The following is a 40,594-nucleotide window of genomic DNA, read 5'->3' on the forward strand; positions in this document are numbered from 1 at the left end:
GCGGCGGAAGACGATCCCGCGCATTCGGTACCGCTCTCGGTGGCCGCCGTCGCGCGCAGGCTGGGCGTCGCGCCGGCCACGCTGCGCACCTGGGACCGCAGGTACGGCCTCGGACCCAGTGATCACACAACCGGGCGACACCGCAAGTACGCGCCGCTCGACGTGGCGCGGCTGGAGCTGATGCAGCGGGCCCTGCTGCGCGGCGCGTCGTCCGCGGAGGCCGCCAGGTACGCCCTCGCCAGTCCCCTGCACGAGTCCCGGTCCACCGGGCCGGTGGTCACGGTGGGTGAGCTGAACGGCGGGTCGGCGCCCGCCGGCGGCCGCGGGTTGAAGCTGCAGGCGGCGAACCCCAGGGCCAGGGGAGTGGGCCGGGCGGCGCTGGCGATGGACTCGGCGGCGGTGCAGGCGCTGGTCGCCGACGCGATCGAGGCGGACGGCGTGGTCGCGACGTGGGACGAGGTGGTGCGGCCGGTGATGGCCGCGATCGCGGCGAGGTGGGAGCACTCGGGGGGCGGGGTGGAGGTGTCGCACCTGGTGCAGGAGTGCGTGCGGGCGGCGCTGGTGCGGGCGACCCCGGTCGTCACGAGCCCGCGCAACCACCGCCCCGTGCTGCTGGCGTGCATGCCGGACGAGCGGCACGACCTGCCGCTGTACCCGTTGGCGGCGGTGCTGGCGCGGCGGGGCGTGGGCGTCAGGCACCTGGGGGCGGCGCTGCCGGCGGACGCGCTGGCCTCGGCCGTGCGGCGGACGGCGCCGGCGGCCGTCGTGCTGTGGGCGCAGCTGCCGCGCTACGCCGATCCGGGTGTCGTGGCGGCGTTGCCGAGGACGCGCCAGCAGGTCCGCGTGTTCGTCGGGGGGCCGGGCTGGAAGCGCGGCGTCGTGCCGCAGCCGGCGGACCGCGTCGACGACCTGGCCTCCGCGTCCGACGCCATCGAGCGCGCCGTCTGCTGACCCGCGCCCCACCTCCCACCCGACCCTCGTGTGTCGAACCTCCGGGTCCCGTGTGTCGAACGCCCAAGCCCGGTGTGTCGAACCTCCAGGACCCCCGAGTTCGTCATTCAGGCGCACGTCCACGAGGTCCCCATCACCCCGGGCACGGGCCCCGAGCGTGGAACACGGGGGTCCTGGACGTTCGACACACGAGACGTGGGAGTTCGACACACGGGACCTGAGGGTTCGACACACGTGGAGGTGGGATGCGGGAGGCGGCGTTCGGGGACCGGCCCGAGGCGGAGGTCTGGCGGGCGCTGGGCGGCGGGGTGGAGGAGCGGTGGCTCGCGGCCGTGGTCCTCGGCGGGCAGGGCCGGTACGCGGCGGCGGCCTCGGTGCTCGGTGAGCTGATCCGGGGAGGTGGGCTGTTCGGGTCGCTGGCGGCCTCCACGCTCGCCTCGCACCGGCGGCAGCTCGGCGGCCACGCGGCGGCCCGCGTGCTCGACGCCCGCGCGCTGGCGATGGCGCCCGACGGCGGCGGCGGCGACCGCGACGACGTCGACCCGGCCGGGGCGCGGGCCGACGCGCTCCTCGGGCTCGCCGCGGACGCCGTCGGGACCGGGCGGCTCGCCGAGGCGCGGCGACTGCACGCGAGGGTCGAGCCGCACGGGTGGCGCAGCCGGGTGCGCCACCAGTGGCTGGCGGCCGAGATCGCGTTGGCCGGCGGTCACGCGGAGCAGGCGGTGCCCCCGGCCGAGGCGGCCGCCGCGACCGCGCGGGAGGCCGGCGCAACGCGACACATCCTCAAGTCCGACCTGGTCCTGGGCACCGCTTTGGTGGTGCGGGGGACCCCCGAAAGCGTCGCCAGGGGGGTCGACGTGCTACTCTGTGACCTAAATCACACTGACCGCCGAGGACTTTTCTCGTTGGTCTGGCCGACGGCGCTCGTGCTCGCAAACGCCCAGGCAGACCGCAGTATTGCGGGAAAGCAAAACATGAAGGAACGCGCGGAAAACGCTCTGAGCTGCGTGTTGCGCAGAGCCGACCCGTCGGGTCGCCGTTTGGCGGACCGCTCGCCGTGGATCCCGACTGCGCTGCTCCGTTCCGGGGAACCCCCGAACGCAGACCCCGAGACGAACTTCTTGACGGATTAAGCACCGGATCGTGTCAAGGTTCGGCCTCTAGCGTCCGATAGGGGATGTGGAACGTCACTCGGCTGCAGGAAGGAGTCCCCGTGACCACGGTCCTTATTTGCGACGACCGGCGCAGTGTGCGGGAGGGTCTCACCCGCGTGATGTCGGCTGTCCCAGGGGTTAGCCGCATCGACTGCGTAGCGCACGGTGACGAGTTGTTGGCCCGGTTCTCTCGGCAGCCGGTCGACGTCGTACTGGTTGGCACCCAGCGCGCCGTTCCGACCGGGGTCGAAGCGACCCGGCGACTCGTCTCGGCCAACCCGCAGGCAAACGTCATCGTCTTCGGCGCACCGGACGACGCGGGCAGCATCGCCGCCGCGATCGCCGGCGGGGCGCGCGGCTACCTCCGCTGGGACGCCTCGCGCCCCGAGCTGGTCGCCGCGCTGGCGCACACGCTCGCGAGCACGAGCGTGCCCGCGCCGCGCCAGCCGTCGGACCCGGGCGTCCAGCTCACCGAGCGCGAGCTCCAGGTGCTGCGCGGGATGAGCCAGGGCAAGAGCAACGGGCAGATCGGGCGCGAGCTCTACCTGTCCGAGGACACGGTGAAGACGCACGCCCGGCGCTTGTTCCGCAAGCTCGGCGTGCGGGACCGCGCCCAGGCCGTCGCGCACGGCTTCCGGCGCGGCCTCGTGTCCTAGGCACGGATCGCGCACAGGCTCGGGGCCAGGCTCGTCGGACTCGTCAGGCGAGTCGCACCGGCACTCCTTCCTCCAGCCACGGCCCGGCGACGCTACGCGTCGCCGGGCCGGCGCGCGTCCACGGGCGTGTCGGCTGGTCGGGTGAGGTCCAAAGACCCCTTCTCGGCCCGGTTGCCCGACATCGGGCCGGCCGGACGGTACGGTGAGCGTCACCAGTCCGGGCGACGTCGGTCGTCCCGTGCTGTTCTTTGTCGGTACGCCTACGCGTAACACCAGGGCAGTTGTCTGCGATGACCAACTTGGGGGACGGACTGGACGCCGAAGTGGGCGCAGCCGTCGATGGCGACCGCCACGCGATCGAGCGGCTCCTGGCATCCATCCGGCCCCTCGTGGTGCGGTACTGCCGCGCCAGAGTCGGAAGGCAGGAGAGGTCCTTCGCTTCGGCGGACGACGTGGCCCAGGAGGTGTGTCTCGCGGTGCTGACGGCCCTGCCCAGCTATCGCGACCAGGGTCGGCCGTTCCTGGCGTTCGTCTACGGGATCGCCGCGCACAAGGTGGCCGACGCTCATCGCTCCGCCGCCCGGAACCGGTCCGAACCGGTCCCGGAGGTGCCGGACGCCCCCGAGACGGAGGCCGGTCCGGAGCAGCGCGCCATGCAGGGCGAGCTGTCGGAGCGGATGGCGCTGCTCCTGAAGGTCCTCCCCGAGAAGCAGCGGGAGATCCTGCTGCTCCGCGTGGTCGTCGGCCTGTCGGCCGAGGAGACCGCCGACGCGGTCGGCTCCACGCCGGGCGCGGTACGGGTGGCGCAGCACCGCGCCCTGGCCCGCCTGCGCAAGACGTTGGCAGCGGAGGAGGTGGTCTGAGTGGCTGACCAGCACGAAAAGGGCAACGGAGAAGTCGTGCGCGGACGAGGTGAGAGACCGCCGCGGTCCGATGACACCCTGATCGAGGACGCCGTGGCCGGGCCCGGCGACGACCTCGCGGGGATCCGGGCCGACGACGCGCTGCTCGACGCGCTGGGCGGGCGTGGCGGCGAGGAGCCGGACTCGCTCGTCGAGGACGAGTTGAACGCGCTGCTGCTGGCCTGGCGGCGCGAGGTCGACAGCCCGCCGGTGGGCGAGCTGGTCGACACGGACACCGCGGTGGCCACGATCGCCGCCGCGCGCACCCCGCCGCCCGCCCGGCGGCGGTTCCTGATCCCCCTCGCGAGCGCCGCCGCCGTGCTGGCGATCGCGTTCACCGGGATGAGCCTGGTCGCGCGCGACGCCGAGCCCGGCGACGCGCTCTGGGGCCTGACCAGGGTCCTGTACTCCGAGCACGCGCGGTCGGTGGAGGCCGCCGTCGCCGTGCGCACCGACCTCGACACCGCCCGCGCGGCACTGCGCGACGGCCGGTACGGCGAGGCCCGCGACGCCCTGCTCAAGGCGGGCGACGCCCTGCCGGCGGTCTCGCCCGACGACGGCAAGGACGACCTGGCCCAGCGGCACGAGTCGCTGCTGCAGGAGCTGACCAGCACCACGCCGTCGCCGAACACGACCACGACGGCCGGGCCGTTCACGACGCAGCCGTCGCCGACGCCCGAGACCAGCCGCCTCTCGCCGACGCAGACGACGACGACCGAGCCGACCACCACGGTCCCGCCGCCGCCGACCACCACCGAGACGGTCACGCCGACGGACGGCACGGCCCAGCCGCCGGCACCCTCGGGCGAGCCGCCGGCCAGCGGTCAGAGCAAGGGCGACACGGTGACGCCCGGCGTCACGGACGGCGAGACGACCGCGGGCGGCTGAGGCACCGCGCCGGAAGTGTGACGAAGCCCGCTCCCCGTCCGGGGGCGGGCTTCGTCACACCCGTCAGCGCGCGCTCTCGGTCGCCGTCACCCCGTCGGCGTAGCCGCGGCAGTACTCCCAGCTGACGTAGGCCGCCGGGTCCGGGTCGTACGCGGGCTCGTGCGGGCGCATTCGACCGTCCGACAGCAGCTGCTCCAGGCTCGACCGCAGCAGCGCCCAGTCGTGGTAGTGCGGCTCCTGGCACTCGCCGCAGTCGACCACGATGCCCCTGACACCACGCGGTTCCAGCAGCGCCTGGTACACCGCGAGGTCGCTGAGGTCGCCGATCAGCTCGGCCCGCTCGGCGTCGTCCATCGGCGGGTGGTCGTGGTCGTGGTCGGGTTCGCCGAGGGCCCGGGCGGGGTCCTCGGGGTCGCCCGCGAACGGGTCTGGTGGCAACGCGTCGTGCGGCACGACCCCGCACGGTACCGGGCGGACCCGCGTGCACGTCCAGATACCATGACCTGAACCCATCGCCGCTGCGTGGAACCGATCCGCGGCGGCGGGATCGCCGCACTACGGAAGGCAAGCCAGCCGCCATGACCAGCGAGCTCAACGCTGACGGAGTCCCGCCCAAGTTCGCCATGCTGGGACTGACCTTCGACGACGTACTGCTGCTGCCCGCCGAGTCCGAGATCGTGCCGAGCGGCGTGGACACCAGCACCAAGCTGTCGCGCAACATCACGCTGCGGGTCCCGCTGGCCTCGGCCGCCATGGACACCGTGACCGAGGGCCGGATGGCCATCTCGATGGCCCGCCAGGGCGGCATCGGCGTGCTGCACCGCAACCTGCCGCTGGAGGAGCAGGCCCGCCAGGTGGAGACCGTGAAGCGGTCCGAGGCGGGCATGGTGAGCGACCCGGTGACGTGCACCCCGGACGACACGATCCGCCACGTCGACGAGCTGTGCGCGCGCTACCGGATCTCCGGTGTGCCGGTCACGGACGCCGACGGCAAGCTCGTGGGCATCATCACGAACCGCGACATGCGGTTCGAGGTCGACCACTCGCGCAAGGTCAGCGAGGTGATGACCAAGGGCCCGCTGATCACGGCCCAGGTCGGCGTCTCGGCCGAGGCCGCGCTGGGCCTGCTGCGCCGGCACAAGGTCGAGAAGCTGCCGATCGTGGACGGCGAGGGCAAGCTGCGCGGCCTGATCACGGTCAAGGACTTCGTCAAGACCGAGCAGTACCCGAACGCCTCCAAGGACCCCGACGGCCGGCTGCTGTGCGCGGCGGCGATCGGCGTCGGCGAGGACAGCTTCGCGCGGGCGATGGCGCTGGCCGAGGCGGGCGTCGACGTGATCATGGTCGACACCGCGCACGGCCACCAGCGCAACGTGCTGGAGATGGTCGCGCGGGTGAAGAAGGAGCTGGGTGACGAGGTCGACGTGGTCGGCGGCAACGTCGCCACCCGCGCCGGCGCGCAGGCGCTGGTGGACGCGGGCGCGGACGGCGTGAAGGTCGGCGTGGGCCCCGGCTCGATCTGCACCACGCGCGTGGTCGCGGGCGTGGGCGTGCCGCAGATCACCGCGATCTACGAGGCGAGCCTGGCGTGCGGCCCGGCGGGCGTGCCGGTGATCGGCGACGGCGGCATCCAGTACTCCGGCGACATCGCCAAGGCGATCGCGGCCGGCGCGAGCGCGGTCATGCTGGGCAGCCTGCTGGCGGGCACGGCCGAGTCGCCGGGCGAGCTGGTGCTGGTCAACGGCAAGCAGTTCAAGACCTACCGGGGCATGGGCTCGCTGGCGGCGATGCAGGGCCGCGGCACCGGCAAGTCCTACTCGAAGGACCGCTACTTCCAGGACGACGTGCTGTCGGAGGACAAGCTGGTGCCCGAGGGCATCGAGGGCCGCACGCCGTTCCGCGGCCCGCTGTCGTCCGTGGTGCACCAGCTCGTGGGCGGCCTGCGCGCGGCCATGGGCTACACCGGCTCGAAGACGGTCGCCGAGCTCCAGCACAAGCAGTTGGTGCGGATCACGGCGGCCGGGCTGAAGGAGAGCCACCCGCACGACATCACCATGACCGTCGAGGCCCCGAACTACACGACCCGCTGAACCGGGCCGCCCTGGGCTAGTGTTCCCAGGTTCCGCCAGCCCTCCAGGTTCCTGGCCTGCCCGGGTTCACTGGTTCCACGGAAGGACGACAAAGGTGCGCGATCTGGTCGAGATCGGCATGGGCCGGACCGCGAGGCGGGCCTACGAGCTGGACGACCTCGAAATCATCCCGTCCCGCAGGACCCGGTCCTCCAAGGACGTCTCGACGGCCTGGCAGATCGACGCCTACCGGTTCGAGATCCCGCTGATCACCCACCCGACGGACGCGATCGTGTCCCCGGGCACGGCGGTCGCGATCGGTGAGCTGGGCGGCCTGGGCGTGCTGAACGCGGAAGGCCTGTGGGCTCGCCACGGCGACGTCGAGGAGGCCCTGTTCCGGTTGGTGCAGGCGGTGGAGGACACCGACGACCCGGCCGCGCCGGTGAGGGTGCTGCAGGAGCTGCACGCCGAGCCGGTGCGGATGGACCTGATCGCCGAGGCGGTCAAGCAGGTCCGCGAGTCGGGCGTCACGGTCGCCGTGCGGGTGAGCCCGCAGCGGGCGGCCGAGCTGACGCCGGACCTGCTGGCGGCCGGCGTGGAGATCCTGGTCGTGCAGGGCACGATCATCTCGGCGGAGCACGTGTCGCGCGACGGCGAGCCGCTGAACCTGAAGTCGTTCATCGCCGACCTCGACATCCCGGTGATCGCGGGCGGCGTCGGCGACTACCGCACCGCGATGCACCTGATGCGCACGGGCGCGGCGGGCGTGATCGTCGGCTACGGCTACACGCCGGGCGTGACCACGACGGACTCGGTGCTGGGCATCGGCGTGCCGATGGCCACGGCCATCGCGGACGCGGCCGCCGCGCGGCGGGACTACCTGGACGAGACCGGCGGCCGGTACGTGCACGTGATCGCCGACGGCGGCGTGCTGACCAGCGGCGACATCGCGAAGTCGATCGCCTGCGGCGCGGACGCGGTGATGCTGGGCGAGCCGCTGGCGGCGGCGTCCGAGGCGCCGGGCCAGGGCCTGTACTGGACGGCCGCGTCGGCGCACCCGTCGGTGCCGCGCAGCCACGTGTCGACCGGCGTGGACCAGGTCGTGGACCTGCGCAAGCTGCTGTTCGGCCCGTCGGTGGACCCGCGCGGCGTGACGAACCTGTTCGGTTCGCTGCGCCGGGCGATGGCCAAGACCGGCTACTCGGACCTGAAGGAGTTCCAAAAGGTCGGCCTGACGATCCGCGGCTGAGGATCCGCGGCTGAGGATTCGAGGCTGAGGACTTCCGGGCCGACGGCTTTCGGCGAGGCGAACGGGCCCCTGCTCCAGGCGGGGGCTTTTTCGTGCCCGGCCGCGCCTGAACCGATCGAGAACTAGCTGTTACCGGAAGTTACGCCTACTCTCGCCGGCATGGGTGAACTCGCCGGTAACAACACCGACTACGACGTCGTCGTGGTGGGTTCGGGCTTCGGCGGCAGCGTCGCCGCGCTCCGGCTCACCGAGAAGGGCTACCGGGTGGCCGTGGTCGAGGCGGGCCGCCGGTTCGCCGACGACGAGTTCGCCGAGACGTCCTGGGACCTGCGGCGGTACCTGTGGGCGCCCGCGCTGGGCTGCTACGGCATCCAGCGCATCCACGCGCTGCGCAGCGTGATGATCCTGGCCGGCGCGGGCGTCGGCGGCGGGTCGCTGGTGTACGCGAACACGCTGTACCGGCCGCTCAAGCCGTTCTACGCCGACCGGCAGTGGGCGCACATCACCGACTGGGAGGCCGAGCTGGCCCCGTTCTACGACCAGGCGAGCCGGATGCTGGGAGTGGTGGAGAACCCGACCACCACCCCGTCCGACGTGGTGATGCAGCGCGTCGCCGAGGACATGGGCGTGGCCGACACGTTCCACCCGACGCCGGTCGGCGTGTTCTTCGGCGAGCCCGGCGAGCCCGCCGAGGACCCGTACTTCGGCGGCGCGGGCCCGAGCCGGACCGGCTGCACGCAGTGCGGCGCGTGCATGTCGGGCTGCCGCGTCGGCGCGAAGAACACCCTGGTGAAGAACTACCTCTACCTGGCCGAGCGCAACGGCGCGGAGGTGCTGCCGCTGACCACCGTGACGGACCTGCGCCAGGCGCCGGACGGCACGTGGGTCGTCGGCACCCGGCGCACCGGCGGCAAGCTGCGCAAGGGCCGCCGCACGATCACCGCGGGCCAGGTCGTGCTGGCCGCCGGCACGTGGGGCACCCAGCAGCTGCTGCACCGGATGCGGGCCGAGGGCGCGCTGCCCGACCTGTCGCCGAGGCTGGGCGAGCTGACCAGGACGAACTCCGAGGCGATCATCGGCGCGGCCCGCTTCACCGTGGACGAGGAGCGCAACTTCAGCCGGGGCGTGGCGATCACCTCGTCCATCCACCCCGACGAGCAGACCCACATCGAGCCGGTCCGCTACGGCAGGGGCAGCAACGCCATGGGGCTGCTCCAGACGCTGGCCACGGACGGCGCGAAGGCCACGCCGCGGCTGGTGCAGTTCCTCGCCCAGGCCGTCCGCCACCCGCTGCGGCTGGCCCGCCTCATGTCGGTGCACCGGTGGAGCGAGCGGACGGTGATCCTGCTGGTGATGCAGAGCCTCGACAACTCCATCACCACGTTCACCAAGAAGGGCCTGTTCCGCCGCAAGCTCACCTCCCGGCAGGGGCACGGGCAGCCCAACCCGACGTTCATCGAGGCGGGCCACCGGGCGAACCTGCTGGCCGCGCGGCACATCGACGGCATGCCGGGCGGCACCTGGGGCGAGCTGTTCAACATCCCGCTGACCGCGCACTTCATCGGCGGCTGCCCGATCGGCTCGACCCCGGCCGAGGGCGTCATCGACCCGTACCACCGGGTCCACGGCTACCCGGGCCTGTCCGTGGTGGACGGCGCGGCGATCTCGGCCAACCTGGGCGTGAACCCGTCGCTCACCATCACCGCGCAGGCCGAGCGCGCGTTCTCGGTGTGGCCGAACAAGGGCGAGCCGGACCCGCGACCCGACCAGTCGGCGGGCTACCGGCGGATCACCCCGGTGCCGCCGGTCAACCCCGCCGTGCCCGCCCACGCACCCGGCGCGCTGCGGCTGCCGATCGTGGGGGTCCGGGGGAGCTGATCATCCCTATGGTGGAGGTGTGGCCGACCCAACCCCCGAGCGGATCGTCGAACTGGCGGACGGCGTCCACGCGCTGATCTCCGAGGACGCCCCGAACGTGGGCGCGATCGAGGGGGAGGACTTCCTGGTCTGCGTCGACGCCCGGGCGACGCCGGCGCAGGCCCGCCGCTGGCTCGACCCGCTGCGCCGGCGCACCCGCAAACCCGTCCGCCACCTGGTCCTGAGCCACTACCACGCGGACCGCGCGCTGGGCGCGAGCGCGTTCGACGCCGCCGAGGTCGTCGCCCACGAGAACACCAGGGCGCTGATCGCCGAACGCGGCCGGGAGGACTGGCGAGGTCGGCGCGACCTGGTCGGGGAGGCGTCGGGCATCCCCGGCCTCACCTGGCCGACCGTCACGTTCTCCGACCGCCTCACCATCCCGCTCGGCGGCGACCGGGGCGAGGTGGAGCTGCGGTACTGCGGGCGCGGCCACACCGCGGGCGACCTCGTCGCCTGGTTGCCGCACCAGCGGATCCTGTTCGCCGGCGACCTGGTCGAGGCGCGGGCCGCCCTCGACACCGCCGACGCGTTCCACGACGAGTGGGCCACCACGACGCTGGACCGCGTGGCCGCCCTGGGCGCGGAGCAGCTCGTCGGCGGGCACGGCCCGCACGCCCGCGACCGGGCGGAGGTCGACGCGGCCGTCGCCAACTCGCGGCACTTCCTGGACGAGCTGCGCCGCACCGTCGGCAGCGCGCACCTCAGCGGCGGCACGCCTGCGGACGCGTACCGGGCCGCGCACCGCGCCCTGGCGCCGCGCTACGGCCGGTGGCCGGCGTTCGAGCGCTGCCTGCCGTTGAACGTGCAGCGGTACTGGGACGAGTGCGACGGCGTGGTCTGGCCGCGCGTCCGCACCGCCGAAACCGACCGCGAGGTGCGGCGGGCCCTGCGGTGACACCCCGCCCCCACCGCCGCCGGGGCGTCACCGCGAACCCCTCGGGCCGCCGCGGGACCGTGCGCTCAGAGGGTGATGCCGGTGAGCACCATCGTGCGCTCCTCGGTGAAGTCCTCCATCGCCGACCGCACGCCCTCGCGCCCGGTGCCGGACCCCTTCACCCCGCCGTACGGCATCTGGTCGGCGCGGTAGGACGGCACGTCGCCCACGATCACCCCGCCCACCTCCAGCTCCGCCGCCGCCGAGAACGCCACCTTCAGGTCCCGCGTGAACACGCCGGCCTGCAACCCGTAGTCGGTCGCGTTGGCCAGCTCGAACGCCTCGTCCACCGAGTCCACCACGGCCACCGCCAGCACCGGCCCGAACACCTCCTCGTGCCACAGCCTGGCGTCGCGGGGCACGTCCTGCACCACCGTCGGCTCGACCGAGGTCCCCGACCGCCCGCCGCCGACGTGCAGCACCGCGCCGCCGGACACGGCCTCGGCGACCCACTCCTCGACCCGCCGGGCGTTGTCCTCGTCGATCAGCGGCCCGACCTCCACCTCGGGGTCGTGCGGGTCACCGGTCCTCAGCCCCCGCACCGCCTCGACCAGCTTCGGCACGAACTCCCCGGCGACCTCGCGGTGCACCAGCACCCGCTGCACCGCGATGCAGGACTGCCCGCCCTGGTAGTTGCCGTACGTGGCGATCCGCTGCGCCGCGAAGTCCAGGTCCGGCCAGTCGGGGCAGACGATGGCCGCCGAGTTGGACCCCAGCTCCATCACCACGTGCTTGCGCGGCGCGGAGTCCATCAGCGACCACCCGACCCCGGTCGAGCCGGTGAACGAGATGACGGGCAACCGCTCGTCGGTCACCAGGGTCTTCATGTCACCGCCCCGCACGGGCAGCACGGAGAACGCGCCCTCGGGCAGCTCCGCCTCCGCCAGCAGCTCGCCCAGCAGCAACGCCGACAGCGGCGTGGCCGACGCGGGCTTCACGACCACCGGCGCGCCGACCGCCAGCGCCGGCGCCACCTTGTGCGCCACCAGGTTCAGCGGGAAGTTGAACGGCGCGACCGCCAGCACCGGCCCGCGCGGCACCCGCCGCACCACGGCCATCCGGCCCTCGCCGCCGGCGTCGGTGTCCAGGCGCTGGAGGTCGCCGGTGAACCGCCGGGCCTCCTCCGCCGCGAACCGGAACGTGTTGACCGCCCGCTGCACCTCGACGTTCGCCCACTTCAACGGCTTGCCGTTCTCCGCGGTGATGGTCTCGGCGACCTCCTCGGCCCGGTCGGCCAACGCCGAGGCCACGTGCGACAGCGCCGCCGCCCGCACGTGCGCGGGCGTTTGCCGGAACTCCTTCGCCACCGCCGCCGCGGCGGCGACGGCCCGCTCCACCTGCTCCTGCCCGGGGACCGCCACCGAGGCCACCTCGGTGCCGTCGAACGGGTGGTGCACCGCGAGGGCTGAGACGCCCTGTTCCGCGTGTCCAGCGATCCAGCAGGGCCGTGGCTGAGGCGTGAACGCGTCCATGACCCACACCGTATTCCCGTCCCGCCGACTTCCACCTATTGATCTTGGAAGTACCCCCGTCCGCCCCACGCCCGCGTCCCCGCGAAGTGCCGGCGTACGTACTCGGCGTGCCGCGAGTAGTAGGCGTCGTGCCCCTCTTCCCGCTGCCGCCGGAACTCGGGCCGCCCCCGGATCATCGCGACCATGTCCGCCAACCGCGCCAGCACCCGTTCGCCGATCCCCTCCAGCGGCAACCCGTACTCCGCGCAGAACAACCCGGCCCGCCGCCACTGCTCCGCGACCCCGCCGAAGCCCCCGTCGCCCTCCGGCGCGAACGGCGCCAGGCAGTACACCGAGTAGGCCACGTCCCACCACCGCGGCCCCGGCCGGGCGCCGTCGAAGTCGATGACCCCGACCGGCACGCCGTCCCGGAACACCACGTTGTAGGGAGCCAGGTCGTTGTGGCAGATCACCTCTACGGGTGAAATCGGCGGGAACTGCCAGCCGGCCACCCCGACCTCCGCCACCACGGGGACCGAGGCGTCGTGCAGCCGCCGCGCCAGGCGCGCCACCGCGACCAGCACCTCGTCCGACCGCAGCCGTTCGGCCAGCGGCGGGTGGCCGACCTCACCCGGGAGGTACGACAGCACCTCCCGCCCGCGCCCGTCCACGCCGTGCGGGACCGGCGAAAGGCCAAGCGGCGCAAGGCGTCCGAGCAGCCGGTGCACGTTGGGCGTCCACGGCCCGGTGGGCCGCCGCACCGTCGACCCGACTCGCACGACCTCGTTGAGGCCGCCTCCGGTGAGCACTTCCTCCTCCACGCATGACATCCTTCACCTGCGCGGATCCGCCAGACGAGAGGTTTTCCCCCAGTGGCCGAGAGCAGCAACCGCCCTGTGCTGGTAGTCGACTTCGGCGCGCAGTACGCGCAGCTGATCGCCCGGCGAGTCCGGGAGGCGCAGGTCTACTCGGAAGTCGTCCCGCACACCACACCCGTGGCGGAGCTGCTCGAACGCGACCCCGCCGCCATCGTGCTGTCGGGCGGCCCGTCGAGCGTCTACGAGCCGGGCGCGCCGCAGGTCGACCCGAAGCTGTTCGAGATGAACGTCCCGGTCTTCGGCATCTGCTACGGCTTCCAGGCCATGGCGGGCGCGCTCGGCGGCACGGTGGAGCACACCGGCACCCGCGAGTACGGCCGCACGGACCTCGGCGTCCGGCACGCCGGCGGCCTGCTGCACGACGAGCTGCCCGCCAACCACCCGGTGTGGATGAGCCACGGCGACTGCGTGACCAAGGCACCCGAGGGCTTCACGGTCACCGCGACCAGCGAAGGCGCCCCGGTGGCCGCGTTCGAGGACCCGGAGCGCCGCTTCGCGGGCGTCCAGTACCACCCCGAGGTCGGGCACTCGCCGCACGGCCAGGAGGTGCTGCGCCGGTTCCTGCACGACATCGCGGGCATCCGGCCGCAGTGGACCACGTCCTCGATCGTGGACGAGCAGGTGGCGCTGATCCGCGAGCAGGTCGGCGACGGCCGGGCGATCTGCGGCCTGTCCGGCGGCGTGGACTCCGCCGTGGCCGCCGCGCTCGTCCAGCGGGCCATCGGCGACCGTCTGACCTGCGTGTTCGTCGACCACGGCCTGCTGCGGGCCGGTGAGCGCGCCCAGGTCGAGCGGGACTTCGTGGCCGCCACGGGCGTCAACCTGGTGACCGTGGACGCCCGCGAGCGGTTCCTCGACGCGCTCAAGGGCGTGACGGACCCCGAGCAGAAGCGCAAGATCATCGGCCGCGAGTTCATCCGCGTCTTCGAGCAGGCCGAGCGCGACCTGAAGGCCGAGGGCGACTACCGGTTCCTCGTCCAGGGCACGCTCTACCCGGACGTGGTCGAGTCCGGCGGCGGCGCGGGCGCGGCCAACATCAAGAGCCACCACAACGTCGGCGGGCTGCCCGACGACCTCGAGTTCACGCTGGTGGAGCCGCTGCGGGCGCTGTTCAAGGACGAGGTCCGCCGCGTCGGCGCCGAGCTGGGCCTGCCCGAGACGATCGTGCAGCGGCAGCCGTTCCCCGGTCCGGGCCTCGGCATCCGGATCATCGGCGAGGTCACCCAGGAGCGGCTGGACGTCCTGCGCAAGGCCGACGCGATCGCCCGCGAGGAGCTGACCAGCGCCGGGCTGGACCGGCAGATCTGGCAGTGCCCGGTCGTGCTGCTGGCCGACGTGCGCAGCGTGGGCGTGCAGGGTGACGGCCGCACCTACGGTCACCCGGTCGTGTTGCGCCCGGTGTCCAGCGAGGACGCGATGACCGCGGACTGGACCCGGCTGCCCTACGACGTGCTGGAGCGGATCTCGACCCGCATCACCAACGAGGTGAGCGAGGTCAACCGCGTGGTCCTGGACGTGACGAGCAAGCCGCCGGGCACCATCGAGTGGGAGTGAGCGCGGAGGAGGGCCCGTCCTCCCCGGGACGGGCCCTCCTCCGTCACACCCCCGACACCCCCGGCTAGCGGCGCCGGCGGGCCGAACCCGCCAGCAACCCCAACCCGATCACCATCGCCCCTCCGGCCAACGCCCACCTCAGGTCGAGGAAGTCCGGCCAGGCCGCTCCGTCGGAGAGCATGTAGGCCGCGGCGACCAGGGCCGCGACCCCGAACACCAGCCCCACCACGTCGACCCCGCGCCGCTCGACCGAATCCTGGTCAGCCACGGCTCACCTCCACCTCTCCGAGGTCGCTGCGCACGTCCAGCACGACCTTCAGCCCGCCGGGGCCGTCGGCCCCGTAATCGGTCACCTGCTCGTACCGCCCCTCGCCGTCGGACTCCCGGCCGAGGCAGCGCACCGAACCCAGGTCGGCCCGGCAGTCCACCGTGACGTCGGCGTCGGCGGGCACCCGGACCCGCGCGCTGCCCAGCCCGACCTCGACGGCCGTCGTGACCGACCCGCTGTCCGGCAGCGCGGTCAGGTCCAGCTCGACCTCGCCGACCCCCGCCGCGTACCGCTCCTGCACCTCGGCCACCGCCGTGGGCCGCGCCCTCGTGCTGCCGACCTCCCCGGCGTCGACGTCGAAGTCCACCGACGTCAGCACCACCCCGGCCACCGACAGCGGCACGACCAGCCAGACGAGGCCGCGGCCACCGCCGCCGCGCAGCGCGCCGAGCACCATCCCCGCGCCCAGCACGGCCACGAGGAGCCCGATCACGTGCCCGGCGCGGAACCAGTCCGAGTACGCCGACGCCACCAGCGACCCGGCCAGCACCACCAGCGCCGCGCCGAACGTCGCCCCGCCGACCCGCGACCTGCGCCGCGCCGGCACCGGCTCGACCGGCCGCGCGGGCTCCGGCGGACCGCCCGGCTCGGGCAGGTCCCACGCGAACGGGGCCGCCCCCAACGGGTCCCACGCCGGTGGGTTCACGCGCCCGGTCGCCTGCTCCTCCGTCGACACCCCGACCCCCGCACCGCCTCCGGCACCACCGTCCGCGACTCCCGGGCCACCGACACCCGCACCACCCGCGGGGACGCCGAACGCCGGCGTCGGCTCGGGCCGGTTGAGCTGCCCGCGCCCGCGGTGCAGCAGGTAGACCGCGCCCACGGACAGCAGCACGCCGCCGACCATGGTGAAGCCGCCGTCCACGAAGAACCCGGTCGCCGGCACCACCGCGAGGCCGAGCAGCACCGTCAACGCCGTGGGCGTCGAGCTGTGCCCCCGACCCAGCAGCGACTCCGCCGGCGACACCTCGTCGTCCGCCTGCGCCAGCAGCAGCCAGCCCAGCAGGTAGATGAGCACACCGGCCCCGTTGCACAGCGCCATGGCCACGAACGCCACCCGGACGATCACCGGGTCGATCTGGTACCGCTGGGCGATACCGGCGGCGACACCGGCGATCTTGCGACCGTCGTGGGGCCGCCTGGGCCGCGTGGCCCAGAAGTCCTTCAGCGTCTCTTCGACGCCGGCTGCGTTGATGCTCCCGCTCACGACGACAAGCTTGCTCAACGGGCACCGCCCCGCACATCGGGGAGGCACCCTGAACCGGGGATCGGGTGGAACCCTGATGACCGGCCCCGACCCCCGTGTGACCATCGAGGGGTGAGCGTGGAGACGAAGACCCTCGAACCGGTGCGCCGCAGGCGGACCGGCCGGGTGGTCGCGGGCGTGGCCGGCGGTGTCGCCGACCACCTCGGCATCGAGGTGTTCTGGGTGCGGGCGGCGTTCGCCGCGCTGACCGCCCTCAACGGGGTCGGCGTCATCGCCTACGGCCTGCTGTGGCTGTTCGTGCCGCAACGGGCGGCGGGCGAGCCGGAGGAGCCCGCGAACCCGAGGGAGCGCCAGCAGGCGTTGGGCCTGGTCGCCCTGGGCATCGGCGCGGCCGTGCTCGCCGGCCTGTTCTCCGGCCCGCTCAGCGGCTGGATCGCCGGGCCGCTCGCCGTCGCGCTCGTGGGCGCGGCCGTGGTGTGGCGGGAGGCGGACGAGGCGCAGCGCCGCCGCTGGCGCGACGGCGCGAGGTCCGGGATCCTCGGCGGCACCGGCCGCAGCGCGATCGTGCGGGTCCTCGCGGGCGTGGCCCTGGTCGCCATCGGCATCGGCGTGCTGCTCGTCAACAGCTACGGCGTCGACCAGCTCCGGTTCGCGCTGCTGGCCGTGGTCGCGACCCTCGGCGGCGTGGCGGTGCTCACCGTGCCGCTGTGGATCAAGCTCATCAACGACCTGGGCGAGGAGCGCCGGGTCCGCATCCGCACCGAGGAGCGCGCCGAGATCGCCGCCCACCTGCACGACTCCGTGCTGCAGACCCTCGCGCTGATCCAGAAGCAGGCCGAGCAGCCGCGCGAGGTCAAGCGCCTGGCCCGCGGCCAGGAGCGGCAGCTGCGGGAGTGGCTGTACGGGCGCGTGGTGGAGGACAACAACGAGCCGACCACCATGTCGGCGGCCATCGCGAAGGCGTCCGGCGAGGTGGAGGACACCTTCGCGCTGGCCGTGCAGCAGGTCGTCGTGGGCGACTGCCTGCTCGACCCGAACCTGTACGCGCTGGTCCAGGCCGCCCGCGAGGCGATGGTGAACGCGGCCAAGCACGCGGGCGTCGCCGAGATCAGCGTGTACGGGGAGGTGGAGCCGGAGCGCGTCACCGTCTTCGTCCGCGACCGGGGCAAGGGCTTCGACCCGGGCACCGTGCCGGAGGACCGGCATGGCCTCGCCGACTCCATCGGGGGGAGGATGGACCGGCACGGCGGCGAAGTCCGGATCCGGACCCGGTTGGGCGAGGGCACGGAGGTGCAGCTGATGATGCCGAGGAAAACCGCAGACAAGCGAGAGACGGGGGCCAGGACATGACCGTTCGGGTGTTCCTGGTGGACGACCACGCGCTGTTCCGCGCCGGGGTGCGGGCCGAGCTGGACTCCATCACCGACGAGATCGACGTCGTCGGCGAGGCCGGTTCGGTCGGCGAGGCGGTGGCGGGCATCGGGCACCACCGGCCGGACGTGGTGCTGCTGGACGTGCACATGCCCGACGGCGGTGGCGCGGAGGTGCTGCGGCAGGTCCGCACGGCCCTGCCCGAGGTGGTATTCCTGGCGCTGTCGGTGTCCGACGCGGCCGAGGACGTCATCGCGGTCATCCGCGCCGGCGCGCGCGGGTACGTGACGAAGACCATCTCCAGCCAGGAGCTGGTGCGCGCGGTCGTGCGCGTGTCGGAGGGCGACGCGGTGTTCAGCCCGCGGCTGGCCGGGTTCGTGCTGGACGCGTTCGCCGACCGGCCGGGCGCGGCCCCGATCAGCGACCCCGAGCTGGACCTGCTGACCCCGCGGGAGCGGGACGTGCTGCGGCTGCTGGCGCGCGGGTACGCGTACAAGGAGATCGCGTCGGAGCTGTTCATCTCGGTGAAGACGGTCGAGACGCACGTGTCGAGCGTGCTGCGCAAGACGCAGCTGTCCAACCGGTACGAGCTGTCGCGCTGGGCGTCCGACCGGCGACTGGTGTGACCGCTCAGGTGAGCTGCTCGGAGGAGCTGATCCGCAGCCGCCCGTCGACCGGTTCGACCACCATCAGGTAGAAGCCCGCCACCTCGGCCGGGCCGCGCCGGAACGTCACGCGCGCCCGGACCACGAACCGGTCCCCGTCGCCCGGCACGACCTCGAACTGGTCGGCGCGCACGTCGTCGTACTGCTCCCAGAAGCGCTGGTACTCCTCGAACGGCTGCCGGAAGGTGGCGGCCAGGTTGTCGTAGGCGGCCGGCGTGTCCTCGGGCAGCAGCTCGTAGTGCCGCTCGACCAGGGCGCGGGCCTCCTCGGACGTGTGGGCGGGCTCGCCGAACGGCCCGAGCCGCAGCGCGGCGACCGCGACGGAACCGGCCACGAGCAGCAGCACCACCGCCGCCACGACGGGCGCCAACCAGCGCTTCCCGTGGTCGGCGGTCGCGGGGGCGGCCTCGGTGGCGACCTCGGTCGCGGGCTCCTCGACGCCCTGCGCCGGGTGCGGTGCCGACACCTGGGCCGCCGCGCTCCGCGATCGCGCCGGGCCGGGTGCCGGATTGGGCGTCGACGGCCGGTCCGGACCCGCTGCCGGGTTCCGCGTGGACGGCCGGTCCGAACCTCCTGCCCGGTCCCGCGTTGACGGCCGGCCTGATCCCGTTGCCCGGCCGCGCGTGGACGGCCGGTCCGAATCCGCTGCCGGGTTCCGTGTTGAGGGTTGGCCTGATCCCCCTACCTGGTCCCGTGCTGACGGCTGGACCGATCCCGCTGCCGGGTTCCGTGTTGACGGCTGGCCTGATCCCGCTGCCCGGTCCCGTGCCGACGCCCGGTCCGAACCCGCCGCCCGGTCCCGCGCCGACCCGCGCGCCGACCCCTGCCCGGCCCCTCGCGCCGGCCCCTGCGCCCGACTGCGCGCCGACACCTGGGCCGACACCCGCGCCGCGCCCTCCTTCGACGCCCGCGGCGCGTGGGCGGTCAGCAGGTCCACCGCCTCGGCCGCCGTCGGCCGCCGTGCCGGGTCCGCCGAGAGCAACCGCAGCAGCACCCCCGTCAACGCCCCGGACCGCGTCGGCGGCTCGACCAGCCCCGCCGCGGCCCGGTACAGCAGCCCGAAGTTGTTGTCGCTGACCCCGTGCGGCGACCTGCCCTCGGTGGCCGCGTACAGCGTCGCCCCCAGCGAGAACACGTCCGATGCCTGGTCCGGCTGCTCGCCGCGCGCCACCTCGGGCGCGAGGTACGCCGGTGTGCCGGTGATCATGCCGCTGTCGGTGAGCGTGCCGTCCCCCGCGGCCCGCGAGATGCCGAAGTCGGTCAACTTGACCGTGCCGTCGTGCCCGATGAGCACGTTCGACGGCTTCACGTCCCGGTGCACGATGTCCGCCGCGTGCGCCGCGGCCAGTGCGGCGGCCACCCGACCCCCGATCCGGGCCGCCTCCTCCGGGCTCACCCCGCCCCGCTCGGCCAGCAGCCCGGCCAGGCTGCGCGAGGGCAGGTACTCCATGACCAGCCAGGGCCGGTCGTCCTCCACCACCACGTCGAACACGGAGATCGCGTCGGGGTGCTGCAAGCGCGCCGCGTTGCGCGCCTCGCGCATGGCCCGCGCCCTGGCCACCTCGACGGCGTCCGCCGTCAGGTCCGGCCACCTCAGCCGCTTGACCGCCACCTCCCGGTCGAGCAGCTCGTCCCGCGCCCGCCACACGACGCCCATGGCGCCGCTGCCGATGCGCTCGATCAGCGCGTACCGACCGCCGACCGTCGCCGCTTCCGTCCCCCCGGACTCCGCCACGTCAGCAGGTTAGGCGATGGCGCGGCCCGCGGCGGTCAGTTGGTGGAGACCAGCTTGGCCAGCTCGCGGTCGAAGTCGATCCACAGGTCCTCCTCGCCGGGCTGGACCACGTCGTAGGTGAGGTCGAGGAACTCGGCGATGTCCTCGGCGTCGGCGGACAGGATGGCGAAGCCGGTCGGCGCGTTCAGCTCGACCAGGACGCGCTCCGGGTCGTCGGCCGCCGGCCGGACCAGGATGTCGCCCTCGCCGGACGAGGTGAGCAGGCCGTCCGCCAGCAGGTCGCGGGCGAAGATCCACTCGACCTTGCCCTGCCCGGTGTGGAACAGCACGGCTACCGCGTACGGGTCCTCCGGCTCGTAGTGGAGTTCGGCCTCCACCGGCGCCGGGGCCACGCCCGGGACGAGGAGGTGGAACGTCGTGGCGATGGTGATGCTGTCGTTGCTCATGTCCTGTGGGTTCCCTTCCGGAGTCGTCCCTCTCATGTGAGGAGACGTCCGTGAGGGCGAATCGGGACGTAGTTCGCCTGAACACCACGCGATCGGGGGAGACCTGGGTCTCAACTCCACCCGTTTGCCCAGGACGGGTGTCTCAGTTGGACCCTCGGGCCCCGACACGACCGGACAACGGTGCGTTATCGCAGGTCACTTCAGCGTAGTCGCCTTGACGCCGACGGGCTCGTCGAGGACCGGGACGACCGCCGTCGCGGGCTGCCGGCGGGTCAGCGCGACGCCCACGAGCACCACCACCATGCCCGCCACGATGCGCAGGTTGATCGCCTCGCCCAGGAACACCGCGCCCAGCAGCACCGACACCACCGGCAGCAGGTAGCCGACCGTGGTGGCGTTGGTCGCGCCCTCGTCCTCGATCAACCGGTAGTTGAGCACGAACGCCACGCCCGTCCCGAAGACGCCCAGGATGCCCACGGCCACGAGCGGCTGCCACGACAGGTGCACCGGCTGCGCCCCCGCCACGGGCACCACGACGGCCGTCATGCCCGCCGCGGCCACCAGCTGCGCCGCCGAGATCTGCATCGGCGTGAGGCCGCGCCCGGACACCTTGCGGCCGATGTAGGCGTAGGCGACCGCGTAGGACGCCGCCGCGGCCAGGCACGCCAGCGCGCCCCAGCTCGCCAGCCCGGCCTGCTGCCACGGGGCGAAGATGAGCAGCACGCCCGCGAAGCCGAGCACGAGGCCCGCGAACCGGGCCGGGTTGCGGCGCCGCTCCGAGCCCAGCAGGAGCCCGATGCCCAGCGCCCACAGCGGGGTGGTGGCGTTCAGCACGCCCGCCACGCCCGAATCCACCGTCTGCTCGCCCAGCGCGAACAGCGCGAACGGCACCGCGCTGCCGAAGACGGCCGCGAAGCACAGGTGCAGCCACGACGTCCGGTCCCGCGGCAGCCGCTGCTTGTTCCAGCGCACGAGCGCGACCAGCACGACCGCGCCCAGCGCGGTGCGGGTGAGCGTGATCTGCAACGGCGAGAGGCCCGTCAGGGCGATCTTGATCCACAGGAAGCTGGAGCCCCAGAGCAGGGCCAGGACACCCATCCTGATCAGCGTGCCAGGCTTGTTCACGCCCCTACTCTGCGCGTCCCCGAACTATCAGCACAAGTGAATAGAACTGCACGAAGCTTAAGCGGCGCTGTACGGTGGGGTCATGTTGGACGTGCGACGCATGCAGGTGCTCCGGGCCGTGGTCACCACCGGCTCCATCACGGCCGCGGCGGTCAACCTCGGCTACACGCCCTCGGCCGTCAGCCAGCAGGTCTCGGCCCTGGAGAAGCAGGCCGGCCTGCCGCTGCTCGACCGCGTGGGCCGGGGGGTGCGGCCCACCGTGGCGGGCCGGCTGCTCACCGAGCACGCCGCGCTCATCACCGACCGGCTGGTCGAGGCCGAGGCGGCGCTCGCCGACCTCCGCGCCGGCCGCACCGGGCGGCTGCGGGTCCGCTACTTCGCCACCGCCGGCGCGGCCCTCGTGCCGCCCGCCGTCGCCCTCTTCCGCACCAAGCACGCCGACGTCCAGCTCGACCTGAAGCTCACCGAGCCGGACGACCCGATGGTGGAGGTGGAGGCGGGCCGCGCCGACGTGGCCCTCGTCGTGCACCACCGGGACGGCGAGTCGCCGCGCGGGGTGCACCTCGTGCACCTGCTCGACGACCCCTACCTGGCCGTGCTGCCGCGCGGCCACGAGCTGACCCGCAAGCGCGTGCTCGACCTCGCCGACCTGGCCGACGAGCAGTGGGTGGACGCCGTGGCGCCGCCCGGCCCGTGCCGCGACATCGTGCTCGACGCGTGCGCGGGCGCGGGGTTCACGCCGAACATCGTGGTGGAGGCCGACGACTACCCGACCGCGCAGGGCTTCGTCGCGGCCGGGCTCGGCGTGACCATCGTGCCCAAGCTCAGCCTGGGCGTCGTGCACCCCGGCGTGGTGGTCCGCAAGCTGCGGCACCCGGAGCCGACCAGGACGATTTGCGCCGCCATCCGCGAGGAGGGCGTCCGCTCACCCGCCGTGGCGAGCCTGCTGGACGCCCTGAAGGCCTCGGCCCACTAGCCCCGCGCGACGTGCCGCGTCACGCCTTGCCCATCGGGTCTTCCTTGTCGATGAACAGGTACTCGCCCTGCCACGCCAGGCCGACGAGCTTGCGCTCGCGGCTGACCGTGCCGTCCTTGAGGTTGTAGGTGACGACGACCTCGTACGCGTACGGCGAGTTGAGCTTCACCTCGTCGAGGCTGACCGACTTCACCTGGTTCCACCAGTTGCGGAAGCCGTCGATGCCGCCCGAGGTGTTCTTCATCTTCGGGCTGAGCCGGTTGAAGCCCTCGTCCACGGCCTCCGGCATGAGCGCGAAGTAGTCGCGGACCGTCTGCTCCTGCTGCTCGAGCGTCGGCGAGCCGATGACCTTCACGGGCGGACCGGCCGCCTTCTTCGACGGCGTCACCGACGCCTCGCCGCCCGCCTCCTGCGCCGTGGTCGACGTCGTGGAGCCCGCCTGGGTGCCCTCGGAGCCGGAGCCGTTGGACAGGATGCTCGCCAGCAGGATGCCCACGACCGCGGCGACGGCGATGGCGAGCGCGGTAACCACCGCGGACCGCTTGCCCCTCAGCGCACCGCCGGACGGCCTGGCCGCGACCGGCGGGTGGGCCGCCTGCCGCTGCGGCGCGGGCTGCTGCGCCGGCACGGGCGCCACCCTGGTCGCGGGCGGCGGGGCGGCGGCCGCGTTGCCCTGGGCGGCCGGTGCGAGCGCACGGGTCGGCGCGGCCTGCACGGGCGCGCCCTGCCACGACGGCGGGTGCGTCTGCGGCAGCGGCACCGGGAACTCCGGCGCGGCCCGGCCCGACGCCACCGCGGCGAGCGCCTCGCGGGCCTCGGCCATGGTCGGCCGGTCCTCGGGCTCGGCGCGCAGCAGGCGCATCAGCAGCGCGGTCAGCGGGCCCGCCTGCTTCGGCGGCACCACCTTGCCCGACGCGACCTGGTGCAGCAGCGCGATGGTGTTCTCGTTCAGGCCGAACGGCGGCGCGCCCTCGATCGCCGCGTACAGCGTCGAGCCCAGCGAGAACACGTCCGAGGGCGGGCCCGGGTCGTAGCCCTTGGCGACCTCGGGCGCGAGGTAGGCGGGCGTGCCCGCGAGCATCCCGGTCGCGGTGACGGTGACGTCGCCGGTCGCCCGGGAGATGCCGAAGTCGGTGATCTTCACCGTGCCGTCGTTGCCGAGCAGGATGTTGCCCGGCTTGATGTCGCGGTGCACGATCCCCGCGTTGTGCGCGGCGGCGAGCGCGGAGGCGACCTGCGAGCCGATCGACGCCACGTCGCGGGGCGGCAGCGTGCCGCGCTCGGACAGGGCGGTGGACAGGCTCTTGGACGGCAGGTACTCCATCACCAGCCACGGCTGGCCGTCGTCCTCCGCCACGTCGTAGACCGCGATCGCGTGGGGGTGCTGGAGGCGGGCCGCGATCCGGCCCTCGCGCATCGCGCGGCGCTTGGCCTCGTCCGTGTCGGACTCGGCCAGGCCCGGCTGCAGGAGCAGCTGCTTGACCGCGACCGTGCGGTGCAACCGCTCGTCGTGCGCCTGCCAGACGACGCCCATCGCACCGCTGCCGATCCGCCGGCCAAGTCGGTAGCGGCCGGCAACCAGGCGGCCATCGTCGCTCACGGCGTGCTCCCAGTAGCTGCTAGGGCTTCATTGAGTGGCGAACGACTGGACGCCACCAGGACAAGGACGTTGCATCACCCGATCGGGTTCAACACCACACCTTACGAGGTTCGCTAGCCACCCTGTCCCACAGTGGGGGGTGTCGTCGTGGTCGTCGTGGTCGGCGGGGTCGTCGTGGTGGTCGTCGTGGCGGTGGTCGTGGTGGTGGTCGGCGGTGTCGTCGTGGGCGGCGGTGGCGGTGGCGGTGTGGTGGTGGTCGTGGTCGGCTCCACCGTGACCGTCTCGGTCTCCACGGTCGTCACGGCGGCGGGCGTCGTGGTCGTCGTGGTGGTCGGCGCGGGCGAGGACGAGCTGGTGCCGCCCACCGACGGTGAGACCGGCTCCTTCCCGCCGAACCAGTCCAGCGCCACGGCGAGGAAGCCGAGCAGCAGCAGCGCGCCGAGCACCACCGCCGCGATCACCAGCGCCCGGTTGTCGTTCGACCGCGACGGTGCGGCGACGGGCACCGCGCCGCCCGTGGACCGCGGCCCGGGCCGCACCACGCGGGTGCGGTCGGCGTCCAGCACGGTCGTCGCGCCCGCGGCCACCGGCGCGAACCCCGGCGCGCCGGCCGGCAGCATGCCGGTCAGGCTGGGGTTGCGGCCGTGCGCGACCGCGCTGAGCATGTCGCGGGCCTGCGCCATGGTGGGCCGGTCGGCGGGGTCGTAGTTGAGCAGCCGCAGCAGCACGTCGGTCAGCGGGTGGTCGACCGTCGGCGGGTTGATCCGCCCGGCCGCCACGGCGTGCAGCACGCCCAGCGTGTTCTCCGACAGCCCGAACGGCGGCTCGCCCTCGACCGCCGCGTACAGCGTCGAGCCGAGCGAGAACACGTCCGAGGCGGGCGTCGGGTCCTGGCCGCGCGCGATCTCCGGCGCGAGGTAGGCGGGCGTGCCCGCGATCAGGCCGGTCTTCGTGACCGTGACGTCGTCGCTGGCCCGGGAGATGCCGAAGTCGGTGATCTTGACCAGGCCGTTGTCGGCGAGCAGCACGTTGCCGGGCTTGACGTCGCGGTGCACGATCCCGGCGGCGTGCGCGGCGGCCAGCGCGGCGGCGGCCTGCATGCCGATCTGGGCCACCTCGACCGGGTCGAGCGGGCCGTGCTCGGCCATCGTGTCGGCGAGGCTGTAGGAGGGCAGGTACTCCATGACCAGGCACGGAGCGCCGTTCTCCTCCACCACGTCGTAGACGGCGATGGCGTTGGGGTGGTGCAGCTTGGCGGCGATGCGGCCCTCGCGCATGGCGCGCTGGATCGCCTCGTCCTGCTCTCGCTCGTCGAGGCTGGGCGCCAGCAGCAGCTGCTTGATCGCCACGATCCGGCCCAGGCGCTCGTCCTGGGCGCGCCACACGACGCCCATCGCGCCGCTGCCGATGCGGTCCAGGAACCGGTAGCGCTCGGCGATGACGCGATCGTCGTTGCTCACCGGACCACCTCGCTGGGGCGCTGCGTGACCGCGGCAAGGGCAGCAGGTCTCACGCTGGGGCTCCTCGTCGTGCGGATCGGTGCGCGGAACAGGCTAGGCCACCGCTCGCCCGCAGAGCCTACCCCGGCCCTGACTACGCGTTTCGAGCCGTTGCGCAGCTCACGCGAGCCGAGGGGTGACCGGGAAGGGATACCTGATACCGGGCCGTAAGGACACCCGTTCGCAGGAAGATCGCCGGTTTTGCGGCCGAACGGGGTAACCGCCGCACCCATCACCCGATCGGACGATGCCGATCGGCCGCCACCGCACACCGCGGCCACCGCCCCGGCGGGCCGGGCGGAGGTCGGGCGGGACGCCGGTGGGGTCAGTTCGCCGGGGCGAAGAAGTCGAACCCGCCGAGCGGGTCCAGGATCCCGCCGAGGTCGAGGCCCAGGCCGCTGCCCGCGTCGGACGGCGCGGTGCTCGGGGTCGTCGAGGACGGCGTGGTCGACGACGGGGCGGTGGACGACGGGGTGGTGCTCGACGGCGCCGTGGACGACGGCCGGGGGCTGCTGCTCGGCGGGGGCGGCGTGGTGGTCGTGGTCGGCGCCGGGGTCGTCGCCCGCGGGCTGCTGGTGGTCGGGGCCGGGGCGTTGGTCGTCGTCGGCACCTGCTGCTGCGCCTGCGTCTGCTGCTGCGTGGTCGCCGGCTGCTGCGTGACGGGCCGCGGCGCGCGCTGGGTCGTCGTCTGCGGGGCCTGCTCGGTCTGCTCGGGCGTGGTCGTGGTGGTCTCGACCTGCGCCTGCTGCGCCTGCTGCTGGGCAGCGGCGGCGCCGAGGTCCTTGGTGAGGGTGTTGGTGGGGCGGGCCGCGGGGCGGGCGTCGAAGCGCACCTCCGCCAGCGGGCGCTCGTCCGGCGAGGTCATCAGGCTGGACGCGGTGAACGCGACGGTGCCGGCGAGCACCACGCCGCCGCTCGCCATCGCGACGAGCTTGGGGACGGAGAACCCGCCGCCGCGCTCCTCCTCGCCGGCCCGGCCCTCGCGGCGCAGCAGCTCGGTGACGTGCAGCTCGCGGCCGGACAGGTTGGCCGCGGCCAGTGCGGCGGCCGGGAGGCGGACGGTGTCCTCGTCGTCCCCCGCCCGGGCGGCGACCGGGTCGTCGGTGATCCGCGGGATCGGCTGCGTCTCCGCCTCGCGCCGGGCGATCAGGTCGGCGACCGACAGCTTGGCCGTCGAGCCATCCTGCCGACGGCGTTTGTCGTCGTTCGACACCGCTGAACACCTTTCCCGGGAGTGCGTTGCGCTACTGACCGGGAACATGGATACCGAATCGTGACCGTCTACGTAACCCCTTTGAGTGAAGTTTCCTACGGCGTCAACGCATTTTTGAACGCTGAGTGAACAACAGGAGCTTGATCGTTACCGAGCGTCAGTTCTGCTGGGCCGACAGGACCTCGGTGGCGACGATGCGCGGAACGCTCGTCTCGGTCAGCCGGAAGAGCTGCTCGACGCGGATCCACCGGCCCGACCGCTCCTGCATCGAGACGACCGCGAGCACCTCGCCGCCCGACCGCGGCGAGGTCGACTCGACGGTGATCGCCTGCACGCCGGCCCAGGACTCCACGAAGTCGTGCGGGCTGCCGCCGAGCAGCTCCGGCGACAGCAGGCGGGCCGCCTCGGCGGGCCGGGCGGGCAGCAGCGCGAAGAACCGCCGCACGATGTCGACCTGCGGTTGCGGGCCGACGTCCACCTGCGGCGGCGGGACCATCACCGGCGACTGCGGCGTCACGTCGTCGCCCAGCGCCGCGGCCTGCCGCTCCGCCGGGGCCGGGGGCTCGACGGGCCCGCCGCCCAGCTGCGCCGCCAGCAGGTCCGGGCGCAGCGCGGACGACCCGCTGATCGACTCGGGCGGCTCGACCCGCGGCTGGACCGGCCCGGCGGGGCGGTTGCCCGCCAGGACCGCGGCGGCGGTGACCCAGGCCAGGAGCACGATCGCCCCGGTGGCCACGCCGGCGAGCTTCGCCGTCCGGGCCGGTCGACCCCCGGTGGGGTTCGGGGCGCGGTCCTCGCGCGGCGGACCGGCGGGCGGCTCGTGGGCGCCGGCCCGGTCGCGGTACCGGGTGGGCACCGTCGCGGGCTGCTTCCGGATCAGCTCCGCCACCGTGACCGAACCCGCGCGGTTGTGCCTGCGACCGCTCGTCGTAGGGCGCTGCACTGGCGACTCCCTCGGTCGTGTCGTGCCAAGACTCGTACCGTGGGGGCGCGTCAGGAGGCCACTTCAGCCAGGGAGTTCACTCGTTCGTGGCGGCCAGTGGTCAAACTCCGTACCGCGAACGGGTGAAGGACTACGGAACGGCGCCCACCCGGGGCGGGCCTCACCGGCCGTCGACCGACCGCTCGCCGTCGATCAGCGGCACGACGCCGGTGGTGAACTCCAACTGGCGCTTCTCGGTGGTCGTGGACCCGTCCTTGCGCGTGACCAGCAACGTGCTCACCGTGATGCCGCGGGTCGGGTCCACGCTGATCTCGCGCACCTCGATCAGCGACACGTCGGCGAACTCCCGCTCCAGCAGCACGCCGCTGGCGAGCCGGAAAGCGTCGGTGACCAGGGACAGCGCCCCGCGGGAGTCCGCGGCGACCGCCTCGTAGAACGCCTCGGTGTTCGCCGCGATGGCCTGCGCGTCCACCACCGGCTCGGACTGCGCGGGCACGGTGGTGACGAGGGTCGGGGTCGTCGGGGCCGCCGGGCCGGACCGGTCGGGGGGGTGGCCGCCGTCGCGGGCGCGCTCGCCGCCGACCACCTCGTGCGCCGCGGCTTCGGCGGGCGCGCGGCGCGTGGTCGTGGTGGTCGTGGTCGTCGTCGCGGGCGGCGGGGTGGTGGTGCCGAACCCGGTCAGCAGCGGCATCCCGGTGGGGTAGCCGGGCAGCCCGATCCGCTCCGCCGGGCCGTTCGTGCCGACGAGGTGGGCCGCCGCGACGGCCAGGCCCACCAGGACGCCCGCCGAGGACAGGACGGCGAACCAGGCGGCCGCCTTCCACGTCCGGGGCGGCGTCACCGACGCGGGGACCAGGCCGATGTTGAACTTGCGCAGCCCGTCGGCGTCGACCAGCGGGTCCGGCGGTGGTGGCGGCGCCGGCCGGGACGCCACCCCGTCGGGCGGGGTGTGGTCCGGCTCGCCGCCCGCGGGCAGCCGGTTCGCCGCCCCGTCCTCCGGCCGGTGCCGCTCCGACCGATCCGGTTCCCCGATGTCCATGCTGTGCCGACCCCTCCCGCCCCCTGCCTGACGGCCCTCGCGGTTCTGTCACCTGATCGGGTTTCGAACTCACCCGGTGGTCTTGGCGTGGCGCGGGGAACGGGGGTGGGACGCCGAGGGCCCGGCCACCGCCTCAGGGTAGGTGCCGGGTGCACGTAGAGCTGCCCAGATCAGCCTTGCGTGGCCAAGCGGCACACTTATGAGTGAATCTTCAGCTACCGCTGTTCAGCCTTTTCCGGGTGGCCTGCAGCGCGTTGCCGGCGGCCAGGCCGGCGCCGCCCGCGATCAGCGCGCCGATGATGTCGCCCGAGACGCCGTCACCCGACGTGATCAGCAGGCCCACGAGCGCGATGATCGTCGTCACCCCGGCGAGGGTCCACCGGCTGCGCACGTACTGGGCGATGGGCGCGCCCGCGGCGCGCTTGGACTTGGCGGCGGAACCGAGCATCGCGAGGTAGCCGTCGTGCGCCAGCGCGGCGAGGACGCCCAGGATCGCGATGAGACCCGTGATGAGACCGATGACCATGGCACCAGTGTGCCCGCGCCCAAACCCGCTGGACCATCCGTGATGGCCCTGATATCCACCCCCGGTGGAGGTCTTCTGGCACGACGCCTGCCTCGAGCACGACACCGGCGCGGGGCTGTGGGAGCTGCCCGGCCGGTGGGACTGGCTCGACGCGCCCGAACCGCACCCGGAGAACGCGGCCCGGCTGCGCACGATGCGGCACGCGCTGGCGCGCGGCCCGGTCGCGCCGCACCTGACGTGGTCGACCGGCCGGTTCGCCGACGACGAGGAGCTGGCCCGCGTCCACACCCCCTCCTACCTGGCCGGACTGCGCGCCGCGTGCGCCCGCCGCACCGCCGTCGAGACCAACACCGTCGTCGGGCCGGGCTCGTGGGACGCGATCCGCGCGGCCGCCGGCACCGCCCTGGCGGCCTACGAGGCCGTCGCGTCGGGCCGCACGCGCCTGGCGTACGCCCTGGTCCGGCCGCCCGGCCACCACGCCCAGCCGGCCGCGGCGGACGGGTACTGCCTGGTCAACAACGCCGCCCTGGTCGCCGAGACCGCCCGCCGCGCGGGCAGGCGGGTCGCCGTCCTGGACTGGGACGTGCACCACGGCAACGGCACGCAGGAGGTGTTCCGCGACACCCCGGACGTGCTGACGGTGTCGGTGCACATGCGGCACGGCGCGTGGGGCGCGAACCACCCCCAGACCGGCGCGCCCGACGAGTCCGACGCCGCCAACGTCAACGTCGAGCTGTCCCTGGGCGCGGGCGACGAGGCGTACCGGCGGGCGCTGGCCGAGGTCGCGTTCCCGGCGCTGGCCGAGTTCGGCGCGGACTTCCTGGTCTGCGCCTCGGGGTTCGACGGGTCGGCGTTCGACCCGAACGGCAGGCACAACCTCACCGCCGCCGGTTACCGGGACGTCGGCCGGTCGGTGGCGGCGCTCGGCCTGCCCACCGTGCTCACGCAGGAGGGCGGCTACCTGCGCGGGTACTCGGCGCTGTGCCTGCACGCCCTGGTGGAGGGCCTGGTCGGGGTCCGGCTGCTGGAGGACCCGCTCGCCTACGTGCCCGACGACGCGCAACTGGTGGACGCGGACCTGGCCAGGGCCAGGTCCGCGCTCACGGCGTGGGCCTTCGCCGCCCCGCGCGCGCCGTAGGGCGGTCGGCGGGGCGGCGGTCGGTCGCGGTCACCGGCCCAGCGGGCCGCGCCCCAGCTTCAGCAGGACCATCGCCAGGTCCCGGCCCTCCGGGCCCAGGTCCTTGTACCGGTTGATCACGTCGATCTCCCGGTTGTGGACGATCCGGGTGCCGCCGGCCGCCATGCGCGCGGCGCCGATCAGCTTGGACACCTCGACCCGGCGCTTGACCAGCCGCAGCAGCTCCGCGTCCAGGTGGTCGATCTCCTGGCGCAGAGCGTCGATGTCCGGGGCGGTTTCGGTGCTGTTCATCATGACGACCTCTCGACTCTGGTGGGAGTCCCAGCCCTGGCAGCAGCGAAGCCCCGGGGTCCGAGGACTCCGGGGCTTCGTGGGTGGCTTGTCGGCGCTAGCGGTCCACGGGAGCCGGAGTCCGGTTCCCGTAAAAAAACTCGAAGTGGGCCATGCGCACCCGTTCATCATGCCACAGCCCGGGACTGTCGGGGGTACCCGGTAACGTGGACAGGCGATGAGCGCCTTGTTCGACTTGCCCTCAAGTCCCCCCTCCTCCCGGTCCGCCCGGCTGCTCGACGACCTGAACCCGTCCCAGCGGCGGGCCGTCGAGCACTCGGGCTCACCGCTGCTGGTCGTCGCCGGTGCGGGCTCGGGCAAGACGCGCGTGCTCACCCGCCGGATCGCCTACCTGCTCGCCGAGCGCGACGTGCACCCCGGCGAGGTCATGGCGATCACCTTCACCAACAAGGCCGCCGCCGAGATGAAGGAGCGCGTGGCCGACCTGGTCGGCGCGCGGGCCCGCTCGATGTGGGTGTCCACGTTCCACTCGATGTGCGTGCGGGTCATGCGCCGCGAGGCCAAGAACCTCGGCATGTCGTCCAACTTCTCCATCTACGACTCCGACGACACCCGCCGGCTCATCACGCTGGTGGCCCGCGACCTCGACCTGGACCCCAAGCGCTACCCGGCGCGCACGCTGGCGATCCACATCTCGAACCTGAAGAACGAGCTGGTCGACGCCGCCACCGCCAAGGAGCGCGCGGCCAACGACCTGGAGCGCCGCGTCGCCGAGGTCTACGAGAGCTACCAGCGCCGGCTCGGCGAGTCGAACTCGCTGGACTTCGACGACCTGATCATGCGGACCGTCGAGCTGCTGCAGCACCACCCGGACGTGGCCGAGCACTACCACCGCCGGTTCCGGCACGTGCTGGTCGACGAGTACCAGGACACCAACCACGCGCAGTACACGCTGGTCCGCGAGCTGATCGGGACCGGCGCGGACGGCGTGCCGCCGGGCGAGCTGTGCGTGGTGGGCGACGCCGACCAGTCGATCTACGCCTTCCGCGGCGCGACGATCCGCAACATCGTGGAGTTCGAGCGCGACTACCCGCAGGCGACCACGATCCTGCTGGAGCAGAACTACCGGTCGACGCAGACGATCCTGTCGGCGGCGAACGCGGTCATCTCGCGCAACCCGAACCGCCGGGACAAGCGGCTGTGGAGCGACCTGGGCGACGGCGAGAAGATCGTCGGGTACGTCGCCGACAACGAGCACGACGAGGCGCAGTTCGTCGCCAACGAGATCGACCGGCTGGTCGACACGGGCGAGGCGAACAACGGCGAGATCGCCGTGTTCTACCGCACCAACAACCAGTCGCGCGTGTTCGAGGAGATCTTCATCCGCCTCGGCCTGCCCTACCGGGTGGTCGGCGGCGTCCGGTTCTACGAGCGCCGCGAGGTGCGCGACGCGCTGGCGTACCTGCGGGCGCTGTCCAACCCGGACGACACGGTGTCGCTGCGGCGCATCCTCAACGTGCCCAAGCGCGGCATCGGCGACCGCGCGGAGGCGTGCGTGTCGATGTACGCCGAGCGGGAGCGGGTGAGCTTCGCGACGGCGCTGCGCGACGCGGTGACGGGCAAGGTGCCGCTGCTCAACCCCCGCTCGCGCAACGCGATCGCCGGGTTCGTCGAGCTGATGGACTCGCTCGGCGAGCTGGTCGAGCGCGGCGACGACGTGGCGGACGTCCTGGAGGCGGTGCTGGAGCGGACCGCCTACCGGGCCGAGCTGGAGGCCAGCGAGGACCCGCAGGACCACACCCGGGTGGAGAACCTGAACGAGCTGGTCACGGTGGCCCGCGAGTTCACCGACCTGGGCACGGCGGTCCCGGTGCCCGACGAGGACGAAGGGCTGCCCGCCGAGGGCTCGCTGGCCGCGTTCCTGGAGCGGGTGTCGCTGGTCGCGGACGCCGACTCGGTGCCGGACGCGGAGTCCGACGGCGTGGTCACGCTGATGACCCTGCACACCGCCAAGGGCCTGGAGTACCCGGTCGTGTTCTGCACGGGCTGGGAGGACGGCGTCTTCCCGCACCTGCGGGCCCTGGGCGACCCGACGGAGCTGGCCGAGGAGCGCCGGCTGGCGTACGTGGGCATCACGCGCGCCCGCGAGCGGCTCTACCTGTCCCGGGCGCTGGTGCGCTCGGCGTGGGGGCAACCCTCGGCGAACCCGGCGTCGCGGTTCCTCGACGAGATCCCGGCCGACCTGGTCGACTGGCGGCGGGTGGAGCCCCGGCGCACCGCGCCGTCCGCGCCGACGTCGTGGGGCCGCGGGTCGGGCCCGTCGCGCCCGGCGCCGACGAGCGCCGGCTGGAAGGACACGCCCGCGCTCAAGCTGGACGTGGGCGACCGGGTGAGCCACGACAAGTACGGGCTCGGCCGCGTGGTGGCCGTGGACGGCTCCGGGCCCCGGGCGACCGCCACGATCGACTTCGGCGGCGCGGGGACGGTCCGGCTGATGCTCATCGGCGGCGTGCCCCTCGTGAAGCTCTGAGGCGCTCTCAGCGGCGCTCTCGGCCGTGATTCGCCACCGACGCCGGTCAACCCCGCGGGGTCGGCCGGCGTTCACCTCGACGTGGCCCGGTTCCCGCGCAACCCGAATCGGGTCCGCGCGTCTCTAGGGGTGTCACGAGCGGGACGGCCGGGCCGTTCGGGGAGGACCGGCCAGGGGGAGCCGCTCGACGGCACGAGGGGGGTTACCGCGGGAGCCGCTGTCGGGGGCGGCGACCGCACCGCGAGGGGGACACCGCCGGGGGACGGTTGGCAACGAGGAGAGGGTCGGGCTGCCCGGGCAGCCCGACCCTCTCCTCGTGCACGCGATGACGAGCCGGGACGACCGGCTCAGACGCTGACGCCGTTGGCGTTCAGCCAGGACAGCGGGTTGATCTTCTTGCCGTCCGGGTTCCAGACCTCGAAGTGCAGGTGCGGACCGGTCGAGAAGCCGCGGTTGCCCATGCGCGCGATCTGCTCGCCCGCCTTGACCCGCTGGCCCTTCTCCACCGAGTAGGTGTCCACGTGGCCGTAGACCGTCACGGTGCCGTCGGAGTGCTCGACCCGGACCCACAGGCCAAAACCGCTTGCGGGACCGGCCTCGATCACGACACCATCCGCGGCGGACAGGATCGGCGTGCCGATGGGGCCCGCGATGTCGATGCCGTAGTGCATCTCGCCCCAGCGGCCGCCGAACCCGGACGAGAACACACCGGAGGCGGGGCGGGAGTACTTGGGGCGCCGAGCCTCGGCCTCCTCGGCCTCGCGGGTCTCGGTGATCTGCTGGCTCTTGACGAGCTTCTGCGCCTCGGCCGCCGGGTCGACCGCCTTGGCGACGGGCAGGACCTGCGGGGACGCCGGACCGGTGCCACCGACGCCGAACGCGGCGGCGCCGTCGGAGGCGGCGTTCGCGAGCGGGGTGACCTCGTCGGTCGTGGACGGCGAGTCGGAGCCGAGCGCGTGGAGCGTCTGCCCGGCGCCGGCGGCGGCGAAGGCGCCGACGGCGACCGCGGCGACCACGATGCGCCCGCGCAGCGCCGAGGGCGGGGGTGGGAGCCGGTGCGAGCTCACCGTGCGGGCCGAAGCGCGGTCCACCGCTTCTTCGAGCACAGCAGAACTCGTATGGCCGCCGGGGGAGCGGTGTTGGGACAAAACCTGGCCTTCCGTCTTCGGGGAGTCCGGTCGGACCACCGGGCGGGGGATCCCGGTTGAGCCGGTCGGGGTACCGGCTCGTCGTCCTGCTTGTGACCAGACCGTGACAACGGACCGGGGGAAGATAACGGCGCGGAGCCCTTAAGGGCAATCCCCGAGCCCGATGACTACCGTTTAGCGGTCAGGGGGACACCCTCACGTATGACCGGTGACTCACGGTCATGATCCGGCTCCGCAAACCCAGCGGGTGCAGGCACGATGGGGTGATCCAGGTCGCCGCTCGGACGCGTGACGGCGCTCACAATCAGGTGAAGCGCACGCGAATCAACGGGTAGTGAAAGGTGACCTGAATCACGTATCCGGTGCTCCTCCACGACCAACCCGGGGTGCTCCAACCGGGCGTTCCGCTGCGGCACGACGACCTGGTCCAGCTCGCTCCAGACGACGACGAACCGCGTCCGGCACGTCGCGGACGGTTCGGCCAGTTCGGCCAGCAGGTCCGACCCCGGCCTCAACTGCCTGGTCAGCGGCGTGGACAGCAGGTGGGCGGTCAGCGTGCCCCGGTGCGGGGTCCCCAGCGTCACCAGCGTCCGCACGCGGGCGTCACCGCCCAGCCGCTGCACGTAGTACCGGGCGATCAGGCCGCCGAGCGAGTGGCCGACCACGTGCACCCGGTCGGAGCCGGTTTCGGCGCAGATCCGCTCCACGTGCTCCCCGAGCAGCGCCGCCGACCGCCGGACGTCCCCCGTCAACGCGGTCAGCACGCTGTAGTTCACGGCGTGCACCACGCCGAAGCCGCGCCTTCGCAGTGCCCCCGACAGCACTGCGAAGGCGGACCGGTTGTCCCCGATGCCGTGCACCAGCACTATCGGGGTGCCCGCGGCCTCCATGGACGAAACAACGAGGCCCCGCTGCCGGGGCGGCAGGCGGTCGGTGCGGTAGGCCGCGAGGTGCCCGTCCGGCTTCAGCCGCTCCTCCGCGACGCCCCACGGGTAGAGCACCGCGCGGGCGGCCAGCCAGGCGGTCTCGACGGCGACGCCGCGCACCCCGCCGGGTGACGCCGCGGCCTTGAGCAGACCGCCGGCGAGCCCCAGGACCTCACCCGCGACGCCCGTCCCGGACCCGGCCAGGGTCCGCGCGAGCCGCCGCGCCACGCCGCCCAGCGGCCCGAAGGTCAGTGGTGCCCCCATCGACCAGCAGTACCCGGTCCCGGCCGCCCACAACCGCGACCGGCCACCCGTCGCACCCCGACCGGTTTTGCTAGCGTCCGACCGGTGATCCGAACCGCTGCACCGGTCTCACCGACACCCACGGGACTGCGGACGGCGGTGGGGGTGGCCGCGGCGGGCGCGCTGCTCACCGCGGCGGCCCCGGCTGTCGGCGTGGTCGACGGCTCAGCGCCACCCGCGTTCACCGCCTGGCCGCTGCTGGCCCTGCTCGCCCTGCTGCCCACGGCCCTGGCCGCGGTGTTCCTCGCCCGCGGGCAGGAGCTCACCGCCGCGGCCGCGCTGCTCGCGCCCGCCGTCTTCGCCGTCGGCCGGCTGCTCGGCGACCTCCAGCTGCTCGTGGACCCGGTGAAGGCCGCCCGCCCCGAGCTGCTCCGCCCCGCGAGCCTCGCCGAACCGCACCCCGCGGTCGGCCTGTGGCTGCTCCTGGCCGGGCACGTGCTGCTCGTCGCCGCGGGCGCGCTGGCCGCGGCCACCCTCGGCGCGGAGCCGGACGTGCGCGGCGAGCGGGCGGGCTTCGCGCTGCCCGCCACCGCCGGCACCATCGCGGGCATCGGCCTGTTCACCGCGCCGTTCACCTCGACCGACGCGCTGATCCCGGCGCACGGCGCGGTCGACTCGCCGGTCCTGCCGATGCTGGGCGGCCTCCTCCTCACCGCGGCGGCCCCGGTCCTCGCGGTCCTCGCCGCCAGCGCCACCACCGACGAGGCGCGCGAGGGCGGCCTGCTCGGCCTGTCCGCCGTGCTGCTCGCCGCCGCCGTCCCGCCGCTGGTCACGGCCCTCGTGGTCGACGCCGTCGGCCCGGCCGTGGGCCCGTTCCTGGTCCTGGCCGCCGCGGTCGCGCTGGCCTGGCCGCGACGGGTGGTCGGGGACGCGCCGAAGGACGACGTCGGGCTGCCCGGGCTGCGCAGGCTGCACGTCATCACCGCCGTGCTCGGCCTGGCCGCCGCCGCGACCGCCGCCCTCGGCGCGTCGACCGACCTCCTGGTCCTGCCCGACGGCTCGCCGCCGCCCGCGGACTACGCGGCGCGACCGCTGTGGCCGGCCGCGGTCGCCGTCGGCGTCCTGGCCGTGGCGCTGCTCGCGAGGGCCGCCGTCCGGCCCGCGTTCGCCGTCGCCGCGGCCACCGTGCCGCTGGGTGCGGCGGGCGCGCTCGACGCGGTGTTCGCCGCCACGCGGGTCGACGTCGTCGAGCCGGGCGCCGGCGTCTGGTTCACCGCCGCCTCGCTCCTCGCCGCGGGCGCCGCCGCCGTGACCGCCGCCCTGGCCGGCGCGGTCGAGCGGGACGAGGTCGGCACCACCGCGGCCGAGCCGCCGCTCCCGCTCGTCGCCGCCGCCCTGATCGCCGTGCTGCTCTCGGTCGGCGCGTTCGGCCTGCCCGTGCTGCGGGCGCCCGACTACGTGCCGATCGGCGCGTTCGGGCTGCGGGTCGGCTCGTTCGGCCTCCTCGTGGCGCTGCTGGCGGTCGTGGTCGCCGGCGTGGTCGCGCTCCGCGCCCGCCCGGCCCGGGGCGCGGCCCTGCTGCTCGGCGCGGCGGTCGTCACGGCCGTCCGGGCGTGGGAGTACCCCCTCACCGCGGCCCGCGCCGCCGAGGCCTCGCCCGGGCCGGGCCTGTGGCTCGCCGCCGCCGCGACGGCCGCGTTCGTCATCGCCGGTGCGCTGCGCACGGCCCGCTGAACCGATCACCCCACCACCGCCCGGCACGGCGTGGTGATCGACCTCACCACCTCTATGACGGACTTCACGGGCGTGGGGTGCGGTGGAGTCCGGGCAGGTCGATAGTGTCTTGCGAAGCCGCGTCGAGCCGGTCCCCCCACGGCTGTGCCGGCGTTCCAGGTGATGCCTGGTACGTGTGGGCAACCAGGCGCCAGCCTGGAGCGCCGGGACCTCAGAGGACCGCACCGGGACGCGGTGTCCGACACCGACGTCGCAGGAGACCCGAGTGGACCTGTACGAGTACCAGGCGAAGGACCTCTTCGCCGCCCACGACGTCCCGGTACTTCCGGGCGACGTGGCGAGCACCCCCGCCGAGGCCAAGGCCATCGCCGAGCGCTTCGGCCAGACCGTCGTGGTCAAGGCCCAGGTCAAGACGGGTGGCCGTGGCAAGGCGGGCGGCGTCAAGCTCGCCGAGAACCCCGACGAGACCGAGGCCAAGGCCGAGGCGATCCTGGGCCTGGACATCAAGGGGCACGTCGTTCACCGCGTGCTGGTCACGCCCGCGTCCGACATCGCCGAGGAGTACTACTTCTCCTTCCTCCTCGACCGCGCCAACCGCACCTTCCTGGCCATGGCCAGCGTCGAGGGCGGCATGGACATCGAAGAGGTCGCCGCGACCAAGCCCGAGGCCCTGGCCAAGGTGCCGGTGGACGCGATCCGGGGCGTGGACCGCGCGAAGGCCGACGAGATCGTCGCCGCCGCCAAGTTCCCGGCCGAGGTGGCCGACCAGGTCGCCGACGTCATCGTGAAGCTGTGGGAGACCTTCGTCGCCGAGGACGCCACGCTGGTCGAGGTCAACCCGCTCGTCCGCGACCCCGAGGGCAGGATCGTCGCGCTCGACGGCAAGGTCACCCTCGACGAGAACGCCTCCTTCCGCCACCCGGCCCACGAGGAGCTGGTGGACAAGCAGGCCGAGGACCCGCTGGAGGCCAAGGCCAAGGAGAAGGGCCTCAACTACGTCAAGCTGGACGGCCAGGTCGGCATCATCGGCAACGGCGCCGGCCTCGTCATGTCCACCCTCGACGTGGTCGCCTACGCGGGCGAGAAGCACGGCGGCGTGAAGCCCGCCAACTTCCTCGACATCGGCGGCGGCGCGTCCGCCGAGGTCATGGCCAACGGCCTGGACATCATCCTGAACGACCCCGACGTGCGGTCGGTGTTCGTGAACGTGTTCGGCGGCATCACCGCGTGCGACGCGGTCGCCAACGGCATCGTGGCCGCGCTGGGCATCCTGGGCGACGAGGCCTCCAAGCCCCTCGTCGTCCGGCTCGACGGCAACAACGTCGAGGAGGGCCGCGCGATCCTCGCCGAGGCCAACCACCCGCTCGTCACCGTGGTGGACACTATGGACAACGCGGCCGACAAGGCCGCCGAGCTCGCGGCTGCGGGGGTCTGACGATGGCTATCTTCATCACCAAGGACAGCAAGGTCATCGTCCAGGGCATGACCGGCGCCGAGGGCACCAAGCACACCAAGCGGATGCTGGCCTCGGGCACGACCATCGTCGGCGGCGTGAACCCGCGCAAGGCGGGCGAGAAGGTCGACTTCGACGGCAACGTGCTGCCGGTGTTCGGCTCCGTCGCGGAGGCCATGGAGGCCACCGGCGCCGACGTCACCGTGATCTTCGTGCCGCCGGCGTTCGCCAAGGCCGCCGTCATCGAGGCGATCGACGCGGGCATCGGCCTGGCCGTCGTCATCACCGAGGGCATCCCGGTGCACGACACCGCCGCGTTCTGGGCGCACGCCGTCGCCACCGGCAACAAGACCCGGATCATCGGCCCGAACTGCCCCGGCCTGATCAGCCCCGGGCAGTCCAACGCGGGCATCATCCCGGCCAACATCTCGGGCCCGGGCCGGATCGGCCTGGTGTCGAAGTCCGGCACGCTGACCTACCAGATGATGTACGAGCTGCGGGACTTCGGCTTCTCCACCGCCATCGGCATCGGCGGCGACCCGATCATCGGCACCACCCACATCGACGCGCTGGCGGCCTTCGAGGCCGACCCGGAGACCGCGGCGATCGTGATGATCGGCGAGATCGGCGGCGACGCCGAGGAGCGGGCCGCGGCCTACATCAAGGAGAACGTCACCAAGCCGGTCGTCGGCTACGTGGCGGGCTTCACCGCGCCCGAGGGCAAGACGATGGGCCACGCGGGCGCGATCGTGTCCGGCTCGGCCGGCACGGCGCAGGCGAAGAAGGAAGCGCTGGAGGCGGCGGGCGTCAAGGTCGGCAAGACGCCGAGCGAGACGGCCGCGATCATGCGCGAGATCATGCAGTCCATCGGCTGACGCCGATCCGCTCGTGCGGTGCGCGGAGGGCCACTTCCCCGGGAGGTGGCCCTCCGTTCTCGATTCGGAGGAGTCGATGCGCACATTGGGGGGAACCCCGGGAGTCCGGTCGTCGTCGGAGAGTGTGCATCGGCTAGCGTTCTGTCGACCCGAAATCAGTTCCGCAGGTGGAGGAGACCGCATCATGTCCCAGCCGTACGGCGCCCCTCAGCAGCAGCCGGGTCCGGCGCAGCCGGCGGTGGGTGTGAACCTGAACCTCATCCTTCCGCTGGTCGCCGCGGGTCTGGCGCTGATCGCGTACCTGCTCGCGTTCGCCGACGACGTGCAGTTCGACCAGTTCCTGATCGCGGCGGGCGTCCTCGCGGGTCTGTCCGTGCTGCCGAAGGCGCCGAAGGGCCTGCTGTACGCGGCGGTGCCGTTCGCGCTGATCCCGACCCTGGCGCTGCTCCAGGGCCTGATCACCACCGAGGCCGACGTGCAGGGCATGCAGATCGTGCTGCTGATCGTGTCGCTGCTGCTGACCGCGGCCGTGGTGCTGAGCCTGCTGCTGGAGACCGGCGTGGTGAAGCTGCAGCCGAAGGCCGCCAACGTCTACGGCCAGCCGGGCGGCTGGAACCCGCACTCGGGCGCGTTCCCGCAGCAGGGCCAGCAGCAGCCGCAGCAGTACGGCCCGCCGTCCGGCCAGTTCGGGCAGCCGGTGCCGCCGCAGCAGGGCCAGCAGCCGAACCAGCCGCAGCCGACGTCCTACATGCCGCAGCCGGGGCAGTTCGGCCAGCCCGGCCAGCAGCCCGGCCAGGGCACGCCGCCCGGCGGGTTCGGCGGGCCGCAGCAGCAGGGCTGAGCACGTCGTGGGAGGGGTGGGGGGGGGGGGGCCGGCCCCCCCCCCCCCCCCGGGGGGGGCGCCGCCCCCCCCGCCGCCGCCCCCCCCCCCCGGGGGGGGGGGGGTGGGGGGGGGGCCAAACACCCCGCCCCCCCGC

Annotated in this window: 36 protein-coding genes; 19 read left to right on the forward strand and 17 right to left on the reverse strand. The window is 73.6% G+C overall.

Annotated elements, in window-relative coordinates:
- Window positions 1–39: 39 nt before the first annotated feature.
- The 5 genes from ACIGNX_RS08630 (at window position 40) to ACIGNX_RS08650 (ending at window position 4,551) form a co-directional block, all read left to right on the forward strand.
- Window positions 40–951 (forward strand): MerR family transcriptional regulator, encoded by a 912-nt coding sequence (locus ACIGNX_RS08630; protein ID WP_396537750.1) that lies wholly within the window; start codon window positions 40–42, stop codon window positions 949–951.
- Between the two features lie 245 nt (window positions 952–1,196).
- Window positions 1,197–2,084, forward strand: coding sequence for a hypothetical protein (locus tag ACIGNX_RS08635; protein WP_396537752.1), 888 nt, complete (start codon window positions 1,197–1,199; stop codon window positions 2,082–2,084).
- Window positions 2,085–2,164: 80 nt separating this feature from the next.
- A complete protein-coding gene (locus ACIGNX_RS08640; protein ID WP_015805222.1) occupies window positions 2,165–2,761 on the forward strand; it encodes a response regulator transcription factor in 597 nt (198 codons plus the stop codon).
- Window positions 2,762–3,051: 290 nt separating this feature from the next.
- Window positions 3,052–3,624, forward strand: a complete 573-nt coding sequence (locus ACIGNX_RS08645) for a sigma-70 family RNA polymerase sigma factor (protein ID WP_158844722.1) — start codon at window positions 3,052–3,054, stop codon at window positions 3,622–3,624.
- Window positions 3,625–4,551 (forward strand): anti-sigma-D factor RsdA, encoded by a 927-nt coding sequence (locus ACIGNX_RS08650; RefSeq protein ID WP_396537755.1) that lies wholly within the window; start codon window positions 3,625–3,627, stop codon window positions 4,549–4,551. It begins immediately after the preceding gene.
- Window positions 4,552–4,614: 63 nt separating this feature from the next.
- Here ACIGNX_RS08650 and ACIGNX_RS08655 read toward each other — a convergent pair whose 3' ends face one another.
- Complete coding sequence (locus tag ACIGNX_RS08655) at window positions 4,615–5,064, reverse strand: DUF5319 domain-containing protein (RefSeq protein WP_396537757.1); 450 nt, start codon at window positions 5,062–5,064, stop codon at window positions 4,615–4,617.
- Between the two features lie 65 nt (window positions 5,065–5,129).
- Between ACIGNX_RS08655 and guaB the strand changes: the two genes are divergently transcribed.
- From guaB to ACIGNX_RS08675, 4 genes are all read left to right on the forward strand, one after another.
- Complete coding sequence (gene guaB / locus ACIGNX_RS08660) at window positions 5,130–6,641, forward strand: IMP dehydrogenase (RefSeq protein WP_396537759.1); 1,512 nt, start codon at window positions 5,130–5,132, stop codon at window positions 6,639–6,641.
- A 94-nt stretch (window positions 6,642–6,735) separates the two neighbouring features.
- Window positions 6,736–7,869, forward strand: a complete 1,134-nt coding sequence (locus ACIGNX_RS08665; protein ID WP_396537761.1) for a GuaB3 family IMP dehydrogenase-related protein — start codon at window positions 6,736–6,738, stop codon at window positions 7,867–7,869.
- Between the two features lie 159 nt (window positions 7,870–8,028).
- The gene (locus tag ACIGNX_RS08670; protein WP_396537763.1) at window positions 8,029–9,747 is read left to right on the forward strand and encodes an FAD-dependent oxidoreductase; all 1,719 of its coding nucleotides are present in this window, start codon (window positions 8,029–8,031) and stop codon (window positions 9,745–9,747) included.
- Between the two features lie 19 nt (window positions 9,748–9,766).
- Entirely contained in the window at window positions 9,767–10,684 is a 918-nt protein-coding gene (locus ACIGNX_RS08675) for an MBL fold metallo-hydrolase (protein ID WP_396537765.1), read from the forward strand.
- Between the two features lie 65 nt (window positions 10,685–10,749).
- Here ACIGNX_RS08675 and ACIGNX_RS08680 read toward each other — a convergent pair whose 3' ends face one another.
- Both ACIGNX_RS08680 and ACIGNX_RS08685 read right to left on the reverse strand, forming a co-directional pair.
- Complete coding sequence (locus tag ACIGNX_RS08680) at window positions 10,750–12,195, reverse strand: aldehyde dehydrogenase family protein (RefSeq protein WP_396537767.1); 1,446 nt, start codon at window positions 12,193–12,195, stop codon at window positions 10,750–10,752.
- A gap of 35 nt (window positions 12,196–12,230) precedes the next feature.
- Entirely contained in the window at window positions 12,231–12,995 is a 765-nt protein-coding gene (locus ACIGNX_RS08685) for an aminoglycoside phosphotransferase family protein (protein WP_396537769.1), read from the reverse strand.
- A 51-nt stretch (window positions 12,996–13,046) separates the two neighbouring features.
- On the opposite strand from ACIGNX_RS08685, the gene guaA reads away from it, so the two are divergent.
- Window positions 13,047–14,606, forward strand: a complete 1,560-nt coding sequence (gene guaA, locus ACIGNX_RS08690; protein ID WP_396537771.1) for a glutamine-hydrolyzing GMP synthase — start codon at window positions 13,047–13,049, stop codon at window positions 14,604–14,606.
- Between the two features lie 64 nt (window positions 14,607–14,670).
- Here the strand turns inward: guaA and ACIGNX_RS08695 are convergent, their stop codons facing one another.
- Both ACIGNX_RS08695 and ACIGNX_RS08700 read right to left on the reverse strand, forming a co-directional pair.
- A complete protein-coding gene (locus tag ACIGNX_RS08695; protein WP_396537773.1) occupies window positions 14,671–14,874 on the reverse strand; it encodes a hypothetical protein in 204 nt (67 codons plus the stop codon).
- Window positions 14,867–16,141, reverse strand: coding sequence for a PspC domain-containing protein (locus ACIGNX_RS08700; protein WP_396537775.1), 1,275 nt, complete (start codon window positions 16,139–16,141; stop codon window positions 14,867–14,869). The genes ACIGNX_RS08695 and ACIGNX_RS08700 overlap by 8 nt, the downstream gene beginning before the upstream one ends.
- A gap of 60 nt (window positions 16,142–16,201) precedes the next feature.
- Between ACIGNX_RS08700 and ACIGNX_RS08705 the strand changes: the two genes are divergently transcribed.
- Together ACIGNX_RS08705 and ACIGNX_RS08710 are read left to right on the forward strand one after the other, a co-directional pair.
- Entirely contained in the window at window positions 16,202–17,491 is a 1,290-nt protein-coding gene (locus tag ACIGNX_RS08705; RefSeq protein WP_396538190.1) for a PspC domain-containing protein, read from the forward strand.
- Window positions 17,488–18,138, forward strand: coding sequence for a response regulator (locus tag ACIGNX_RS08710; protein ID WP_396537777.1), 651 nt, complete (start codon window positions 17,488–17,490; stop codon window positions 18,136–18,138). The genes ACIGNX_RS08705 and ACIGNX_RS08710 overlap by 4 nt, the downstream gene beginning before the upstream one ends.
- A gap of 4 nt (window positions 18,139–18,142) precedes the next feature.
- Here the strand turns inward: ACIGNX_RS08710 and ACIGNX_RS08715 are convergent, their stop codons facing one another.
- The 3 genes from ACIGNX_RS08715 to ACIGNX_RS08725 all read right to left on the reverse strand — a co-directional run bounded on the left by ACIGNX_RS08715 (window position 18,143) and on the right by ACIGNX_RS08725 (window position 21,456).
- A complete protein-coding gene (locus tag ACIGNX_RS08715) occupies window positions 18,143–19,912 on the reverse strand; it encodes a protein kinase (RefSeq protein WP_396537779.1) in 1,770 nt (589 codons plus the stop codon).
- Window positions 19,913–19,947: 35 nt separating this feature from the next.
- Entirely contained in the window at window positions 19,948–20,358 is a 411-nt protein-coding gene (locus ACIGNX_RS08720; RefSeq protein ID WP_396537781.1) for an SsgA family sporulation/cell division regulator, read from the reverse strand.
- Window positions 20,359–20,553: 195 nt separating this feature from the next.
- Window positions 20,554–21,456: a DMT family transporter gene (locus ACIGNX_RS08725; protein ID WP_396538192.1), complete on the reverse strand. Its 903-nt coding sequence runs from the start codon at window positions 21,454–21,456 to the stop codon at window positions 20,554–20,556.
- Window positions 21,457–21,565: 109 nt separating this feature from the next.
- On the opposite strand from ACIGNX_RS08725, the gene ACIGNX_RS08730 reads away from it, so the two are divergent.
- Entirely contained in the window at window positions 21,566–22,459 is an 894-nt protein-coding gene (locus tag ACIGNX_RS08730) for a LysR family transcriptional regulator (RefSeq protein ID WP_396537783.1), read from the forward strand.
- A 19-nt stretch (window positions 22,460–22,478) separates the two neighbouring features.
- Here ACIGNX_RS08730 and ACIGNX_RS08735 read toward each other — a convergent pair whose 3' ends face one another.
- The 6 genes from ACIGNX_RS08735 to ACIGNX_RS08760 form a co-directional block, all read right to left on the reverse strand.
- Window positions 22,479–24,059, reverse strand: a complete 1,581-nt coding sequence (locus ACIGNX_RS08735) for a serine/threonine-protein kinase (RefSeq protein WP_396537785.1) — start codon at window positions 24,057–24,059, stop codon at window positions 22,479–22,481.
- 113 nt (window positions 24,060–24,172) lie between these two features.
- Window positions 24,173–25,519: a serine/threonine-protein kinase gene (locus ACIGNX_RS08740; protein WP_396537787.1), complete on the reverse strand. Its 1,347-nt coding sequence runs from the start codon at window positions 25,517–25,519 to the stop codon at window positions 24,173–24,175.
- 364 nt (window positions 25,520–25,883) lie between these two features.
- Complete coding sequence (locus tag ACIGNX_RS08745) at window positions 25,884–26,771, reverse strand: hypothetical protein (RefSeq protein ID WP_396537789.1); 888 nt, start codon at window positions 26,769–26,771, stop codon at window positions 25,884–25,886.
- 157 nt (window positions 26,772–26,928) lie between these two features.
- A complete protein-coding gene (locus ACIGNX_RS08750; RefSeq protein WP_396537791.1) occupies window positions 26,929–27,714 on the reverse strand; it encodes a hypothetical protein in 786 nt (261 codons plus the stop codon).
- 160 nt (window positions 27,715–27,874) lie between these two features.
- A complete protein-coding gene (locus ACIGNX_RS08755; RefSeq protein WP_396537793.1) occupies window positions 27,875–28,753 on the reverse strand; it encodes a hypothetical protein in 879 nt (292 codons plus the stop codon).
- Window positions 28,754–28,964: 211 nt separating this feature from the next.
- The gene (locus tag ACIGNX_RS08760; RefSeq protein WP_396537795.1) at window positions 28,965–29,279 is read right to left on the reverse strand and encodes a hypothetical protein; all 315 of its coding nucleotides are present in this window, start codon (window positions 29,277–29,279) and stop codon (window positions 28,965–28,967) included.
- A gap of 64 nt (window positions 29,280–29,343) precedes the next feature.
- Between ACIGNX_RS08760 and ACIGNX_RS08765 the strand changes: the two genes are divergently transcribed.
- Window positions 29,344–30,417, forward strand: a complete 1,074-nt coding sequence (locus tag ACIGNX_RS08765; RefSeq protein ID WP_396537797.1) for a histone deacetylase — start codon at window positions 29,344–29,346, stop codon at window positions 30,415–30,417.
- A 30-nt stretch (window positions 30,418–30,447) separates the two neighbouring features.
- Here the strand turns inward: ACIGNX_RS08765 and ACIGNX_RS08770 are convergent, their stop codons facing one another.
- Window positions 30,448–30,708: a chorismate mutase gene (locus tag ACIGNX_RS08770; RefSeq protein ID WP_396537799.1), complete on the reverse strand. Its 261-nt coding sequence runs from the start codon at window positions 30,706–30,708 to the stop codon at window positions 30,448–30,450.
- Between the two features lie 217 nt (window positions 30,709–30,925).
- Between ACIGNX_RS08770 and pcrA the strand changes: the two genes are divergently transcribed.
- Window positions 30,926–33,238, forward strand: a complete 2,313-nt coding sequence (pcrA, locus tag ACIGNX_RS08775) for a DNA helicase PcrA (protein ID WP_396537801.1) — start codon at window positions 30,926–30,928, stop codon at window positions 33,236–33,238.
- Between the two features lie 347 nt (window positions 33,239–33,585).
- On the opposite strand, the gene ACIGNX_RS08780 is transcribed toward pcrA, so the two are convergent.
- Window positions 33,586–34,344 (reverse strand): M23 family metallopeptidase, encoded by a 759-nt coding sequence (locus tag ACIGNX_RS08780; protein WP_396537803.1) that lies wholly within the window; start codon window positions 34,342–34,344, stop codon window positions 33,586–33,588.
- A 209-nt stretch (window positions 34,345–34,553) separates the two neighbouring features.
- The gene (locus tag ACIGNX_RS08785) at window positions 34,554–35,576 is read right to left on the reverse strand and encodes an esterase/lipase family protein (RefSeq protein WP_396537805.1); all 1,023 of its coding nucleotides are present in this window, start codon (window positions 35,574–35,576) and stop codon (window positions 34,554–34,556) included.
- An 84-nt stretch (window positions 35,577–35,660) separates the two neighbouring features.
- Between ACIGNX_RS08785 and ACIGNX_RS08790 the strand changes: the two genes are divergently transcribed.
- The 4 genes from ACIGNX_RS08790 (at window position 35,661) to ACIGNX_RS08805 (ending at window position 40,458) form a co-directional block, all read left to right on the forward strand.
- A complete protein-coding gene (locus tag ACIGNX_RS08790; RefSeq protein ID WP_396537807.1) occupies window positions 35,661–37,289 on the forward strand; it encodes a hypothetical protein in 1,629 nt (542 codons plus the stop codon).
- Window positions 37,290–37,554: 265 nt separating this feature from the next.
- Window positions 37,555–38,724 (forward strand): ADP-forming succinate--CoA ligase subunit beta, encoded by a 1,170-nt coding sequence (gene sucC, locus ACIGNX_RS08795; RefSeq protein WP_396537809.1) that lies wholly within the window; start codon window positions 37,555–37,557, stop codon window positions 38,722–38,724.
- 2 nt (window positions 38,725–38,726) lie between these two features.
- Complete coding sequence (sucD, locus tag ACIGNX_RS08800; protein ID WP_396537811.1) at window positions 38,727–39,617, forward strand: succinate--CoA ligase subunit alpha; 891 nt, start codon at window positions 38,727–38,729, stop codon at window positions 39,615–39,617.
- Window positions 39,618–39,801: 184 nt separating this feature from the next.
- Complete coding sequence (locus ACIGNX_RS08805) at window positions 39,802–40,458, forward strand: DUF5336 domain-containing protein (RefSeq protein ID WP_396537813.1); 657 nt, start codon at window positions 39,802–39,804, stop codon at window positions 40,456–40,458.
- Window positions 40,459–40,594 lie beyond the last annotated feature (136 nt).

The organism is Actinosynnema sp. NPDC053489, assembly GCF_044544865.1.
Lineage (GTDB): Bacteria > Actinomycetota > Actinomycetes > Mycobacteriales > Pseudonocardiaceae > Actinosynnema.

Excerpts from the sequence above, each read along its gene's own strand:
- ACIGNX_RS08645 (WP_158844722.1), top strand. The coding sequence starts at position 3,052 with ATGACCAACTTGGGGGACGGACTGGACGCCGAAGTGGGCGCAGCCGTC.
- ACIGNX_RS08730 (WP_396537783.1), top strand. The coding sequence starts at position 21,566 with ATGTTGGACGTGCGACGCATGCAGGTGCTCCGGGCCGTGGTCACCACC.
- sucD (WP_396537811.1), top strand. The coding sequence starts at position 38,727 with ATGGCTATCTTCATCACCAAGGACAGCAAGGTCATCGTCCAGGGCATG.
- ACIGNX_RS08805 (WP_396537813.1), top strand. The coding sequence starts at position 39,802 with ATGTCCCAGCCGTACGGCGCCCCTCAGCAGCAGCCGGGTCCGGCGCAG.
- pcrA (WP_396537801.1), top strand. The coding sequence starts at position 30,926 with ATGAGCGCCTTGTTCGACTTGCCCTCAAGTCCCCCCTCCTCCCGGTCC.
- ACIGNX_RS08635 (WP_396537752.1), top strand. The coding sequence starts at position 1,197 with ATGCGGGAGGCGGCGTTCGGGGACCGGCCCGAGGCGGAGGTCTGGCGG.
- ACIGNX_RS08725 (WP_396538192.1), bottom strand. The coding sequence starts at position 21,456 with ATGGGTGTCCTGGCCCTGCTCTGGGGCTCCAGCTTCCTGTGGATCAAG.
- ACIGNX_RS08785 (WP_396537805.1), bottom strand. The coding sequence starts at position 35,576 with ATGGGGGCACCACTGACCTTCGGGCCGCTGGGCGGCGTGGCGCGGCGG.
- ACIGNX_RS08710 (WP_396537777.1), top strand. The coding sequence starts at position 17,488 with ATGACCGTTCGGGTGTTCCTGGTGGACGACCACGCGCTGTTCCGCGCC.
- ACIGNX_RS08670 (WP_396537763.1), top strand. The coding sequence starts at position 8,029 with ATGGGTGAACTCGCCGGTAACAACACCGACTACGACGTCGTCGTGGTG.
- ACIGNX_RS08680 (WP_396537767.1), bottom strand. The coding sequence starts at position 12,195 with ATGGACGCGTTCACGCCTCAGCCACGGCCCTGCTGGATCGCTGGACAC.
- ACIGNX_RS08755 (WP_396537793.1), bottom strand. The coding sequence starts at position 28,753 with ATGGACATCGGGGAACCGGATCGGTCGGAGCGGCACCGGCCGGAGGAC.
- ACIGNX_RS08760 (WP_396537795.1), bottom strand. The coding sequence starts at position 29,279 with ATGGTCATCGGTCTCATCACGGGTCTCATCGCGATCCTGGGCGTCCTC.
- guaB (WP_396537759.1), top strand. The coding sequence starts at position 5,130 with ATGACCAGCGAGCTCAACGCTGACGGAGTCCCGCCCAAGTTCGCCATG.
- ACIGNX_RS08720 (WP_396537781.1), bottom strand. The coding sequence starts at position 20,358 with ATGAGCAACGACAGCATCACCATCGCCACGACGTTCCACCTCCTCGTC.
- ACIGNX_RS08770 (WP_396537799.1), bottom strand. The coding sequence starts at position 30,708 with ATGAACAGCACCGAAACCGCCCCGGACATCGACGCTCTGCGCCAGGAG.
- ACIGNX_RS08655 (WP_396537757.1), bottom strand. The coding sequence starts at position 5,064 with ATGGGTTCAGGTCATGGTATCTGGACGTGCACGCGGGTCCGCCCGGTA.